The organism is Bacillus sp. JK106 (assembly GCF_053663355.1).
Genome location: NZ_JBSJQC010000006.1, coordinates 1 through 54,974, shown reverse-complemented (window position 1 = coordinate 54,974; position 54,974 = coordinate 1). Strand labels below are relative to the sequence as shown.

The following is a 54,974-nucleotide window of genomic DNA, read 5'->3' as shown; positions in this document are numbered from 1 at the left end:
TTAGTATTGATCGGCGGCGATCCCGGGATCGGAAAATCAACGCTCCTTCTCCAAGTATCCGCACAATTAGCAGATACGGCCGGCAGCGTGCTTTACATTTCAGGGGAGGAATCCGTGAAGCAAACGAAGCTGCGCGCCGACAGACTTGGAATCAACAGCCAAATGTTACATGTTTTATCTGAAACCGATATGGAGTATATTTCGTCTGCTATACAAGAGATGAAACCCGCATTTGTTGTCGTAGACTCCATTCAGACCGTTTACCAAAGTGATATCACCTCAGCTCCCGGCAGTGTATCGCAAGTAAGAGAGTGTACGGCCGAATTGATGAAAATCGCGAAAACAAACGGCATACCTATTTTTATCGTCGGACACGTCACAAAAGAAGGATCGATCGCAGGGCCGAGATTGCTTGAGCACATGGTCGATACCGTTCTATACTTTGAAGGAGAGCGGCACCATACATTCCGTATTTTGCGGGCTGTAAAAAACCGGTTCGGCTCAACAAATGAAATGGGCATCTTTGAAATGCGGGAAGAGGGGCTTACGGAAGTGCTCAACCCTTCTGAAATTTTCTTGGAAGAGCGTTCTGCCGGGGCATCGGGTTCGAGTATCGTTGCATCAATGGAAGGAACGAGACCGATTCTGGTTGAAATCCAGGCGCTCATATCACCGACCAGTTTTGGAAACCCGCGCCGCATGGCTACAGGCATTGACCACAACAGGGTATCGTTAATTATGGCTGTGCTTGAGAAGCGGGTGGGTCTTTTGCTTCAAAATCAAGATGCATATTTAAAAGTCGCCGGCGGGGTCAAACTGGATGAACCGGCGATTGATTTGGCAGTAGCCGTCAGCATTGCCTCAAGCTTCAGAGATACACCGCCGAATCCCGCAGATTGCTTTATCGGTGAAGTGGGACTGACAGGAGAAGTCCGCAGGGTGTCAAGAATCGAACAGCGCGTAAAAGAAGCGGCGAAACTCGGCTTCAAGCGCATGATCATACCTGAGGCGAATGCAGACGGGTGGACAATACCAAAAGGGATTGAGGTTGTCGGAGTAGCAAATGTTGCTGAAGCGCTTCGTACTTCATTAGGAGGATCATAATAGATGGAAAAAGAGAAAAAAGGGGCGAAACAAGAGCTTGACCTGTCTGCAATTCTGCAGTTCGTTGCACCGGGCACCCCGCTCAGAGCCGGGATAGAGAATGTACTTCGGGCAAATACAGGCGGCCTGATTGTTGTCGGATACAATGATAAGGTAAAGCAAGTCGTGGATGGCGGTTTTCATATTAATACATCATTTGCGCCCGCTCACTTATACGAGCTGGCCAAAATGGACGGTGCCATTATTTTAAGTGATTCCGGCCAGAAAATTCTTTATGCGAATACGCAGCTTATGCCGGAGGCGACCATTTCTTCTTCAGAAACGGGAATGAGGCACCGTACGGCGGAACGGGTGGCGAAGCAGACCGGCTGTCTCGTCATCGCCATTTCTGAGCGAAGAAATGTCATTACGTTATATCAGGACAGCATGAAGTACACACTAAAGGACATAGGTTTTATTTTAACAAAGGCAAATCAGGCCATTCAAACGCTCGAGAAGTATAAAACCATTTTAGACAAAACGATTACGGCTTTAAACGCATTAGAGTTTGAGGAGCTTGTGACATTCAGTGACGTGCTGTCTGTCATGCATCGGTATGAAATGGTGCTCCGAATAAAAAATGAAATCAATATGTATATTAAAGAACTCGGAACGGAAGGCCACTTAATCCGTCTGCAGGTGATTGAACTGATTACGGACATGGAAGAAGAGGCGGCACTTTTCATCAAAGACTATGTCAAAGAAAAAATCAAAGATCCGTTCGTGCTGTTAAAAGAGCTTCAGGATATGTCCAGCTATGATCTGCTTGATGATTCCATTCTGTTTAAACTGCTTGGATATCCGGCTTCTACGAATCTTGATGATTATGTGCTCCCGAGAGGCTACAGGCTGCTGAACAAAATTCCGCGTCTGCCGATGCCGATTGTTGAAAATGTGGTTGGGGCGTTCGGGTTTTTGCCAAGCATAACGGAAGCCACTGTAGAAGAGCTTGATGATGTCGAGGGTATCGGCGAAGTGCGCGCCCAAAAAATCAAAAAAGGCTTAAAACGCCTTCAGGAAAAACACTATATAGATAGACAGCTTTAAGTATCGCTTAAACCTGTCGGAATCCGGGTATATTATTGTTAGTTTTTGTTTATTCTGAATTTGTAGGCTCTGACAGTCTGCTGAAAAAATGCTACTTAAAAGGAGGTGGAGGTATGTTAAAACGAATAGTTCAGGCGTTCTTCATTATTGTGGGCGGCGTTGTCGGTATCTTTTTAATACCTGAATTGTTTGTGCTGTCAAATATACAGGACATACCTTTAATAACAAACGCATATACGTCTGCTGCAATTGGTGCTATTATCTTTTTTCTCATCAGTATATGGACGACAGAATATGTGATTAATTGGGTAAAATGGATTGAAGATTCTTTGCTGAGAGCTCCGGTGCCGGATCTGTTATTCGGGAGTCTCGGATTGGTTTTTGGACTTATCATCGCATATCTCATTGTAAACGTGATTCCGCTGGACAATATTCCGTACCGTATATTCAGCACCATCATTCCGGTCTTTCTGGCTTTCTTTCTCGGTTATCTGGGCTTCCAAGTCGGATTTAAGAAAAAGGATGAACTGATCAGTCTTTTCTCCATTTCTGCCAGAATGCAGAAGAAAAAGGGAAGTGCTGATGAGGAGCAGGAAGAACAGGATAAAAGGCTGAAAATCTTGGATACAAGTGTTATTATTGATGGGAGAATTGCGGATATTTGTCAGACGGGCTTTTTAGAAGGCGTCATTGTCATTCCTCAATTTGTGCTGGAGGAATTACAGCATATCGCTGATTCTTCAGATGTTTTAAAACGTAACAGAGGACGCCGCGGACTGGATATCTTGAATCGCATTCAAAAGGAACTGGATATTACGGTTGAAATTTATGAAGGCGACTTCGAAGACATTCAGGAGGTTGACAGCAAGCTTGTCAAACTTGCGAAGCTGACATCCGGTGTCGTTGTGACGAATGATTTTAATTTAAATAAAGTATGCGAGCTTCAAAAGGTTGCGGTACTGAATATTAATGACCTTGCAAACGCGGTGAAGCCGGTTGTGCTTCCGGGCGAAGAGATGAATGTGCAGGTGATTAAGGACGGGAAAGAGCATAATCAAGGTGTGGCTTACTTGGATGACGGCACGATGATTGTTGTGGAAGAAGGCCGCAATTATATAGGGAAACATATTGATGTGCTCGTAACCAGCGTACTGCAGACAGCGGCGGGACGAATGATTTTTGCCAAGCCCAAGCTGCTTGAGAAAGCTCTTTAAGAGGGAGTTCATATGGAGTATGTTGTCGTTATTCCGGCTGCCGGACAAGGAAAAAGGATGAAGGCCGGGAAAAATAAGCTGTTCATCAGCTTAAAAGGTGCGCCTGTTATTATGCACACACTGCGGGTTTTTGAAAGCCACGCACCCTGTCAGAAAATAATCCTGGTGATAAATGAGAGTGAACGGGAAGATTTTCGCCAGCTGCTGGCCCAATTTCCGATTCAGACGGAAATTGAGCTTGTTACCGGAGGTGCGGAGCGTCAGCACAGTGTATACGAAGGACTGAAAGTGATTGATAAGGAATCGGTCGTCCTTGTTCATGACGGAGCGCGCCCGTTTGTCACACATCAGCATATCGATAAGCTCGTTGAAACAGCAGAGAAGGCGGGAGCGGCTGTCCTGGCTGTTCCTGTGAAAGACACGATAAAACGGGCGGAAGGCTCCCGGGTTGCGGAGACCTTTGACCGTTCAAGCTTGTGGGCCGTTCAAACGCCGCAAGCTTTTCGTCTTTCTTTATTGAAGACGGCGCATATGGAAGCGGAAAACAAAGGCTTCTTAGGTACGGATGACGCCAGCCTCGTCGAGCGTCTTGATGGATATCAGGTGAGTATCGTTGAAGGCAGCTATACCAATATTAAGCTGACAACGCCGGATGACCTGATATTTGCGGAAGCAATCATGAAAGCGGAAAGTGGGAATCATAATGTTTAGAATCGGACAAGGATTTGATGTGCATCAATTAACGGAAGGCCGTCCGCTCATCATCGGCGGAATTGAAATTCCTTATGAAAAGGGGCTGCTCGGACATTCAGATGCTGATGTATTGCTGCATACAGTCGCAGACGCGTGTCTCGGAGCGGCAGGTGAAGGAGATATCGGCAAACATTTCCCGGATACTGATCCGGAATTCAAGGATGCGGATTCTTTTAAGCTGCTTCAGCATGTCTGGAACATTGTAAAAGAAAAAGGGTACGTACTCGGAAATATAGACTGCACGATTATTGCGCAAAAGCCGAAAATGGCGCCGCATATTGATGCTATGAGAAAACGGATAGCGGAAGGCCTTGAGGCGGACGTCTCTCAAGTAAACGTAAAAGCGACGACGACTGAAAAGCTCGGGTTTACCGGAAGAGCCGAAGGAATTGCCGCTCAGGCAACCGTTCTGATTCAAAAAGCCTGATCATTGTTTTGATGCCGGGTCTATTTGGTGGTAGAATAGATACATATATTCGGCTAGAGGCTACAGACGAGATGAAAGGAAGTATTTGAACATGGGAAATGAAGTACGCGTTCGTTATGCACCGAGTCCGACCGGACATTTGCATATCGGTAACGCCAGAACGGCGCTTTTTAACTATTTATTTGCCCGCAGCCAAGGCGGAAAGTTTATTATCCGGATTGAGGATACGGACAAAAAGCGAAATATTGAAGGCGGAGAGCAAAGCCAGCTCAACTATTTGAAATGGCTCGGCATGGACTGGGATGAAAGTGTGGATGTCGGCGGAGAATACGGCCCGTACCGCCAGTCTGAGCGTAACGACATTTACAAAGAGTACTATGAAGAGCTTCTTGAAAAAGGGCTAGCTTATAAATGTTTCTGTACGGAAGAAGAACTTGAGAAAGAACGTGAAGAGCAAATCGCCCGCGGGGAAATGCCGCGCTATTCCGGCAAACACAGAAACCTGACTCAGGAAGAGCAGGAGCAGTTTTTAGCCGAAGGCAGACAGCCGAGCATCCGTTTCCGCGTGCCGGAAGGGAAAATCATCGCATTTAACGATATCGTAAAAGGCGAGATTTCTTTTGAATCAGACGGCATCGGCGACTTTGTCATCGTCAAAAAAGACGGAACACCGACGTATAACTTTGCTGTCGCGATTGACGATTACTTAATGAAAATGACGCACGTGCTCCGCGGTGAGGATCACATTTCAAATACACCGAAACAGATCATGATTTTCCAGGCATTCGGCTGGGATATTCCTGTCTTCGGACATATGACGCTTATCGTAAACGAAAGCCGCAAAAAATTAAGTAAACGTGATGAATCAATTATCCAGTTTATTGAGCAGTATGATGAGCTGGGTTACCTGCCTGAAGCGCTGTTTAACTTTATCGGACTTCTCGGCTGGTCTCCCGTCGGTGAAGAAGAGCTTTTCACAAGAGAACAATTCATTGAAATTTTTGATGTAAATCGTTTGTCTAAGTCACCGGCTCTGTTTGATATGCATAAACTGAAATGGGTCAACAACCAATACGTCAAAGCGCTGGATCTTGATCAAGTGGTTGAGCTGACCCTGCCGCACCTGCAAAAAGCAGGAAAAGTCGGCACTGAGCTTTCTGCCGAAGAACAGGAATGGGTTCGTAAATTAATCTCTCTTTACCATGAGCAATTGAGCTACGGCGCTGAAATTGTCGAGCTGACTGATTTGTTCTTTAAAGATGAGATCGAGTATAATCAAGAGGCAAAAGCCGTTCTGGAAGAAGAACAGGTGCCTGAAGTGCTCAGCGTATTTGCTGCGAAGCTTGAAGAGCTTGAAGAATTTACGCCTGAGCTGATCAAAGCCTCAATCAAAGCTGTTCAGAAAGAAACAGGCCATAAAGGCAAAAAGCTGTTCATGCCGATTCGTGTAGCGGTTACCGGTCAGACACACGGTCCGGAGCTTCCGCAGGCCATTGAGCTGATCGGCAGAGAAACAGCCGTCAGACGCCTGAAAAGCATTTAAATATACGATTGTTGACAGGGAAGAGTATAAAACAATGACCATTACAGAAAGAATCTTCATCGGCTGAGAGAGATTCATGCGTCATGTTTTAGAAGTGCGCCCTTAAGACCTTTGAAGAACATTTCTGCGGAAATCAGTATTTAAAGGCGGCCGCCGCCGTTACCGGCTTTTAAGTTGGGAAAACAGTGACTTGTTTTTCAAACAGAGTGGAACCGCGCGGTAAAAGCGTCTCTGTCATGTTTACATGCAGAGGCGCTTTTTTTATAGGCGGAAAAACAGACTGGAGCGGGGAGAGAATGGGGGGAAGCATGTGTTTTTTAAAATGCTAAAAGAAGACATAGATACAGTGTTCGATCAAGATCCGGCAGCAAGAAGCTATTTCGAAGTTGTTTTAACTTATTCTGGTTTACATGCTATATGGGCGCATCGGATTGCACATGCTTTATATAAACGGAGATTTTTCTTCCTGGCGCGCCTGATATCACAGATTGCCCGTTTCTTTACCGGAATTGAAATCCATCCCGGCGCGACCATCGGGAGAAGGTTTTTCATTGATCACGGTATGGGGGTCGTCATAGGGGAAACATGTGAAATCGGCAATAACGTGACGGTATTCCAAGGTGTCACTCTTGGTGGGACGGGAAAAGAAAAGGGAAAGCGGCATCCGACCATAAAAGATGATGCTTTAATTGCAACCGGAGCGAAGGTGCTCGGCTCTATTACGGTCGGGCAGGGTTCTAAAGTAGGGGCCGGCTCCGTTGTGCTTCGTGATGTTCCCGACTTTTCGACCGTTGTCGGCATACCGGGGAAAGTCGTCATTCAGAACGGAAGAAAAATCAAACGCGATCTCAATCACCAAGACTTGCCCGATCCGGTTGCTGACCGGTTTAGAGCATTGGAGCAGCAGATTTTTGAACTGCAGGCTGAACTGGAAGATAAAAAAGAAAGGATCAACCAAAAATGACCATTACACTTTATAATACATTGACACGGAAAAAAGAAACATTCGTTCCTCTTGAGGAAGGCAAAGTAAAAATGTACGTGTGCGGACCGACTGTATACAACTATATTCATATCGGGAACGCCCGTCCGGCGATTGTGTATGATACCGTACGCAACTATTTGGAGTATAAAGGATACGATGTTCAATACGTATCGAATTTCACCGATGTTGACGACAAACTGATTAAGGCGGCCAACGAGCTCGGCGAGGACGTCCCGACCGTTTCTGAACGGTTCATTAAAGCGTATTTTGAAGACGTGGGCGCCCTCGGATGCCGGAAAGCGGATCTTCACCCCCGGGTCATGGAAAACATGGACGCCATTATTGAATTTGTCAGCGAGCTGATTAAAAAAGGCTACGCTTATGAATCAGAAGGCGACGTCTATTTCAAAACAAGGGCCTTCGAAGGCTACGGCAAGCTATCTCAGCAATCCATTGATGAACTCAGATCAGGCGCGCGTATCCGTGTCGGCGAGAAGAAAGAGGATGCGCTGGACTTTGCGCTTTGGAAAGCTGCTAAGGACGGAGAAATTTCATGGGATAGCCCTTGGGGAAAAGGCCGCCCGGGCTGGCATATTGAATGCTCCGCAATGGTGAAAAAGTATTTGGGTGACGAAATCGATATTCACGCCGGCGGTCAGGACCTGACATTCCCGCACCATGAAAACGAAATCGCGCAATCTGAAGCATTAACAGGCAAGACATTCGCAAAATACTGGCTTCACAACGGATATATCAATATCGATAATGAGAAAATGTCAAAATCGCTCGGCAACTTTGTTTTGGTGCACGATATCATTAAGCAATATGACCCGCAGCTTTTGAGATTTTTCATGCTGTCCGTTCATTACCGCCACCCGATCAACTATTCGGAAGAGCTGCTTGAGAAAACAAAAAACGCGTTTAACCGCCTGAAGACGGCATACAGTAATTTAAACCATCGTTTGATTAGCAGCACGAATCTGACTGACAATGATGAGGAATGGCTCGCTAAAATCGAAGAGCACCGCGCTTCGTTTGAAGAAGCAATGGATGATGATTTTAATACGGCGAATGCGATTTCCGTTTGGTTTGATCTGGCGAAGCTCGCCAATTACTACATGCAGGAAGACAATACGGCGGATCACGTCATTAAAGCCTTTATCAGCATGTTTGACAGAATCGGATCTGTTCTCGGACTTACGCTCGGCGAAGAAGAGCTTGTCGACGAAGAGATTGAAGAGTTGATTGAGAAGAGAAATGAAGCCCGCCGCAATCGCGATTTCGCTTTGTCAGACCAGATTCGCGATCAGCTGAAAAGCATGAATATCATTCTTGAAGATACGGCCCAGGGAACTCGCTGGAAGCGGGGAGAATAAGCGGATGCTTCAATTTGAACAAATCAAAGATTCAAAGCAGTTAAACGGTCTTGCGCTCGCTTATATGGGTGATGCCATTTTTGAAATATACGTCCGGCATCACCTGCTTAAGCAGGGCTTTACGAAACCGAATGACCTTCATAAGAAGGCGAGCCGGATTGTATCGGCAAAATCACAGGCAGACATATTGTTCCGCCTTCAGGACGAATCCTTTTTCACGGAGGAAGAGGAAGCCGTGCTGAGAAGAGGCAGAAACGCGAAATCAGGGACGACGCCTAAAAACACAGATGTACAGACGTACCGCCATAGTACAGCTTTTGAGGCTTTACTCGGATACCTTTTTCTTGAGAAAAGAGAAGAAAGACTGAATCAGCTGATTGCTGAGGCTATACAAGTCGGGACGTCAGGGAGGAAAACAAATGAGTCAGCAACATGATTACGTCATAGGAAAAAACGCTGTGATTGAGACGTTAAAGTCAGATCGCAAGCTGTATAAGTTATGGATGGCGGAAAACACAGTAAAAGGACAGGCGCAGCAAGTTATGGAGCTTGCTAAAAAGCGCGGCGTCACCATTCAATTTGTACCGAGGAAAAAACTCGATCAGATGGTGGAGGGGCAGCATCAGGGTGTTGTCGCCCAGGTGGCGGCATATGAATATGCACAATTAGACGAATTATATAAAAGAGCGGAAGAGAGAAACGAACAGCCTTTCTTTCTCATATTGGACGAGCTGGAAGACCCTCATAATCTCGGTTCCATCATGAGAACGGCTGACGCTGTCGGTGCACACGGCATTGTGATTCCGAAACGCAGAGCGGTCGGACTGACGTCGACGGTCGCAAAAGCTTCGACCGGTGCGATTGAACACATTCCCGTCGTGAAGGTGACCAACCTTGCCCGGACACTTGATGAAATGAAGGAGCGGGGGATTTGGGTCGTCGGAACGGATGCATCCGCCCGGGAAGATTACCGCTCTATGGACGGCAAGATGCCTTTGGCGCTCGTTATCGGAAGCGAAGGCAGAGGAATGGGCCGGCTTGTGAAAGAGAAATGTGATTTTCTCATTAAACTTCCGATGGCCGGAAAAGTCACGTCTCTGAATGCGTCGGTAGCGGCCGGCCTTCTCATGTATGAAGTCTACCGGAAGCGCAATCCTTTAGGGGAATGAAGACAGATGGACATCCTGTTAGTAGACGGATACAACATGATTGGAGCTTGGCCGCAGCTAAAGGATTTAAAAGCGAACAGTTTTGAAGAAGCGAGAGATGTACTGATCCAGAAGATGGCGGAATATCAGTCCTACACGGGAATCAGAGTCATTGTGGTGTTTGACGCACATCTGGTAAAAGGCATAGAGAAAAAACAAACGAATCACAGAGTCGAAGTGATTTTTACACGGGAGAATGAGACGGCGGATGAGCGGATCGAGAAACTTGCCCAGGCGCTGAATAATATTGCGACACAGATTCATGTCGCAACCTCCGATTATACGGAGCAGTGGGCGATTTTCGGACAAGGGGCTCTCCGTAAATCCGCCCGGGAGCTTCTGAGGGAAGTGGATACGATAGAACGGCGGATTCAAAGGCGGGTTTCAAAGATCACTTCTGAAAAACCACCGGGTAAAATCGAGCTGTCCGAAGAGGTTTTGAAAACGTTTGAAAAGTGGCGCCGAGGCGGTCTGGATTAGGTTGACGCTTTTTCGCCCATTAATGTATAATATTTCTATCTACGTGCGCCGGGGGGATCGCAGTGAATCTACAGAACAGCAAGGGAAAGTTCAACAAAGTGCAATTTTGCCAGTTGGAGGACGAGCAGGTCATTGAAAAGGTTCATGTTGGGGATAGTGATGCGTTAGATTACTTGATTACGAAGTACCGTAATTTTGTACGGGCGAAAGCAAGGTCTTATTTTTTAATAGGGGCCGACAGAGAAGATATTGTACAGGAAGGGATGATAGGCTTATATAAGTCTATCCGAGACTTTAGAGAGGACAAGCTTACTTCATTTAAAGCTTTTGCAGAATTATGCATTACCCGCCAGATTATTACCGCAATAAAGACAGCTACCCGTCAGAAACACATTCCTTTAAATTCCTATGTTTCTTTAGACAAACCTATTTTTGATGAAGAATCTGACAGAACACTGCTTGATGTCATTTCAGGCGCTAAAACGTTAAATCCTGAAGAGATGATTATTAATCAGGAAGAATTTGATGACATCGAAATGAAAATGGGAGAACTGCTGAGCGATCTGGAGAGAAAGGTGCTTGTTTTGTACTTGGACGGAAGAAGTTACCAGGAAATTTCAGATGACTTAAACCGACACGTAAAATCAATCGATAATGCCCTGCAGCGCGTGAAGCGCAAGCTTGAAAAGTATTTGGAAATAAGAGAAATCAGTCTGTAGCAGGTTTCTGTGTCATATTGACAGAATTTTTCTGACTGTGCTATTTTATTAAGATAAATGATTGTTTAGGAAAAGGTGTAACGACATGAGAAAAAAGATTACGCTGGCATGCAAAACATGCGGAAATCGTAATTATACGACAATGAAAAGCTCTGCATCAGCGGCTGAGCGGTTAGAAGTTAAGAAGTACTGCAGCACTTGCAATTCACATACAGCTCATTTAGAAACAAAATAGTGTTCGCTTTTTAAATTGTGGAGGTCTTTTACATGCGCATGATGAGTTTCTTTAAAGATGTTGGGAAAGAAATGAAAAAGGTTAGCTGGCCTAAAGGCAAAGAGTTAACGCGCTATACGATCACGGTGATTTCAACGGTTATCTTTTTTGTTATCTTTTTTGCCCTCCTTGATACAGGAATTTCTCAATTAATTCGTTTAATAGTTGAATAATGATCAGCAATACGTGCTATAATAGATCATAATATCGTTTGCCAAAACCCGTTCAGCGGGTTTTTTATTGTGTTGAAAAAAGGATTCATAGGCTCTGAGCCTATTTTTTGTTTTACACTTCATTTTTAAATGCGGGGAGGGAAGGACTGCAGAGTCCTGATAGAATGGAAAAGAATTGGTATGTTGTTCATACGTATTCCGGTTATGAAAACAAAGTAAAAGCGAACCTTGAAAAACGTGTGGAATCAATGGGAATGCAGGATAAAATTTTCCGCGTTGTCGTCCCTGAAGAGGAAGAGACTGATATTAAGAACGGCAAGAAAAAAGTAGTCAAAAAGAAAGTGTTCCCGGGTTATGTGCTTGTTGAAATCGTCATGACTGATGATTCCTGGTATGTGGTCCGCAACACGCCGGGCGTTACCGGATTCGTCGGATCAGCCGGTTCAGGCTCAAAGCCGACTCCGCTTCTTCCTGGCGAAGCGGAAACCATCTTAAAACGCATGGGCATGGATGAGCGGAAAACCGACATTGATTTTGAATTGAATGAGACAGTCAAAGTCATAGACGGACCTTTCGCCAACTTTACAGGATCAATTGAAGAGATTGATTATGATAAGAGCAAAGTGAAAGTATTCGTTAACATGTTCGGCCGTGAAACGCCGGTTGAGCTGGAATTTACCCAGATCGACAAATTGTAATGTGAAAAAACTTGAAATTGCTATATATTAATGATAATATAGCAAAGGTACGTCTTGGACTAATCCAAGGCAGCTAGCTTGATATTTCGTCATTCATATAAAGAATGAAACCTTGAGTGGGAGGGTTTACCCTATTACCACATCACGGACTTAAGGAGGTGTGTCTCGTGGCTAAAAAAGTAGTAAAAGTTGTAAAATTGCAAATTCCTGCTGGAAAAGCTAACCCAGCGCCGCCAGTTGGACCTGCACTAGGTCAAGCCGGTGTAAATATCATGGGATTCTGTAAGGAGTTTAACGCTCGTACAGCTGACCAAGCTGGTTTAATCATTCCTGTTGAAATTTCGGTTTACGAAGACCGTTCATTTACATTTATTACAAAAACTCCGCCTGCTGCAGTATTGCTTAAAAAAGCAGCTGGAATTGAGTCTGGTTCTGGTGAACCAAACCGTAATAAAGTGGCAACCGTTAAGCGCGATAAGGTTCGCGAAATCGCTGAAACGAAAATGCCTGACTTAAACGCAGCAGACGTTGAAGCGGCAATGCGCATGGTTGAAGGTACTGCCCGCAGTATGGGTATCGTTATCGAGGATTAATTTGTTTCTTGTCGGGTTGCGAGTTTTCACAAGTTCGCAACCCTTATTCGTGGGAGGTTATTCCGCTATAACCACATAAGGAGGAAATTTTAAAATGGCTAAAAAAGGTAAAAAGTACGTTGAAGCTGCGAAGCTTGTAGACCGTGCGAAAGCTTACGACGTCGCTGAAGCAGTGGCGCTTACTAAAAAAACAAACACAGCTAAATTCGACGCTACAGTTGAAGTTGCTTTTCGTTTAGGGGTTGACCCTCGTAAAAACGATCAGCAAATCCGCGGTGCAGTTGTACTTCCTAACGGAACTGGTAAAACTCAGCGCGTGCTTGTATTCGCTAAAGGCGAAAAAGCAAAAGAAGCTGAAGCTGCCGGTGCAGACTACGTCGGCGATTCTGATTACATCGCGAAAATCCAGCAAGGCTGGTTCGAATTCGATGTAATCGTTGCGACTCCTGACATGATGGGTGAAGTCGGTAAAATCGGCCGTGTGCTTGGACCAAAAGGTCTTATGCCAAACCCTAAAACAGGAACTGTTACATTCGAAGTAGAAAAAGCAATCGGCGAAATCAAAGCTGGTAAAGTAGAATACCGCGTTGACAAAGCTGGTAACATCCATGTTCCGATCGGAAAAGTTTCTTTCGAGGATGAAAAACTTGTTGAGAACTTCACAACAATGTATGATACAATCCTGAAAGCAAAACCGGCTGCGGCTAAAGGTGTTTACGTGAAAAACGTTGCCGTTACTTCTACTATGGGCCCTGGTGTCAAAGTAGACGCTTCTACTTTCAACGTAAAATAATATTTGACTTTAGATCAGCATTCTGATATGATTCAAAATGTTGTAAAATATAATATGTCATTTATACCGTAGACAGCAGGGGCCGTTGAGGCTTAATATCCTGCCGAGGTGTATATATATCACAGCTATTACGTTACGTATGCTTGTATATACAGCCTCCATGTCCACATGGAGGCTTTTTATATGAAATCGTCGTCACAGTCGTGATCACCTAGCGGTATAAGTGTTACACAAAATCTACAGGAGGTGTAACCATGAGCAGCGCAATTGATACAAAAAAAGTTGTTGTTGAAGAGATTGCTTCTAAACTGAAAGAAAGCAAATCAACGATCATCGTTGACTACCGCGGACTTAACGTTTCTGAAGTAACTGAACTCCGTAAACAGCTTCGCGAAGCTAACGTAGAGTTCAAAGTGTACAAAAACACAATGACTCGCCGTGCGGTTGAACAAGCTGAACTTGATGGTTTGAATGATGTCTTAACTGGACCGAATGCGATCGCATTCAGTACTGAAGATGTTGTCGCTCCGGCAAAAGTTCTTAACGAGTTCGCGAAAAATCACGAAGCTCTGGAAATCAAAGCGGGCGTTATCGAAGGAAAAGTATCTTCTGTTGAAGAAGTGAAAGCTCTTGCTGAACTTCCTTCACGCGATGGCTTACTTTCTATGTTGCTTAGCGTACTTCAAGCTCCAGTTCGCAACCTTGCACTTGCGGCTAAAGCAGTTGCAGACCAAAAGGAAGAACAAGGCGCTTAATCTGATTTTACCCTAAAATAAAACAAATGGAGGAATTTCAAATGGCTTTAAATATCGAAGAAATCATTGCTTCCGTTAAAGAAGCAACTGTACTTGAATTGAACGACCTAGTAAAAGCAATCGAAGAAGAATTTGGCGTAACTGCTGCTGCTCCTGTAGCTGTAGCTGGCGGAGCTGCTGCTGGCGGCGCTGCTGAAGAGCAAAGCGAATTCGACCTTATCCTTGCTGGTGCAGGTTCTCAGAAAATCAAAGTTATCAAAGTTGTTCGTGAAATCACTGGTCTTGGCTTGAAAGAAGCTAAAGAACTTGTTGACAACACTCCAAAACCACTTAAAGAAGGTATTGCGAAAGAAGAAGCTGAAGAGCTTAAAGCTAAACTTGAAGAAGTTGGCGCTTCTGTAGAAGTTAAGTAATCTTCACTTGCCTGTAGGGGAAGCTCGCTTTTATGAGGCGGGCTTTTTCTTTGCTTTTCTTTAAGTGCAATTAAAAAAGGAGGTTCTAATAATGAGTGAACACTATTATTCAGAAAAACCTTCAGTTAAAAGCGATAAACAGACATGGTCATTTACACTGCGGAACAGATCTTATACATTCACAAGTGACAGCGGCGTTTTCTCGAAAAAGGAAGTTGATTTCGGTTCGCGTGTCTTAATTGAAGCGTTTGAAGAGCCGGAGATCGATGGTGACTTCCTGGATGCAGGCTGCGGTTACGGCCCGATCGGTCTGTCGCTCGCCGGTGCATTTACAGACCGGACCGTGCACATGATTGACGTGAATGAAAGAGCCGTAGAGCTGTCAAATGAAAATGCAGAAAAAAACGGAATAAAAAACGTTCGGATTTATCAGAGTGATTTATTTTCAAATATTGATTCTGCTCAAACATTTGCTTCTATTATTACAAACCCCCCAATCCGCGCCGGAAAAAAAGTTGTCCATGCCATTTTTGAAAAAAGCGCTGAGCATTTAAGGGCTTCAGGTGAATTGTGGATCGTTATACAGAAAAAACAGGGCGGGCCTTCTGCCATTGAAAAACTGAAGGAGCTTTTTGACGAAGTTTCTGTGGTTCAAAAAAAGAAAGGCTATTATATCATAAAAGCAAAAAAAGTTTGACTTGAATTTTCAGCTATGTTAATATTGTAAAATGCCAATGTATATATTTTGCATGATATGCTCAAATAATCATAGTGCATGTATAAATTATACAAACATGGAAATGCTAATAAAATCGGTATTTGTTTTTGGATGTGGTTTTCTTAATTAGAAACCCTTTTTTCTTTTGTCTTGTAAAAGTATTTCTTTATCGTAAGAGATGCTTATTACACATATAATACGCATGATTTGAGGGGTGAATCAGTTGACAGGTCAACTAGTTCAGTATGGACGACACCGCCAGCGCAGAAGCTATGCTCGCATTAGCGAAGTGTTAGAATTACCAAATCTCATTGAAATTCAAACCTCTTCTTATCAGTGGTTTCTTGATGAGGGTCTTAGAGAGATGTTTCAAGACATATCACCAATTGAGGATTTCACTGGTAACCTCTCTCTAGAGTTCATTGACTACAGTTTAGGAGATCCTAAGTATCCCGTTGAAGAGTCAAAAGAACGTGATGTGACTTACTCAGCTCCGCTAAGAGTGAAGGTTCGTTTAATTAACAAAGAAACTGGAGAGGTAAAAGACCAGGATGTCTTCATGGGTGATTTCCCTATTATGACAGATACCGGTACTTTTATCATCAACGGTGCAGAACGTGTTATCGTATCTCAGCTTGTTCGGTCTCCAAGTGTATATTTCAGTGGTAAAGTAGACAAAAACGGTAAAAAAGGTTTTACCGCGACTGTCATTCCAAACCGTGGCGCATGGTTAGAATACGAAACTGATGCGAAAGATGTTGTGTATGTCCGCATTGATCGCACACGTAAGTTGCCGGTTACGGTTCTTTTGCGTGCTCTCGGCTTCGGTTCCGACCAAGAGATTCTCGATCTCATTGGTGAGAACGAATATCTCCGCAATACACTGGATAAGGACAACACCGAAAACAGTGACAAAGCGCTTCTTGAAATCTATGAGCGCCTTCGTCCCGGAGAGCCGCCTACAGTAGAAAACGCAAAAAGCTTGCTGGATTCCCGTTTCTTCGATCCGAAGCGATACGACCTTGCGAATGTAGGACGCTATAAAATTAATAAAAAGCTTCATATCAAGAACCGCCTGTTTAACCAGCGCCTTGCAGAAACACTGGTTGATCCGGAAACCGGTGAAATTCTCGCTGAAAAAGGGCAGATTCTTGACAGAAGAACACTTGATAAAGTACTGCCATACTTAGAAAATGGAATCGGCTTCAGAAAGCTTTATCCTAACGGCGGCGTTGTCGAGGATGAAGTGATGCTTCAATCCATTAAAATCTATGCTCCTACTGATGCAGAAGGAGAGCAGACGATCAATGTGATCGGCAATGCTTACATCGAAGAGGCGATTAAAAACATTACGCCTGCTGATATTATTTCTTCTATCAGCTACTTCTTCAACCTCCTGCACGGAGTGGGCGACACTGATGATATCGACCATCTCGGAAACCGCCGTCTGCGTTCTGTAGGTGAGCTCCTGCAAAACCAATTCCGTATCGGTTTAAGCCGGATGGAACGTGTCGTACGTGAAAGAATGTCTATTCAAGACACGAATACAATTACGCCGCAGCAGCTGATTAACATCAGACCTGTTATTGCGTCTATTAAAGAGTTCTTCGGAAGCTCACAGCTTTCTCAATTCATGGATCAGACGAACCCGCTTGCTGAATTGACGCACAAACGCCGTCTGTCAGCTCTCGGACCGGGCGGTTTGACACGTGAGCGCGCAGGTATGGAAGTACGTGACGTTCACTACTCTCACTACGGCCGTATGTGTCCGATTGAAACGCCTGAGGGCCCTAACATCGGTTTGATCAACTCATTGTCATCATTTGCGAAAGTAAACCGCTTTGGTTTCATTGAGACGCCATACCGCCGCGTTGATCCTGAAACAGGAAAAGTAACGCCTAGAATCGACTACCTGACTGCTGATGAAGAGGATAACTATGTCGTAGCCCAAGCGAATGCTAAGCTGAGCGATGACGGTTCTTTCTTGGATGACAGCATCGTAGCGCGTTTCAGAGGGGAAAACACCGTTGTAGCCCGCAACCGCGTGGATTACATGGACGTATCTCCTAAACAGGTTGTATCTGCTGCGACAGCATGTATTCCGTTCTTGGAAAACGATGACTCGAACCGCGCCCTCATGGGAGCGAACATGCAGCGTCAGGCTGTGCCTTTGATGCAGCCGGAAGCTCCGATCGTCGGAACGGGTATGGAATACGTATCCGGTAAAGACTCCGGTGCAGCCGTTATTTGTAAACACCCTGGTATCGTAGAACGGGTGGAAGCGAAAAACGTATGGGTGCGCCGCTATGAAGAAATTGACGGCCAAAAAGTAAAAGGCAACCTGGATAAGTACAGCTTGCTGAAATTTGTCCGCTCCAACCAAGGTACGTGCTACAACCAGCGTCCGATCGTCAGTGTCGGCGATGAAGTAGTCAAAGGAGAAATCCTTGCTGACGGACCTTCAATGGAGCTTGGTGAACTTGCTCTCGGCCGCAACGTAATGGTCGGCTTCATGACATGGGACGGTTACAACTATGAGGATGCCATCATCATGAGTGAACGCCTTGTGAAAGATGATGTATACACATCTATTCACATTGAAGAATATGAATCAGAAGCACGTGATACAAAGCTTGGACCGGAAGAGATCACCCGCGATATTCCAAACGTAGGGGAAGACGCGCTTCGCAACCTTGATGACCGCGGAATTATCCGTATCGGTGCGGAAGTCAACGACGGAGACCTTCTCGTAGGTAAAGTAACGCCTAAAGGTGTAACTGAGCTTACGGCTGAAGAACGCCTTCTTCATGCGATCTTTGGAGAAAAAGCGCGTGAGGTCCGTGATACTTCTCTCCGTGTGCCTCACGGCGGCGGCGGAATTATCCACGACGTAAAAGTCTTCAACCGTGAAGACGGCGACGAACTTCCTCCGGGAGTGAACCAGCTTGTACGCGTATATATCGTTCAGAAACGTAAGATTTCTGAAGGTGATAAAATGGCCGGACGTCACGGAAACAAAGGGGTTATCTCGAAGATTCTTCCTGAAGAAGATATGCCTTACCTTCCTGACGGCACGCCGATCGATATCATGCTTAACCCGCTGGGTGTACCATCACGTATGAATATCGGTCAGGTATTAGAACTTCACATGGGTATGGCTGCCCGCTACCTCGGCATTCACATCGCGTCACCTGTATTTGACGGCGCGCGTGAAGAAGATGTGTGGGAAACACTTGAAGAAGCAGGCATGTCAAGAGACGCTAAAACAGTTCTTTATGACGGCCGTACGGGAGAACCGTTCGACAACCGTGTATCAGTCGGAATCATGTACATGATCAAACTGGCGCACATGGTTGATGATAAACTTCATGCCCGTTCTACAGGTCCTTACTCACTTGTTACGCAGCAGCCTCTCGGCGGTAAAGCCCAATTCGGCGGACAGCGTTTCGGTGAGATGGAGGTTTGGGCGCTTGAAGCTTACGGCGCAGCTTACACGCTTCAAGAAATCCTGACTGTGAAGTCCGATGACGTGGTCGGACGTGTGAAAACATATGAAGCCATCGTCAAAGGCGACAATGTTCCAGAGCCTGGTGTTCCGGAATCATTCAAAGTATTGATCAAAGAGCTTCAAAGCTTAGGTATGGACGTAAAAATCCTCTCAGGCGATGAAGAAGAAATAGAAATGAGAGATCTAGAAGACGAGGAAGATGCGAAACAGGCTGACGGCCTTGCATTATCAGGTGATGAAGCGCCGGAAGAAACAGCATCTCCAGACGTTGAACGTGACGCAGTAACGAAAGAATAGTCTCTGATTGATAAAGGCAAGTGACATCGGTTAATCCGAAGATAAAAAGGGAGGTAGGCCCCTTGCTAGATGTGAACAATTTTGAGTATATGAACATCGGTCTTGCTTCACCGGATAAAATCCGTTCATGGTCTTTTGGTGAAGTGAAAAAGCCTGAAACGATAAACTATCGTACGTTGAAACCTGAAAAGGACGGCCTGTTCTGCGAACGCATTTTCGGACCGACTAAGGACTGGGAATGTCATTGCGGCAAGTACAAGCGGGTTCGTTATAAAGGCGTAGTTTGTGACCGTTGCGGAGTTGAAGTAACGCGGGCTAAAGTCCGTCGTGAGAGAATGGGGCATATTGAACTGGCTGCCCCGGTTTCTCACATTTGGTATTTCAAAGGTATTCCGAGCCGTATGGGTCTTGTATTGGATATGTCACCGCGTGCGCTGGAAGAAGTTATTTACTTTGCTTCTTACGTCGTAACTGACCCGGCCAATACACCGCTCGAAAAGAAACAGCTTTTATCTGAAAAGGAATACCGTGCGTATCTGGATAAGTACGGAAACAAATTCCAAGCCTCTATGGGTGCGGAAGCCATTAATAAACTTCTGCAGGACATCGACCTTGTCAAAGAAGTTGATATGTTAAAAGAAGAGCTGAAGACTTCTCAAGGACAGCGCCGTACACGTGCGATCAAACGCCTTGAAGTGCTTGAAGCCTTCCGTAATTCAGGAAACAAGCCGTCTTGGATGATCCTCGACGTGCTTCCGGTTATTCCGCCTGAATTAAGACCGATGGTTCAGCTTGACGGCGGACGTTTCGCAACGTCTGACCTGAACGACCTTTACCGTCGTGTCATCAACCGTAATAACCGTTTAAAACGTCTGTTAGACCTCGGCGCGCCAAGCATCATCGTTCAGAACGAAAAACGTATGCTTCAGGAAGCAGTCGACGCTCTGATTGACAACGGACGCCGCGGCCGTCCGGTTACCGGACCGGGTAACCGTCCGCTTAAATCTCTTTCTCATATGCTGAAAGGGAAACAAGGGCGTTTCCGTCAGAACCTTCTCGGTAAACGTGTAGACTACTCAGGCCGTTCCGTTATCGTCGTAGGTCCGCATCTGAAAATGTATCAGTGCGGTTTGCCGAAGGAAATGGCGCTTGAGCTCTTCAAGCCTTTCGTCATGAAAGAGCTTGTTGAAAAAGGCCTTGCTCACAATATCAAGAGCGCAAAACGCAAAATCGAACGCGTGCAGCCTGAAGTATGGGATGTACTTGAATCTGTCATTAAGGAGCATCCGGTCTTACTGAACCGTGCCCCTACTCTTCACAGATTAGGTATCCAGGCTTTCGAACCGACGCTTGTTGAAGGACGCGCCATCCGTCTTCACCCGTTAGTATGTACAGCTTATAACGCTGACTTTGACGGTGACCAAATGGCGGTTCACGTACCTTTATCAGCTGAGGCTCAAGCTGAGGCGCGCATTCTGATGCTTGCGGCCCAAAACATCTTGAACCCTAAAGATGGTAAACCGGTTGTTACGCCGTCTCAGGATATGGTATTAGGAAACTACTACCTGACGCTTGAGCGCGCCGGAGCAGTCGGCGAGGGTATGGTTTTCAAAAATACGGACGAAGCGCTTCTTGCTTATCAAAACGGTTATGTTCACCTTCATACGAGAGTAGCTGTTGCAGCGAACTCCCTTAAGAATGTGACATTTACTGAAGAACAGCGTTCAAAATTGTTAATTACAACTGTCGGTAAGCTCGTCTTCAATGAAATTCTTCCGGAATCATTCCCTTACATGAATGAACCAACGAAGAGCAACATTGAAGAGAAGACACCTGACCGTTTCTTCTTAGATAAAGGTGCTGACGTAAAAGCTGTGATTGCTGAGCAGCCGATCAACGCACCGTTTAAAAAAGGCATTTTGGGTAAAATCATCGCGGAAATCTTTAAACGATTCCATATCACGGAAACGTCTAAAATGCTTGACCGCATGAAAAACCTCGGTTTCAGATATTCAACGAAAGCCGGCATCACAGTAGGGGTTTCTGATATCGTCGTTCTCGATGATAAACAGGAAATCCTTGAAGAAGCACAAAGCAAAGTGGATAATGTTCTGAAACAGTTCAGACGCGGTTTAATCACCGAAGAAGAACGTTATGAAAGAGTCATTTCAATTTGGAGTTCAGCGAAAGATGTTATCCAAGGCAAACTGATGAAATCATTAGACGAAGTCAACCCGATCTACATGATGAGTGATTCAGGAGCCCGTGGTAACGCATCTAACTTTACACAGCTTGCGGGTATGCGCGGTCTGATGGCCAACCCGGCTGGACGAATCATTGAATTGCCGATTAAATCAAGTTTCCGTGAAGGTCTGACAGTATTGGAGTACTTTATCTCCACTCACGGTGCGCGTAAAGGTCTTGCCGATACCGCCCTGAAAACAGCTGACTCAGGTTACCTTACACGCCGTCTTGTTGATGTTGCGCAGGATGTTATCATTCGTGAAACAGATTGCGGAACAGACCGCGGTATTCTTGCAAAACCGCTCAAAGAAGGCACGGAAATCATCGAGCGTCTGGAAGAGCGTCTGATCGGACGTTTCGCCAGAAAACAGATCAAACATCCTGAAACGGGTGCTGTGCTCATTAACGAAAATGAATTGATCGATGAAGATAAAGCGCTGGAAATCGTTGAAGCCGGAATCGAAGAAGTGTGGATCCGTTCCGCGTTCACATGTAACACTCCTCATGGTGTATGTAAACGATGCTACGGACGTAACCTTGCAACCGGAACTGATGTTGAAGTCGGCGAAGCAGTAGGTATTATCGCCGCTCAATCTATCGGTGAGCCTGGAACACAGTTAACGATGCGTACGTTCCACACAGGCGGGGTTGCCGGAGACGATATTACACAAGGTCTTCCGCGTATCCAAGAGCTTTTCGAAGCGCGTAATCCTAAAGGTCAAGCGACGATTTCTGAGATTGACGGTACAATTGCCGAAATCAATGAAGTCCGCGACAAACAGCAGGAGATTGTTGTTCAGGGCGCTGTTGAGACCCGTTCATACACGGCACCTTACAACTCACGCCTGAAAGTGGCTGAGGGTGATCAGATTACCCGCGGTCAAGTGCTGACAGAAGGTTCAATCGATCCGAAAGAACTTCTTAAAGTCACTGACCTGACAACGGTTCAGGAATATCTTCTGCATGAGGTTCAGAAGGTTTACCGTATGCAGGGGGTTGAAATCGGCGATAAACACGTAGAAGTAATGGTTCGCCAAATGCTTCGCAAAGTCCGTGTAATCGATGCCGGAGATACTGATGTTCTCCCTGGCACATTGCTTGATATTCACCAATTTACAGAAGCGAACAAAAAAGTGCTGCTTGAAGGCAATCGACCTGCTACAGGCCGTCCTGTCCTTCTCGGTATCACGAAAGCTTCACTCGAGACGGATTCATTCTTGTCTGCCGCATCATTCCAGGAAACAACACGCGTTCTTACAGATGCTGCGATTAAAGGCAAGCGCGATGAACTTCTCGGCCTGAAAGAGAATGTTATCATCGGTAAACTGGTTCCGGCCGGTACCGGTATGATGAATTACAGAAAAGTAAAACCTGTTTCAAACGTTCAGCCTTCAGAAGATATGGTTCCGGCTGAATAACAGAAACTGCTGCAGGAAAGGCTGTTTCGACAGCTTTTCCTCAGTATTACAATTATTCTGGCGGGGGACTGCACTAAAAAATGTCATACGTTGTTGACATCCGTCCCGCAGAGTGATAATATAACCAAGGTGCTCGAAATAAAACCTGTTACTTTGGAGGATATGTTTATGTCTTATGATAAAGTATCACAGGCCAAATCAATTATTATTGGTACGAAGCAAACAGTGAAAGCTCTAAAACGAGGTTCAGTGAAGGAAGTCGTCGTGGCAAAAGATGCGGATTCAGTTCTTACGGCTGGCGTTATCCAGCTTGCAAAGAACCAAAATACCGCTGTCTGTATGGTGGATTCCATGAAAAAGCTCGGCAAAGCCTGCGGAATTGAAGTGGGAGCAGCAGCTGTTGCCATTATGTTATAGCGTACTTTTTGTTTTTATATAAGATATCAATCTTGTGTAAAGACATTGTTTTTTGCCTAATGATGAACCACCTGGGTATGTGGGTTATAAAACGTAATGAAGGGAGGAACACAACATGCCTACAATTAATCAGCTAATTCGCAAGGGACGCGTGAGCAAAGTTGAAAACTCTAAGTCACCTGCACTAAACAAAGGATACAACAGCTTTAAAAAAGAGCACACTAACGTATCTTCTCCACAAAAACGCGGGGTATGTACTCGTGTGGGTACAATGACACCGAAAAAACCGAACTCAGCACTTCGTAAATATGCTCGTGTTCGTTTGACTAACGGAATCGAGGTTACTGCCTACATTCCAGGTATCGGTCACAACCTGCAAGAGCACAGCGTTGTACTGATCCGCGGCGGACGTGTAAAAGACTTACCGGGGGTACGCTACCACATCGTTCGTGGCGCGCTTGATACTGCCGGAGTTGAAAACCGTGCGCAAGGCCGTTCTAAATACGGTACGAAACGTCCTAAAGCAAAGTAATCAAATAATAAATCATTAAAACTATGAAGGGAGGATATTCAGATGCCACGTAAAGGTCCTGTAGCAAAAAGAGATGTTTTACCTGATCCGCTTTACAACTCTAAGCTGGTATCCCGCCTGATCAACAAAATGATGATCGACGGTAAAAAAGGTAAATCTCAAACAATCCTATACAAGTCATTCGATATCATTAAAGAACGCACTGGCAATGATGCAATGGAGGTTTTCGAACAAGCATTGAAAAACATCATGCCTGTACTTGAAGTAAAAGCACGCCGTGTAGGTGGAGCTAACTACCAAGTGCCTGTAGAAGTTCGTCCTGAACGCCGTACAACTCTTGGTCTTCGCTGGTTGGTTAACTATGCGCGTCTTCGCGGAGAAAAAACAATGGAAGAGCGCCTGGCTAACGAAATTCTTGATGCAGCTAACAACACTGGTGCTGCCGTTAAGAAACGTGAAGACACTCACAAGATGGCAGAAGCGAACAAAGCATTTGCTCACTACCGCTGGTAGGATTCATATAATCAAAATAATAATTCCCTAATAAGGAAGGAGAAATTACCCAATGGCAAGAGAGTTCTCCTTAGAAAAAACTCGTAATATCGGGATCATGGCTCACATCGATGCCGGTAAAACGACTACTACAGAACGGATCTTGTTCTACACAGGCCGTATCCACAAAATTGGCGAAACTCACGAAGGTGCTTCGCAAATGGACTGGATGGAGCAGGAACAAGAACGCGGTATCACAATCACTTCTGCAGCAACGACTGCACAGTGGAAAGGTTACCGTGTAAACATCATCGATACACCGGGACACGTAGACTTCACAGTTGAAGTTGAACGTTCACTCCGTGTACTTGATGGTGCGGTTGCCGTACTTGATGCTCAATCAGGTGTTGAGCCTCAGACAGAAACAGTATGGCGCCAAGCAACAACTTACGGAGTACCGCGTGTTGTATTTGTCAACAAAATGGACAAAATCGGCGCAGACTTCCTTTACTCTGTAGGCACTTTAAGAGACCGTCTTCAAGCTAACGCTCACGCAATTCAATTGCCGATCGGCGCTGAAGACAACTTCGAAGGTATCATCGACTTAGTAGAAAACGTTGCGTATTTCTACGAAGATGACCTTGGAACTCGTTCAGATGCGAAAGAAATCCCTGAAGAGTACAAAGAGCAAGCTGAAGAGCTTCGCAGCAGCCTGATTGAAGCTGTAGCTGAGCTTGATGAAGAGCTTATGGAAAAGTACCTTGAAGGTGAAGAAATCACTATCCCTGAACTGAAAGCTGCTATCCGTAAAGGTACACTGAATGTTGAATTCTACCCTGTACTTGTTGGTTCTGCTTTCAAAAACAAAGGTGTTCAGCTTGTACTTGATGCTGTTCTTGACTACCTTCCTGCGCCAACTGATGTTGCTGCAATCAAAGGTGTACGTCCTGACACAGATGAAGAGATCGTTCGTCATTCTTCTGATGAAGAGCCGTTCTCTGCACTTGCATTTAAAGTTATGACTGACCCTTATGTCGGTAAGCTGACATTCTTCCGCGTATATTCCGGTACACTTGATTCCGGTTCATATGTAAAGAACTCTACAAAAGGCAAGCGTGAGCGCGTAGGACGTATCCTTCAAATGCACGCTAACAGCCGTGAAGAGATCTCTACTGTTTACGCTGGAGACATCGCAGCTGCTGTAGGTCTAAAAGATACTTCTACTGGAGATACTCTATGTGATGAAAAGGATCTTGTAATCCTTGAATCAATGGAATTCCCAGAGCCTGTTATCGACGTAGCGATTGAGCCTAAATCAAAAGCTGACCAAGATAAAATGGGTATCGCTTTAGCGAAACTTGCTGAAGAAGATCCTACATTCCGTACACAAACAAACCCTGAAACGGGTCAAACAATCATCTCTGGTATGGGTGAGCTTCACCTTGATATCATTGTTGATCGTATGAAGCGTGAGTTCAAAGTTGAAGCTAACGTTGGTGCTCCTCAAGTTGCGTACCGTGAGACATTCCGTACCGGTGCAAAAGTTGAAGGTAAATTCGTACGTCAATCAGGCGGACGCGGTCAGTTCGGTCACGTTTGGATCGAATTTGAACCGAACGAAGAAGGCGCTGGCTTTGAATTCGAAAACGCAATCGTCGGTGGTGTTGTTCCTCGTGAATACATCCCAGCCGTACAAGCAGGTCTTGAAGACTCTCTTGAAAATGGTGTCCTAGCCGGATTCCCGCTAATCGACATCAAGGCGAAACTTTTTGATGGATCTTACCATGATGTTGACTCAAACGAAATGGCGTTTAAAGTCGCTGCTTCTATGGCATTGAAAAATGCAGTCAGCAAATGTAACCCAGTTCTTCTTGAACCAATCATGAAAGTTGAAGTTGTTATTCCTGAAGAATACATGGGAGACATCATGGGTGATGTTACTTCTCGTCGCGGACGCGTAGAAGGTATGGAAGCTCGCGGTAACGCTCAAGTTGTGCGTGCGATGGTACCTCTTGCTGAAATGTTCGGTTACGCTACTGCCCTTCGTTCTAACACGCAAGGACGCGGTACGTTCACAATGTTCATGGATCACTACGAAGAAGTGCCGAAGAGCATCGCTGAAGAAATTATCAAAAAAAATAAAGGCGAATAATTGATTTTGCCACTTAACTCAAGTATAACTACTATTGTAAGATGAGGAAGTGAGAGCTTGCTTTCACTTTCTATCACTCTATACATTACTAATTAAAAGCTCTTAAGGAGGATTTTAGAATGGCTAAAGAAAAATTCGACCGTTCCAAATCACATGCCAATATCGGTACAATTGGACACGTTGACCATGGTAAAACAACATTAACTGCTGCTATCTCAACAGTACTTCATAAGAAATCTGGTAAAGGTACAGCTATGGCGTACGATCAAATTGATGGTGCTCCAGAAGAACGTGAGCGCGGTATCACAATCTCTACTGCACACGTTGAGTACGAAACTGACACTCGTCACTATGCACACGTTGACTGCCCAGGACACGCTGACTATGTTAAAAACATGATCACTGGTGCTGCGCAAATGGACGGAGCTATCCTTGTAGTATCTGCTGCTGATGGCCCAATGCCGCAAACTCGTGAGCACATCCTTCTTTCTAAAAACGTTGGTGTACCATACATCGTAGTATTCCTTAACAAATGCGACATGGTAGACGACGAAGAGCTTCTTGAGCTTGTTGAAATGGAAGTTCGCGACCTTCTTAGCGAATACGACTTCCCTGGTGATGATGTACCAGTTGTTAAAGGTTCTGCTCTTAAAGCTCTTGAAGGCGACGCTGAGTACGAAGAAAAAATTCTTGAACTTATGGCTGCAGTTGATGAGTACATCCCAACTCCAGAACGCGACACTGAAAAACCATTCATGATGCCAGTTGAGGACGTATTCTCAATCACTGGTCGTGGTACAGTTGCTACTGGCCGTGTAGAACGCGGACAAGTTAAAGTCGGTGACGAAGTTGAAATCATCGGTCTTCAAGAAGAAAACAGCAAAACAACTGTTACAGGTGTTGAAATGTTCCGTAAGCTTCTTGACTACGCTGAAGCTGGAGACAACATCGGTGCACTTCTTCGCGGTGTAGCTCGTGAAGACATCCAACGTGGACAAGTACTTGCTAAACCAGGTACAATCACTCCACACAGCAAATTCAAAGCTGAAGTTTACGTTCTTTCTAAAGAAGAGGGTGGACGTCATACTCCATTCTTCTCTAACTACCGTCCTCAGTTCTACTTCCGTACAACTGACGTAACTGGTATCATCAATCTTCCAGAAGGCGTAGAAATGGTTATGCCTGGAGATAACACTGAAATGATCGTTGAACTTATCTCTACAATCGCTATCGAAGAAGGAACTCGTTTCTCTATTCGTGAAGGCGGACGTACAGTTGGTTCAGGCGTTGTTTCTACAATCACTGAGTAATCGACTCGTTCATTAATACGGGGTCCCTTATGGGGCCTCGTTTTTTTGTTTCCCTGCTGATTCCATGTATAATAGAACGTATACAAATTTTAGGAGAAGACCGATGGACGATAACTTCAAGAAAACCAATCGTATTTCAATGCTTCAGCAATTGCTGATTAATGGCAGTGAACAAACCATTATGATTAATGGTGATGACAGGAGTAATCCGCTGCTTTTGTTTTTGCACGGCGGTCCCGGCACGCCTCAAATCGGCTATGCGAGAAAATACCAGAATAAGCTGGAAAAGCATTTCACCGTTGTGAACTGGGATCAGAGAGGGGCGGGTCTCTCTTATTCAAAGGAAATTCCGGGTTCATCTATGACTTTGGATCAGCTGACAGCTGACACCATTCAGCTGACCGAACGCTTATGCAAGCAATTCAGCAGGCAAAAAATATATATCGCCGGCTATTCGTGGGGCTCAGTTCTGGCGCTTCATGTTCTTCAAGAAAAACCTGATTTGTATTATGCGTATATCGGTATCAGTCAGGTGGTTAATATTCAAAAGGAAGAAACGGAAGCCTACCGGCTGATGATGGAATGGAGCAGGCAACACAAACATATCCTGCTGGGCAAGACGCTGAGCTTTATCGGAGCACCTCCATGGGAGAAACAGCTGCAGCGAACGCTGTTTCTGCTTTGTATTGAGATGAGGGGAGGGGGCTTTACCCATCATCCGATCGGCGCTCTTAAAGCAGGGGGGCGAATGCTGTTTGGTGAACCGTACGGTGTGAGGGGGAGCTTCTTAGCCGCGCGGGGACAAATGTTCAGCCTGAAACACCTGTGGGAGGATCTCATTTCCTTTGATGCAGGGGAATCAGTTTCTTCTATTGTAATACCGTGCTGTTTTATGTCAGGGAGATACGATTTGACGGTTCCGGGGACGACGTCTTATGAATATTATCAGAAGGTTGATGCGCCGTATAAAGAATGGCATTGGTTTGAGAACTCAGCCCATTCGCCTCACTTGGAGGAACCGGATCGTTTTGCCGAAGTTGTCAGCCGGTTCGCATCGTTCCATCTCTGAAAGAAAACAGTCATATCCTTGATTAATCATGGTATCACCTGTATAATAATCAAAGTGTGAAAACCACAAGGTTCTTTAAATAAACCTTGCAACATGCGTCTATTTTCTGTATAATAGTGTATGTTGGTCTTTGACTGCGATGAAGTGAGAGGTTGCTGACACACCCGGCCGCTTTGCCATGGCAAGGTGATCAGGTTTTTCTCACGGAGAACTGTCTAACGTGATGTAGGCGAAAAGGAGGGAAAATAATGGCAAAACAAAAAATTCGTATTCGTTTAAAAGCATATGATCATAGAATCCTTGATCAATCTGCAGAGAAGATTGTTGAAACGGCAAAACGTTCTGGTGCCAGCGTATCTGGTCCGATTCCGTTGCCAACTGAAAAATCAGTTTACACAATCCTTCGTGCGGTGCACAAATACAAAGATTCTCGTGAGCAATTTGAAATGCGTACACATAAACGTTTAATCGACATTGTGAACCCAACACCACAAACTGTTGATGCTCTCATGCGATTAGACTTACCATCTGGTGTCGATATCGAAATCAAACTTTAAATTCTAAAATATAGAATGATCTTAATAGGAGGTGTGACGAATGACCAAAGGAATCTTAGGAAGAAAAATTGGTATGACGCAAGTATTCGCAGAGAACGGTGATCTTATCCCGGTAACTGTTATTGAAGCAGCTCCAAACGTTGTTCTTCAAAAGAAAACAGCTGAAAATGATGGCTATGAAGCGATCCAGCTTGGTTTTGACGATAAGCGCGAAAAGCTTTCAAACAAACCGGAAAAAGGACACGTTGCAAAAGCGGAAACTGCTCCTAAGCGCTTCGTTAAAGAATTACGCGGCGTGGATATGGATGCGTATGAAATTGGTCAGGAAGTCAAGGTTGAAATTTTCTCTGCAGGAGAAATCGTAGATGTAACAGGAGTATCTAAAGGTAAAGGTTTCCAAGGTGCAATCAAGCGCCACGGACAATCTCGCGGACCTATGTCTCACGGTTCACGCTACCACCGTCGTCCTGGTTCAATGGGACCTGTAGATCCTAACCGTGTATTCAAAGGTAAACTATTACCTGGACGCATGGGCGGAGATCAAATCACTGTCCAAAACCTTGAAGTCGTAAAAGTAGATGCTGAGCGCAATCTTCTTTTGATTAAAGGTAACGTACCTGGTGCGAGAAAAGCTTTAATCACTGTTAAAAGTGCTGTTAAATCTAAATAAGTCTCTTAGGAAAGGAGGAAATTGATCATGCCAAAAGTAGCATTATACAACCAAAACGGTTCTACTGCTGGTGATATCGAATTAAACGCTTCTGTATTTGGAATTGAGCCAAATGAGAGCGTAGTATTCGACGCTATTCTTATGCAAAGAGCTTCCTTACGTCAAGGATCTCACAAAGTAAAAAATCGTTCTGAAGTACGCGGCGGAGGTCGCAAACCATGGCGTCAAAAAGGTACAGGTCGTGCCCGTCAAGGTTCAATCCGTTCACCGCAATGGCGCGGAGGTGGTGTCGTATTCGGCCCAACACCACGCAGCTATTCTTACAAATTACCTAAAAAAGTTCGCCGCTTGGCAATCAAATCAGTATTGTCTTCTAAAGTGAACGACAACAACATTATTGTTCTTGAAGATCTTACTCTTGATACGGTTAAAACAAAAGAAATGGCAGCTGTCCTTAAAGGATTATCTGTTGAGAAAAAAGCTTTAATCGTAACTGCGGATGCAAACGAAGCAGTATCTCTTTCTGCACGCAACATCCCTGGAGTTACAGTTGTTCAAGCTAACGGAATCAACGTGTTAGACGTTGTCAACCACGAGAAGCTTCTGATTACAAAAGCTGCGGTTGAAAAAGTAGAGGAGGTGCTTGCATAATGAAAGATCCTCGTGATGTTCTTAAGCGCCCCGTCATTACTGAACGTTCTGCTGATTTAATGACTGAAAAAAAATATACTTTTGAAGTTGATGTAAGAGCTAATAAAACAGAAGTGAAAGATGCAGTTGAAAGTATCTTTGGAGTGAAAGTTGACAAAGTCAACATCATGAACTACAAAGGAAAATCAAAACGTGTCGGCCGCTACACTGGTATGACTAGCCGTCGCAGAAAAGCGATCGTAAAACTTACTGCAGACAGCAAAGAAATCGAAATTTTTGAAGCTTAATTATCTGTAAAAAGAAGGAGGGAAATTCAAAATGGCGATTAAAAAGTATAAACCGACCTCTAACGGACGTCGTGGCATGACAACTTCAGATTTTGCTGAAATCACGACTGACCAGCCGGAAAAATCCTTGCTTGCGCCCCTTCACAAAAAAGGCGGACGTAACAACCAAGGTAAATTGACTGTACGTCACCAAGGTGGCGGACACAAACGCCAATACCGTGTTATCGACTTCAAACGCGATAAAGATGGTATACCTGGACGCGTTGCTACAGTTGAGTACGATCCAAACCGTTCAGCTAACATTGCACTAATCAACTATGTAGACGGAGAAAAACGTTACATTCTTGCACCAAAAGGAATTCAAGTAGGTACTGAAATCATGTCCGGCCCTGAAGCTGACATCAAAGTAGGTAACGCACTTCCGCTTATCAACATCCCTGTTGGTACAGTTGTGCATAACATTGAATTAAAACCTGGTAAAGGCGGACAGCTTGTACGTTCAGCTGGTACATCTGCTCAGGTTCTTGGTAAAGAAGGCAAATACGTTCTTGTACGTCTTAACTCTGGTGAAGTTCGCATGATCCTTTCTGCTTGCCGCGCTTCTATCGGTCAAGTAGGTAACGAGCAGCACGAACTTATCAACGTTGGTAAAGCAGGACGCTCTCGCTGGAAAGGCATCCGCCCTACAGTCCGCGGTTCTGTAATGAACCCTAACGATCACCCGCACGGTGGTGGTGAAGGTCGCGCGCCAATCGGACGTAAATCACCAATGTCTCCTTGGGGCAAACCGACTCTTGGATTCAAGACACGTAAGAAAAAGAACAAATCTGATAAATTTATCGTACGTCGTCGTAAAAATAAATAACGGGGTTGTCTACGGTTCATTTCGGACCGTAGTGCAATCACGAAGGGAGGTTCCAAAATGGCTCGCAGCTTGAAAAAAGGACCATTTGTCGATGGACACTTGATGACAAAAATCGAGAAATTAAATGAAACGGACAAGAAACAAGTTGTAAAAACTTGGTCTCGCCGTTCAACTATTTTCCCACAATTTATCGGTCACACTATCGCAGTATATGACGGACGTAAACACGTGCCTGTATTCATTTCTGAAGACATGGTAGGCCACAAGTTGGGCGAATTCGCACCGACTCGTACTTACAAAGGCCACGCCAGTGACGATAAAAAAACAAGACGCTAAGAGAGGAGGCTTTTAAATGCAAGCTAAAGCTGTTGCAAGAACAGTCCGTATTGCTCCTCGTAAAGCACGTCTAGTAATGGACCTGATTCGAGGTAAGCAAGTAGGCGAAGCAGTATCTATCTTGAACCTAACTCCGAGAGCTGCTTCTCCGATCATCGAAAAAGTTTTAAAATCTGCTATCGCAAATGCTGAGCACAACTACGAGATGGACGCTAACAATCTGGTTATTTCTCAGGCATTTGTTGACGAAGGCCCAACGTTAAAAAGATTCCGCCCGCGTGCTATGGGACGTGCGAGCCAAATCAACAAACGTACGAGCCACATTACAATCGTTGTATCAGAAAAGAAGGAGGGATAAGTAGTGGGTCAAAAGGTAAATCCAGTCGGTCTTCGTATCGGAGTCATTCGTGATTGGGAATCTAAGTGGTACGCTGGTAAAGATTACGCTGACTTCCTGCACGAAGATTTAAAAATTCGTGAATTCATTAGCAAACGCCTTTCTGACGCTTCTGTTTCTAAAGTAGAAATCGAGCGTGCAGCAAACCGCGTTAACATTACGATCCACACTGCTAAGCCTGGTATGGTAATCGGTAAAGGCGGATCTGAAGTTGAAGCACTTCGTAAAGCCCTTAACAGCCTTACTGGCAAGCGTGTACACATTAACATTCTTGAAATCAAAAGAGCAGATCTTGATGCTCAGCTTGTAGCTGACAACATCGCTCGTCAACTAGAAAACCGTATTTCTTTCCGCCGTGCGCAGAAACAACAAATCCAACGCACTATGCGTGCTGGAGCACAAGGTGTGAAAACAATGGTTTCCGGCCGTCTTGGCGGAGCTGATATCGCTCGTTCTGAATACTACAGTGAAGGAACTGTTCCATTGCACACTTTACGTGCTGACATCGACTATGCAACATCTGAAGCTGACACAACTTACGGTAAGCTTGGTGTAAAAGTCTGGATCTATCGTGGAGAGGTTCTTCCTACTAAGAAGAAAACTGAGGAAGGAGGAAAATAATATGTTATTACCAAAACGCGTTAAATATCGCAGAGAGCATCGCGGAAAAATGCGCGGTCGCGCTAAAGGCGGTACTGAAGTACATTTTGGTGAGTACGGTATCCAGGCTCTTGAAGCTTCTTGGATCACGAACCGCCAAATCGAAGCTGCACGTATTGCGATGACTCGTTACATGAAACGTGGCGGTAAAGTTTGGATTAAAATTTTCCCTTCAAAACCTTACACTGCTAAACCGCTTGAGGTACGGATGGGTTCCGGTAAAGGGGCTCCTGAAGGCTGGGTAGCTGTTGTAAAACCGGGCAAAGTTTTATTTGAAATTTCTGGTGTGTCTGAAGAGGTAGCTCGTGAAGCTCTTCGTCTTGCATCTCACAAATTGCCAATTAAAACGAAGTTCGTAAAACGTGAAGAAATTGGTGGTGAATCAAATGAAAGCTAATGAAATTCGTGACCTTACCACTGCTGAAATTGAACAAAAAGTAAAGTCTCTTAAAGAAGAACTTTTCAATCTTCGCTTTCAATTAGCGACAGGACAACTTGAAAATACTGCTCGCATTCGTGAAGTGCGCAAAGCTATCGCGCGCATGAAAACTGTGATTCGTGAAAGAGAAATTGCTGCCAACAAATAATCACTGAGGGGAGGTCGTGAGCATGAGCGAACGTAACCAACGCAAAGTTTACCAAGGCCGTGTTGTTTCTGACAAAATGGATAAAACCATCACTGTTGTTGTTGAAACATACAAAAAGGATCCTATTTACGGTAAACGCGTAAAATACTCAAAGAAATTCAAAGCACATGATGAAAATAACCAAGCTAAAATCGGAGACATCGTAAAGATCATGGAAACTCGTCCATTATCTGCAACTAAGCGTTTTCGTCTAGTAGAAGTTGTCGAAGAAGCTGTTATTATCTAATAAAGTTCGGAATTCTTTTTCCGAAGGGAGGTAACAAATAATGATTCAACAAGAGACTCGTTTAAAAGTTGCTGACAACTCCGGTGCGCGTGAGGTACTTACTATTAAAGTTCTTGGCGGTTCTGGACGTAAAACGGCTAACATTGGTGATGTAATTGTTTGCACGGTTAAACAAGCAACACCAGGAGGCGTTGTCAAAAAAGGTGAAGTCGTAAGAGCTGTTATCGTTCGCACAAAAAGCGGTGCACGCAGATCTGACGGATCATACATCAGCTTCGATGAGAATGCATGTGTTATCATCCGTGACGACAAGAGCCCGCGTGGAACTCGTATCTTCGGACCGGTTGCCCGTGAATTACGTGAAAACAACTTCATGAAAATTGTTTCTCTGGCTCCAGAAGTTATCTAATGAAATAAATGCCTTACTCAAGGAGGTGCGATCAGGATGCATGTGAAAAAAGGCGATAAAGTAATGGTTATCTCTGGTAAAGATAAAGGCAAACAAGGTACGATCCTTGCTGCTTTCCCTAAAAAGGACCGCGTTCTAGTTGAGGGCGTAAACATGGTGAAGAAGCACTCTAAACCAACTCAAGCAAACCCTCAAGGCGGTATTTCTAATCAAGAGGCGCCAATTCATGTATCAAACGTTATGCCGCTCGATCCTAAAACAGGTGAAGTGACTCGCGTAGGATACAAAGTGGAAGATGGCAAAAAAGTTCGTGTTGCAAAAAAATCTGGGCAAGTCTTAGATAAATAGTATTTAAAGGAAGGGAGGTCTATCTCATGAACCGCCTTAAAGAAAAGTACAATAAAGAAATTTCACCTGCTTTAATGACGAAGTTCAACTACGACTCTGTTATGCAGGTGCCAAAAATCGAAAAAATCGTAATCAACATGGGTGTCGGTGATGCTGTTCAAAACGCAAAAGCAATCGACAGTGCTGTTGAAGAATTAACGTTTATCGCAGGTCAAAAACCTGTCGTTACTCGTGCGAAGAAATCAATTGCTGGATTCCGTCTTCGTGAGGGAATGCCTATCGGTGCGAAAGTAACTCTTCGCGGAGAGCGCATGTATGATTTCCTTGATAAACTTATTTCTGTATCTTTACCGCGTGTACGTGACTTCCGCGGGATTTCTAAGAAATCTTTCGACGGTCGCGGAAACTACACTCTTGGTATCAAAGAACAGTTAATCTTCCCTGAAATTGACTACGATAAAGTAACAAAGGTTCGCGGAATGGACATCGTTATCGTAACGACTGCTAACTCTGACGAAGAGGCTCGTGAGCTATTAACTCAAGTAGGTATGCCGTTCCAGAAATAATCAATGAAAGGGAGGCGAAATCGTGGCTAAAAAGTCAATGATTGCGAAACAACAACGTACACCAAAGTTTAAAGTGCAAGAGTACACTCGCTGTGAACGCTGCGGACGTCCGCACTCAGTCATTCGTAAATTTAAACTTTGCCGTATTTGTTTCCGTGAGCTTGCATATAAAGGACAAATTCCTGGCGTGAAAAAAGCCAGCTGGTAATCCCCAAGAATGGGAAGGAGGTAATTATATAATGGTTATGACAGATCCAATTGCAGATATGCTGACTCGTATTCGCAATGCAAACATGGTACGTCATGAGAAGCTTGAAATTCCTGCTTCTAAATTGAAAAGAGAAATTGCTGACATTTTAAAGCGTGAAGGTTTCATTCGTGACGTTGAGTTCGTAGAAGACAGCAAACAAGGTATCATCCGCGTTTTCTTGAAATACGGACAAAACAACGAGCGCGTTATCACTGGTCTTAAAAGAATCAGCAAACCAGGTTTGCGTGTATACGCTAAATCAAATGAAGTACCTCGCGTACTTAACGGTCTTGGAATCGCGATTATTTCTACATCACAAGGTGTTTTAACGGACAAAGAAGCCCGTGCAAAACAAGCTGGTGGAGAAGTTCTAGCATACGTTTGGTAAGAAGTTTAACAAGAATGGAGGTGTTTTAGTATGTCTCGTGTAGGTAAAAAACTGCTTGAGATCCCTTCTGGAGTTACAGTAACGCTGAACGAAGGCAACACTGTAGCTGTAAAAGGACCAAAAGGAGAATTAACTCGTACTTTCCATCCTGATATGGAAATCAAAATTGAGGACAACGTGCTTACAGTTACTCGTCCTTCTGATCACAAAGAGCACCGTGCGCTGCATGGTACGACTCGCAGTCTGCTTGGAAACATGGTTGAAGGCGTATCTAAAGGATTTGAAAGAGGTTTGGAATTAGTCGGTGTCGGTTATCGTGCGGCTAAATCCGGAAACAAACTTGTTTTAAACGTTGGATACTCTCACCCTGTTGAGATCGTTCCTGAAGAGGGCATCGAAATCGAAGTTCCTTCTCAAACTAAAGTAGTTGTAAAAGGTACAGACAAAGAGCGTGTAGGAGCTATCGCTGCTAACATCCGCGCTGTACGTTCTCCAGAGCCTTACAAAGGTAAAGGAATCCGCTACGAAGGTGAAGTTGTTCGCCGTAAAGAAGGTAAATCTGCTAAGTAAGACCGCTTAAAGTGAAGAAAGGAGTGACCTAAGGATGATTACGAAAACTAGCAAAAATGCTGCTCGTCAAAAAAGACATGCCCGTGTTCGTGCTAAACTTTCAGGCACAGCTGAAAGACCTCGTCTGAATGTGTTCCGTTCAAACAAACACATTTATGCTCAAATCATCGATGATGTAAATGGCGTTACACTTGCTAGTGCCTCTACTCTCGATAAAGATTTGAACGTGGAAAGCACTGGTGACAGCGCTGCTGCTGCTAAAGTCGGTGAACTCGTTGCGAAACGCGCTTCTGAGAAAGGTGTTTCTGACGTAGTATTTGACCGCGGCGGATACTTATACCATGGACGTGTAAAAGCTCTGGCCGATGCAGCTCGTGAAGCCGGACTGAAATTTTAATAAAAAAAGGAGGGACACATGATTATGCGTCGTATTGACCCAAGCAAATTAGAGTTAGAAGAACGCTTAGTTACGGTTAACCGCGTAGCGAAAGTTGTTAAAGGTGGTCGTCGTTTCCGTTTCGCAGCTCTAGTCGTTGTCGGTGACAAAAACGGTCACGTAGGTTTCGGTACTGGTAAAGCACAAGAAGTACCTGAAGCAATCCGCAAAGCTGTTGAAGATGCGAAAAAGAATTTGATTGAAGTACCAATGGTTGGAACTACGATTCCACACGAAATCATCGGACGTTTCGGTGCAGGCAATATCTTGTTGAAACCTGCTTCTGAAGGTACTGGAGTTATCGCTGGAGGCCCTGTACGTGCGGTACTTGAGCTTGCTGGCGTTGCTGATATCCTTTCTAAGTCTTTAGGTTCTAACACACCGATCAACATGATCCGTGCAACACTTCAAGGTTTAAGTGAGCTTAAACGTGCCGAAGACGTTGCGAAGCTTCGTGGAAAATCTGTAGAAGAACTGTTAGGATAAGGAGGGAACATTAATGGCTAAATTAGAAATTACCCTCAAACGCAGTGTAATCGGTCGCCCGGAAGATCAGCGCGTTACTGTAAGAACACTTGGTTTAAAGAAAACAAACCAAACTGTCGTTCATGAAGATAACGCTGCGATCCGCGGTATGATTAATAAAGTATCTCATCTAGTTTCTGTTAAAGAACAATAAAAATAAATTATAGGCTAAGGAGGTGTCCTAATGAAACTTCATGAATTAAAGCCTTCAGAAGGTTCACGTAAAGTACGCAATCGCGTAGGTCGTGGTATTGGTTCTGGTAACGGTAAAACAGCTGGTAAAGGTCACAAAGGTCAAAACGCTCGTTCTGGCGGCGGTGTACGCCCTGGATTCGAGGGGGGACAAATGCCTTTATTCCAACGTCTTCCTAAGCGCGGTTTTACAAACATCAACCGTAAGGAATACGCTATTGTGAACGTAGACAAATTGAACGGTTTTGCGGAAGGAACGGAAGTCACTCCTGAACTTCTTCTTGAGACTGGTGTTATTAGCAAACTTAATGCAGGAGTAAAGATTCTTGGCAACGGTAAATTAGAGAAAAAATTAACTGTAAAAGCCAATAAATTCTCTGCTTCTGCGAAAGAAGCTGTTGAAGCTGCTGGCGGTACAGCTGAGGTGATCTAACTTGTTTAAGACAATCTCCAACTTTATGCGTGTGAGTGATATTCGGAATAAAATCATTTTTACATTACTCATGCTTATCGTCTTTCGCATAGGTGCGTTTATCCCTGTGCCATATGTAAATGCTCAGGCGTTGCAGACACAAAGTTCGATGGGGGTTTTTGATCTCCTTAACACATTTGGCGGCGGTGCGCTTTATCAGTTCTCCATTTTTGCGATGGGAATTACGCCTTACATCACTGCTTCCATCATCATTCAGCTGCTTCAGATGGATGTTGTGCCGAAGTTTACCGAGTGGTCTAAGCAAGGTGAAGTCGGCCGCCGTAAATTAGCTCAGTTCACGAGATATTTTACGATTGTGCTTGGTTTTATCCAGGCATTAGGTATGTCTTACGGGTTTAACAACCTGGCAAACGGTATGCTGATTGAAAAATCCGGCATATCGACATATCTGATTATTGCTTTAGTACTCACTGGAGGAACTGCTTTTTTAATGTGGCTGGGAGAACAAATTACTTCCAATGGAGTAGGTAACGGAATTTCGATCATCATCTTCGCGGGGATTGTGGCTAGTATTCCGAAAACTGTTGGGCAGATTTATGAGACTCAATTTGTCGGCAGCAGCGATCAGCTGTTTATTCATATTGTAAAAATCGCTTTACTGGTGATTGCGATTTTGGCCGTTATTGTTGGTGTTATTTTCATTCAGCAGGCCGTACGCAAAATCGCGATTCAATATGCAAAAGGGCAAGGTCGTTCACCTGTTGGCGGAGGCCAGTCAACTCACCTTCCGCTTAAAGTGAATCCGGCAGGGGTTATTCCGGTAATCTTTGCGGTTGCGTTCCTTATTACGCCGCGTACTATCGCGTCATTTTTTGGAGAAAACGATGTGACAAAGTGGATTCAAGCCAACTTTGACAATACACATCCGGTGGGCATGACGGTTTATGTCGCATTAATTATCGCCTTTACGTACTTCTATGCTTTTGTGCAGGTAAACCCTGAACAAATGGCTGATAACCTTAAAAAACAGGGTGGCTATATCCCGGGGGTTCGTCCAGGGAAAATGACTCAAGATAGAATTACGAGCATTTTGTATCGACTTACGTTTGTGGGTTCTATATTCTTAGCCGTGATTTCCATTCTTCCTATCTTTTTCATTCAATTCGCTGGATTGCCTCAAAGTGCACAGATTGGCGGAACATCATTGTTAATTGTCGTCGGGGTAGCCTTGGAGACAATGAAGCAGCTGGAGAGCCAGTTAGTGAAACGTAATTACCGAGGATTTATGAAAAATTAGAGGACTGGTTTTAACCATTCCTCTTAATAAGAGAGGACGGGGGAAATCCGAATGAACTTAGTCTTAATGGGACTTCCTGGAGCCGGTAAAGGCACACAGGGAGAACGAATTGTTGAGGATTATGGGATACCTCATATCTCAACGGGAGATATGTTCCGTGCTGCTATGAAAGAAGAAACACCACTCGGACTCGAAGCAAAGTCTTATATTGATAAAGGCGAGCTCGTACCGGACGAAGTCACAATCGGCATTGTCAAAGAAAGACTCGGCAAAGATGATTGTGAAAGAGGTTTTCTTCTGGACGGATTTCCGCGAACAGTCGCTCAGGCTGAAGCTCTTGAAAACATTCTTGAGGAATACGGCAAGCCGATTGATTATGTCATTAACATTAAAGTAGACAAAGACTCTTTAATGGAACGTTTGACTGGACGCAGAATTTGCAGTGTTTGCGGCACAACCTATCATTTGGTTTTCAATCCGCCGAAAACGCCGGGTGTTTGTGATAAAGACGGAGGAGACCTTTATCAACGGGCAGATGATAATGAGGAAACCGTCTCAAAACGGCTTGAGGTCAACATGAAGCAGACTCAGCCTTTACTCGATTTTTATTCTGAGAAAGGGTATCTTGTCAACGTCAATGGCCAGCAGGACATTAACGACGTGTACAAAGATGTGAAAGAGCTTCTTGGAGGATTGAGCAAATGATTATCTGTAAGACCCCTCGTGAGCTTAGCATCATGCGGGAGGCAGGGCGAATCGTGGCTTTGACTCATGAAGAGATGAAAAAGCACATTAAACCAGGAATCTCGACAAAAGAATTGGATCAAATTGCCGAACGTTTTATTGAGAAGCAGGGTGCAATCCCATCTTTTAAGGGGTATAATGGGTTTCGCGGGAGCATCTGTGTATCAGTTAATGAAGAACTCGTTCACGGAATTCCCGGTAAAAGGGTTTTGCGTGACGGTGACATTATCAGCATTGATATCGGTGCTAAATTAAATGGTTATCATGGTGACTCTGCTTGGACATATCCGGTAGGAAACATCAGTGATGATGATAAACGACTGCTGGAAGTGACAGAGGAGTCTTTATATAAAGGCTTGAAGGAAGCAAAACCAGGTGAACGTTTGTCGAATATTTCCCACGCAATACAAACGTATGTCGAAAAGGAGCAGTTTTCAGTTGTTAGGGAGTATGTCGGACATGGTGTTGGTCAAGACTTGCATGAGGATCCGCAAATTCCTCATTACGGTCCGCCAAACAAAGGACCTAGGCTGAAGCCTGGCATGGTTCTCGCTATAGAACCGATGGTTAACGCTGGCAGCCGATATGTGAAAACATTGGCTGATAACTGGACGGTTGTAACGGTAGATGGGAAAAAGTGTGCTCATTTTGAACATACGATTGCGATTACGGAAACGGGTTTTGATATACTGACAAAAGTCTAGATGATGAAATGAATTCCATGACACATGTTTTTCATTCCGCACTTGGGCAGATTGTAGGTTTACAATTGGTCGGAAGAAAAACCGGCTAGCTGCTGTCATCGGAATGAAGACTCATCATCGTGTACTAAAGCAGACGGAGAAAAGCGTACATTTCATTCTCCTTAGAAAAAGAATATCAATCATTCACCCTTTATGATTGCGTATCTCCGGAAGTTCAGAACAGTATAAACGAAACAGGGCGTGTGACAAACGGATAACTGAGATTTTCTCTTTTGAAATTTGTCAGAGAGCAAGTTACTGATTTGAAGAAGGGAGAACACTTGAATGGCGAAAGACGATGTAATTGAAGTGGAAGGTACGATTGTCGAAACACTGCCAAACGCGATGTTCAAAGTTGAACTCGAAAATGGCCATACGGTTTTGGCTCACGTATCTGGTAAAATCCGCATGCACTTCATTCGCATTTTACCTGGAGACAAAGTTACGGTAGAATTATCTCCATATGACTTAACTCGTGGCAGGATTACGTACCGTTACAAATAAAGCACTCCGGAAACTGAAGGAGGTTGGAAACACATGAAAGTGAGACCATCAGTTAAACCAATCTGCGAGAAATGTAAAGTTATTCGCAGAAAAGGAAAAGTAATGGTGATCTGTGAAAATCCAAAGCATAAACAAAAACAAGGATAATTAATAAGGAGGTGCCCAGAGAATGGCTCGTATTGCTGGTGTAGATATCCCACGTGACAAACGTGTTGTTATTTCTTTAACATATGTCTTCGGAATTGGCCGCACAACGGCTCAGCAAGTCTTGAAAGAGGCTGGTGTTTCTGAAGATACTCGTGTGCGTGATCTTACTGAAGAAGAACTTGGTAAAATCCGTGATGTTATTGACAAACTGAAAGTAGAAGGTGACCTTCGCCGTGAAGTTTCTCTTAACATCAAGCGTCTGATCGAAATCGGAAGCTACCGCGGAATCCGCCATCGCAGAGGTTTGCCTGTTCGCGGACAAAACTCTAAAAACAATGCGCGTACTCGTAAAGGTCCGCGTCGTACTGTAGCTAACAAGAAAAAATAAGTAAGGGAGGTACCTAAACAATGGCTGCTGCTCGTAAACAAAACACGCGTAAACGTCGCGTGAAAAAGAATATTGAGTCAGGAATCGCTCATATTCGTTCAACTTTCAACAACACGATCGTTACGATCACTGATACTCATGGTAATGCTCTTTCTTGGTCAAGTGCCGGAGCTCTAGGATTCAGAGGTTCTCGTAAATCGACTCCTTTTGCTGCGCAAATGGCTGCTGAAACAGCTGCTAAAGGTTCAATCGAACACGGACTTAAAACTCTTGAAGTAACTGTTAAAGGACCAGGTTCTGGCCGTGAAGCTGCAATCCGTGCTTTACAAGCTGCCGGACTTGAAGTTACAGCTATCAGAGACGTAACTCCTGTTCCTCATAATGGATGCCGTCCACCAAAACGTCGCCGCGTGTAATTTGTTTGTATAGATTTTGTGTCCCTGTCAATAATGGGTTATGATACAGTTATTTATGAAACGAATGCACCGACTCGTTGCCTGAGCACATACGGGACTAAACAATGGGGAATTTCGGATGGAATCTCATATGATTCTATTCGAGGTTTCGACGTTTTGAAGGAGGGTTTTAAGTAATGATCGAGATTGAAAAACCAAAAATCGAAACGGTTGAAATCAGCGACGATGCCAAATTTGGTAAGTTTGTCGTAGAGCCGCTTGAGCGTGGATATGGTACAACTCTGGGTAACTCCTTACGTCGTATCCTCTTATCCTCACTCCCTGGTGCCGCTGTAACATCGATCCAGATAGATGGTGTACTGCACGAATTCTCGACAATCGAAGGCGTTGTGGAAGATGTTACAACGATAATCTTGCACATTAAAAAGCTTGCATTGAAAATCTACTCTGATGAAGAGAAGACGCTTGAAATTGATGTACAGGGCGAAGGAACTGTCACAGCAGCTGATATTACACACGACAGCGATGTTGAAATCCTTAATCCGGATCTTCATATCGCGACTCTTGGTGAGAATGCGAGTTTCCGAGTTCGCCTTACTGCACAAAGAGGACGTGGGTATACACCTGCTGATTCGAACAAAAGAGACGATCAGCCAATCGGCGTGATTCCGATCGATTCAATCTTTACGCCAGTTTCTCGTTTATCTTATCAGGTAGAAAACACTCGTGTAGGCCAGGTTGCAAACTATGACAAACTTACACTTGATGTTTGGACTGACGGAAGCACTGGACCGAAGGAAGCAATTGCTCTCGGTTCAAAGATTTTAACTGAACACCTTAATATATTCGTCGGTTTAACTGACGAAGCTCAGCATGCTGAAATCATGGTTGAAAAAGAAGAGGACCAAAAAGAAAAAGTTCTTGAAATGACGATTGAGGAACTTGATCTTTCTGTCCGTTCTTACAACTGCTTGAAGCGTGCGGGCATTAACACGGTTCAAGAACTTGCGAACAAGACGGAAGAAGATATGATGAAAGTTCGCAACCTGGGACGCAAATCACTTGAAGAAGTGAAAGCGAAACTTGAAGAACTTGGACTCGGCCTTCGCAAAGACGATTGATCTAGTTTCCATGTGAACTAGGATTTTCGTGTGTTTTTTAATTAGAAACAGCATTCCATTAAAGGAGGGGACATCACATGTCATACAGAAAACTAGGACGTACGAGTTCACAGCGTAAAGCTATGCTTCGTGATCTTACAACAGATTTGATCATCAACGAAAGAATTGAAACAACTGAAACACGTGCGAAAGAACTTCGCTCTGTTGTTGAAAAGATGATCACTCTTGGTAAGCGCGGTGACTTGCATGCTCGTCGTCAAGCTGCTGCATACATTCGCAACGAGGTTGCTAATGAAGAAAATAACCAAGATGCACTTCAAAAATTATTCTCTGACATTGCAACTCGTTACGAGGAGCGCCAAGGCGGATACACACGTATTATGAAGCTTGGTCCTCGCCGTGGTGACGGTGCACCAATGGCAATCATCGAATTGGTTTAATCACATATTTTTGTGTATCTAAAGAAGGGCGGGACAGTTTCTAACTGGATCTATGCCCTTTTTTTAGATATCAGAACTTTTTATCATGAGACAGAAAAGCAGAGCTATAGCTGAGAGGAGGTCAGGCGCCCGTGGATCAAAAACAGCTTATATCCGTAAAAGACATTCTATTCCGCTACCGCAAAGATGCAGAAAGACCGGCGCTGGACGGTGTGAGTCTGGAGGTATATGAAGGAGAATGGCTTGCTATCGTAGGTCACAACGGTTCAGGGAAGTCGACTTTGGCCAGAGCGCTGAACGGGCTGATTTTGCCTGAGGCCGGAGAAATTGAAGTCGGCGGCATCAAGCTGACTGAGGATACCGTGTGGGATGTGCGAAAAAAAATAGGGATGGTCTTTCAGAATCCCGATAACCAATTTGTCGGAACGACTGTTCGCGATGATGTGGCTTTTGGTTTAGAAAACAATGGTGTTCCGCGCGAAGAAATGATTGAGAGAGTAGATTGGGCTGTCACACAAGTCAATATGCAGGATTTTCTTGATCAAGAGCCGCACCATCTCTCCGGAGGTCAAAAACAAAGAGTGGCGATCGCGGGAATTATTGCCGCGCGTCCTGATATTATGATTTTGGATGAAGCGACATCCATGCTTGACCCGATTGGGAGAGAAGAAGTCCTTGATACTGTCAGACGCTTAAAAGATCAGGGCATGGCCACCGTCATTTCGATAACACATGACCTGGAAGAAGCCGCAAGGGCGGACAGGATCATTGTGATGAACGGCGGCAGGAAATATGCAGAGGGCACGCCTGAAGAGATTTTTAAATTAAATGAAGACTTGGTTCGCATCGGTCTTGATTTGCCTTTCTCATTCCAGCTCAGCCTGCTTTTGAAAGAAAGCGGACTGGCGTTAACGAAAAACCATCTGACTCAGGAAGGGCTGGTGAATGAGCTGTGGACATTAAAATCAAAGATGTAGAACACCGCTATCAAATGAAGACACCGTTTGAACGGCTTGCTCTGTATGATATCAATGCCGTGATAAAAGAGGGTAGCTACGTTGCCGTCATCGGGCATACAGGGTCGGGCAAATCGACGCTCCTGCAGCATTTAAACGGTTTGCTGAAACCGACTAAAGGACAGCTTGAGCTCGGGAGCACGATTCTGGCAGCCGGTAAAAAAAATAAAGACCTTAAGACTTTGCGAAAAAAAGTCGGAATCGTTTTCCAATTTCCCGAACATCAGCTGTTTGAAGAGACTGTGCTGAAGGACATCGCATTCGGACCGATGAATTTCGGTGTAAAAAAAGAAGACGCTGAACGGAAAGCAAAAGAAATGCTGGGGCTTGTGGGCCTTCCGGAAGACATTTTGGATCGTTCACCGTTTGAGCTCAGCGGCGGCCAGATGCGGAGAGTGGCGATTGCCGGCGTTCTCGCGATGGAGCCGGAAGTGCTGGTTTTGGATGAACCGACGGCCGGTCTTGATCCGAGAGGGCGCCAGGACATTATGGACATGTTCTATGCGCTTCATCAGCGGGGAAACCTGACTACCGTTCTCGTCACCCACAGCATGGAGGACGCCGCCCGCTATGCTGACGAAATGATCGTCATGCACAAAGGAACCATTAAAGCGACGGGGAGTCCGCGTGACTTGTTTGTAAAAGGTGAAGAGATGGCCGAAATGGGACTGGATCTTCCTGAGTCGGTGAAGTTTCAGAGACGGCTTGAGAAGGCTCTCGGAGTCAAGTATGAGAAACCCATGCTGACCCTGCAGGATGCCGCGAGCGAAATTAAGGCTTTCTTTCAGGAGGAAAAGGACCAATGATGGACAGCATGATTATCGGAAAGTATGTTCCCGGATCATCGCTTATTCACCGATTGGACCCGCGAACAAAACTTGTCAGCATCTTTCTTTTTGTATGTATCGTTTTTTTGGCAAACAACGTACAGACGTACGCTTTGCTCGGTTTGTTTACATTCGGGGTGATCGCCTTAACACGAGTGCCGTTCAGCTTTTTGCTGAAGGGGCTTAAGCCGATTATCTGGATTGTGGCGTTTACCTTTTTATTACACATTTTCATGACGCATGAAGGATCTGTCATTTTTCAGCTTGGCTGGTTTAAAGTGTATGAGGGCGGACTTATACAGGGGATTTTTATCTCCCTCCGTTTCGTTTACCTTATCTTTATGACGACGCTGCTGACGCTGACAACAACGCCGATTGAAATAACGGATGGAATGGAGCAGCTCCTGAATCCTTTTAAAAAGGTGAAGTTGCCTGTACACGAACTCGCATTGATGATGTCGATATCATTGCGATTTATCCCGACATTGATGGAAGAGACAGATAAAATCATGAAGGCGCAAATGGCGAGGGGTGCGGACTTTACAAGCGGCCCGGTGAAAGACAGAATCAAAGCGGTTGTTCCGCTGCTTGTCCCGCTGTTTGTCAGCGCCTTTAAACGCGCGGAAGAGCTTGCGGTCGCCATGGAGGCGAGAGGCTACCAGGGCGGTGAGGGGAGAACGAAATACAGAAAGCTCGTCTGGACCGGAAAGGATACCGGAGCCATTCTGCTCATCATCGTATTAGCCGTGTTATTGTTTTTCTTAAGAAGTTAGAGGTGCTGCTGAATGAGAGTGAAATGTACCATTGCTTATGACGGGCATTTATTTAACGGATATCAGGTTCAGCCTGGAAAGCGGACCGTTCAAAGTGAATTGGAAAAAGCGCTGGCCGTCATCCACAAAACGGATGGCAGGGTGCCTGTCATCTCATCGGGCCGCACGGACAGCGATGTTCATGCTGCCGGGCAGGTCATTCATTTTGATACGCCGCTGTCCATCCCGGCTGAGAAATGGCCGTTTGCGCTCAATGCCCTGCTGCCTGATGATATTGCCGTCAAAACAGCAGAGATTGCGGATGATGGGTTCCATGCACGATTTAGCGCGGTCCAAAAGGAATATCGCTACTTTGTATATACGGAGAAACACCCGGACGTATTTAAACGACATTACGCTTACCATTTTGCATATCAGCTTAATGTGCAGAAAATGAGGGAAGCTTCAAGGCACCTCATCGGGACACATGATTTCACAAGCTTTTGCGCGGCTGATACCGCGGTTCAGGATAAGGTCAGAACGATTTACGAGCTGGATTGGACTGAGACCGGAGACGGCCTGCAGATGCGGATCACCGGAAACGGTTTTCTCTATAATATGGTCAGAATCATTGCCGGAACGTTATTGGATACAGGAGCTGGAAAATTTTCTCCCGATGATGTAAAAGCAATGCTCAAAGCGAAGGATCGCGAAGCCGCGGGGCGCACCGCACCGGGGCACGGGCTGTATTTATGGAGCGTTTGCTATGACAACTAAACCAGGTGTAACATTTTCTTGACAGAGTCTGCATAAAGTTATAAGATATCATATGGTATGTATTTCAACCCCACGATAAGCCCCGGAACTTATTGTGTTGTGAAATAGAACGTAACAGAAGTTTATGAAAAAATGACAGATCATTTAGGAGGGAATTAAATGCGTACAACACCTATGGCTAACGCAAGTACTATTGAACGCAAGTGGTTAGTTGTTGATGCAGCAGGCAAGACTTTAGGACGTCTTTCTACAGAAGTTGCATCTATCCTTCGCGGGAAACACAAACCGACTTACACACCGCACGTTGATACTGGAGATCATGTGATCATCATCAACGCTGAAAAAATCGAGTTAACTGGTAAAAAGTTAACTGATAAAATCTACTACCGTCACACAATGCACCCAGGCGGTCTGAAATCAAGAACAGCTCTTGAAATGCGTACAAACTACCCTGAGAAAATGCTTGAGCTTGCTATCAAAGGCATGCTTCCAAAAGGTTCTCTAGGTCGTCAAATGTTCAAGAAATTGAACGTATACCGTGGTTCTGAGCATCCACATGAAGCACAAAAACCTGAAGTTTACGAACTTCGCGGTTAATTAAAAAGGAGGTTACCAATTTGGCACAGGTTCAATATTACGGTACTGGCCGTCGTAAAAGTTCTGTAGCGCGTGTGCGCTTAGTTCCAGGAGAAGGTCGTATCGTCGTTAATAATCGTGAAATCAGCGAGCACATTCCATCTCCGGCTCTAATCGAAGATATCAAACAACCATTAACTTTAACTGAAACAGCTGGTACTTATGATGTTTTAGTAAACGTACATGGAGGCGGCTTATCTGGTCAAGCTGGAGCAATCCGTCACGGTATCGCTCGTGCTTTGCTTGAAGCAGATCCAGAATACCGTGCAACACTTAAACGTGCTGGTCTTCTGACTCGTGACGCTCGTATGAAAGAACGTAAAAAATACGGTCTTAAAGGCGCTCGTCGTGCACCTCAGTTCTCAAAACGTTAATCGTTTTGGATGGCAAAAACCACAACTTCTTGGTTGTGGTTTTTTTGTATTTTTTTCTCATATCGAAGAGGTTATCCGATGTTTTTCTAGAATTGTTTGTTATACTCTATTCATTACCAATAAGGAGCGCAGTTATAATGAATAAGTTAGTCATACATAACAGCAAGGCATGGGATAAAAAAGTCGAAACAGGCAATGAATGGACGGTTGCGGTTGATTCTCATACGATTGGTGAAGCGAAAAAAGGCAATTGGAGCATCAGAATGACCCCCGGAAAAGATGTGCCGGCGGATTGGTTTCCGCCCATAGACGGTCTGAAGGTTCTTTGTCTTGCTTCAGGAGGAGGACAGCAAGGGCCGGTCCTTGCTGCTGCAGGAGCGGACGTCACCATCTTTGACAATTCGGAAAAACAGCTTGCGCAAGACAGAATGGTTGCCGAGCGGGACGATCTTACGCTTCGGACTGTCAAAGGCAGCATGAATGATCTGAGCTGTTTTGATGATGAGACATTTGATTTTATCGTGCACCCGGTATCGAATTGCTTTGTTGATACGGTTCTTCCGGTATGGAAAGAAGCTCATCGCGTATTGAAAAAAGGCGGGTCTTTAGTCTCCGGTTTTGTAAATCCCGTCGTGTTCTTATTTGATATGGATTTAGAGCAGGAAGGCGTACTAAAAGTAAAGTATTCCATTCCGTTTTCGGATGAAAAAGATCTGAGTAAGAAAAAGGTAAAGGAACTTATTGATAATCATGAAGCGCTTGAATTCGGCCATACGCTGGAGGATCAAATTAAAGGTCAGATTGACGCAGGCTTTATGGTTGCCGGTTTTTACGAGGACAAAGGCGGCCTCGTGCTGGATGAATACATTAATACATACTCCGTAACAAGAAGCATTAAAATATAAAAACGGCATCCCGTCAGAGGTGCTGTTTTTTTGCGGCTTTTTCCTGCGGACGGCTGATCACATTAGCCGAAACCGGTTCTATTCCAATTTCTCTGGCCCAAACTGACAGTTGTCCCATATGGTGAATCTCATGCGCAAGGATGTGGCGGAGAATATCTTCTTTAGGAAAGGTTTGGTCCATCCAGTCCGGCTTAACAAGATCCGGCCCTTTGCGGGAGACCGCATGAATGACATCCTCCCGATACTGTTCAGACAGCTTTCTGAGATCCTGAATGCTCGTATAGTCAGACTCAGCGGGTAAAACATCATCTTTACCTAAAATGGCACGAGCCCAGCTGATCTCGACATCAATGATATGAAATAAAGTCCGCAAGATGCTCTCCATTCCGCCTGTCCGGGTTTTCGTCATTTCCTCCCGGCTCAGCTTTTCACATATCATAAACCACTCGTCACGCACCGTCCAATTGTATTGAAACAGCTTTTTCATCACGTCACCTCAGCTCTTTATTCTTCCAGTTAACATGAAACTCCTTCATTTGGGAGGATTTCCACTATCAACAAAGCATGCTTTCTCCCTTTTCCTTTCAAAATAACAGTAAAAAGGAGCGTGGCTGGCAATGGCAGAAGTATTATCTTTTTCAGACGTGAAACGGCAGAAGGATTATGAGCTTGAGAAGAGTTTACTAAAGGAGCTGTCACTGACGCAGATCATTCAGTCCGTAAAAGCATGTCTTACCCCTTTGTTTCCCTTTCTTCAAGACGAAAACGGCATTCTGAGTGAAGGATGCATAGATTTTGCAATTGAAGCGTATTTATTAGGCGGCCGGTTCGGCGTCTTTGGCTATTATGGTGAGTCTTTGCAGAGGGCAAACGCCCGTTCGGCTGAAGAAGAGGAAGAACTGACGGCCGATTTTTTTGAATATCTTTGCAATTGGACGCATGAGCAATATTCTTCCGTTGAACAAAAAGAAATCTATGAAGCGTCCTGCCGGTTTATCAACAGCTGGTGGACGGAAGGATTTCTGCAAAGGGAAAAACAATGTAAGCTCCGCATGAGGTAATCATAATTTCTTCCCTTGTCCCATACTTATTAATAACGGGGACAAGCGGGAGGGGAAGATATGACAAAAAAGCTGAAATGGCTCGGTTTTTTACTTGGCTTTATCATATTATTGTGTTTATTCCGGTTTCAATTCCATAATGATGATTCCTGGCGGCCGTGGAGCCTGCCGCTGAGCGGGAAAATCATCTATCTCGATCCGGGACACGGCGGGCCGGACGGAGGCGCCACGGGAGGCAGTCACCTTGAAAAGGACATTACTCTCGAAGTGGCCTCCAGGGTCAGAGACTATTTGCAGGAGCAGGGAGCTTTGGTCATTATGACGCGGGAGACGGATACTGATTTAGCTCCTGAAGGGACGAGAGGCTACAGCCGACGCAAAGCGGAAGATCTGAGAAAGCGCGTGGAGATCATCAACCGTTCAGAGGCGGAGCTTTATATCAGCATTCATCTGAACGCCATACCGTCACCGAGATGGAGCGGCGCCCAAAGCTTCTACTATGGAAAATACGAAGAGAATGAAAAAGTGGCAAAATATATACAGGACGAATTGAGAATCAATTTGGAGAATACAACGAGAAAGGCAAAACGGATACACGGCATTTACTTAATGCAGAATGTAACCAAACCGGGCGCGCTGGTGGAAATCGGATTTCTGTCCAATCCCGCGGAAGCGAAAAGGCTCGGCCAGCCTAAATATCAGGACAAAATCGCTTCTTCCGTGTATAAGGGCGTATTGAGATATTTCACAGAGAAAGGAGACCCTCCCGAGTAAGGAGGGTTTTTCGCCGATTCTGCGTTTAATATATGGTATAATACCATTTGTAAACGAATACACAAAGGGTGAGGGTTCGATGATAAGAGAAGATGAAGTAAGAAATATAGTCGGAAACATGCGCGAACCTTTTCTTCATAGACCGCTGGGAGAATTGGATGCCATTAAAGAAGTAAAGGTCAAGCCGGAAAAACGGCATGTCAGTGTAAAAATTGCATTGGCAAAAACGGGGACGGCTGAACAGATGGGCATTCAGCAGGAAATCGTATCCGTTTTGAAAGAAGCGGGTGCGGAAACTGTCGGACTGCGGTTTGAAGAGCTGCCGGAAGAAACATTGGCGAAATTCAGCCGGCCTGCTGCTGAAAGCGAAACTCTGCTGAATAGGAAACATCCGCCGGTCTTTCTTGCGGTGGCAAGCGGAAAAGGCGGTGTCGGCAAATCAACGGTTTCCGTCAACCTGGCCATTTCTCTTGCGCGGCTCGGCAAAAAAGTCGGCTTGATCGACGCGGATATATACGGATTCAGCGTGCCGGACATGATGGGTATTACCGTTCGCCCGACAGTTGAAGGAGAAAAACTGCTTCCTGTCGAAAGATTTGGAGTAAAGGTTATGTCGATGGGCTTTTTCGTCGAAGAAAACGCTCCGGTTGTGTGGAGAGGGCCGATGCTGGGCAAGATGCTGAATAACTTCTTCCATGAGGTTGACTGGGGAGAGGTTGACTATATCGTTCTCGACCTGCCGCCCGGCACGGGTGATGTGGCGCTCGATGTACACACGATGCTTCCGAGCTGCAAAGAGATTATCGTATCAACGCCGCACCCTACAGCCGCATTTGTAGCGGCGAGAGCGGGTTCTATGGCGATTAAGACCGATCATGAAGTTGTAGGGGTCATTGAAAATATGGCTTATTATGAAAGTGCAAAAACCGGCGAGAGAGAATATGTGTTCGGTCAAGGCGGGGGAGATAAGCTTGCAGAGGAATTGCAGGTGCCGCTGCTTGGCAGAATTCCTTTAAAACAGCCTGATTGGGACAAGGACCAGTTTGCGCCTTCTGTCTATGACAGAAGTCATCCGATCGGGGAAATTTATATGGGAATCGCCCAGAAAGTCATTGAAAAAACAGCTGAATAAAAAAGGGGCCGGGATCAACACGGCCCGGCCTTTTATTGGCTTTCTTTTTCAGAGCTTGAAGCCGCTTTTTTCAATTCATCCTCGAATTGCTTTTTGAAAAGCGGGCTGGAAAGTGTCTCTGTAATTACATCTTCTAAGTAACTGCGGAACTTTTGGCTTTTCACCAGCTCATAGTATTTTTTATCCATGCCGGGGTCCTGCATGATCTGCATAAAACTTTTCTGATAATCAGGGTCTTTCATCAGTTTTTTTATGATTTTTTCGTGCTCGGGCTGAAGCGTTTTTGCAAAGCTCTCGGCGAACTTTGAGTCTTCAAAGATGGTTTTCCAGAACTCCGCCCCTTTTTTAGAGGTGAGGGTTTTCTCTATTGTGCCTTTAATGGCATTTTGATCAATCACCAATGCCTCATTCATCGCATCATCATTTAATATTTCCTTAATTGCTTTTTTTCCATCATCTGTCTTTAATATATCAACAACCATTTTTTTAGTCTGGTCATAATCCATATCCGCTGCTTGGTCTTTTGGAGCACAAGCTGTTACAGATAATACAACAAAACAGCTTATCAATAGCGTTTTGGCTTTTGACATGCATAAGCTCCTTCCTTACTTGTACTTATTTTTAATATGATTCATCGGAATGGATTTATACATAACAAAATATCGCTGAACGCGATTGTCAGGGGGATGAATAAGAGATGAAAAGCCGCGGGCTTGTTCGATTTTTCTTTTCGATTTTAGCTGTGGGCGCTCTTATTACAAGCGTCGTGGGATTTGCACTGAAGTGGGGGGAGTACAAGGAGTTCTTTCTGAATTTTGAGGCCGGTCAGATTTTCTCCGTTCTGATCTGGTTTATCGGGGTAGGCATGATTTTCAGTGTGATCAGCCAGATGGGATTCTTCGTTTTTCTGACAGTGCACCGGTTTGCCCTTGAAATTCTCAGATCAAACTCGCTTTGGAATCTGCTTCAGCTGTTTATCATTCTGTTTGTCGCTTTTGATTTAATGTACGTCAGATTTTTGTTTTTTGGTGAGCGGGATGACTCGATTGCGGGGTTTGTCTGGCTGCCGCTGGCTCTGCTTGCCGTCGGCCTGTTGACGGCGTATATAAAACAAAAGCAGTCCTCAAAAAATACGTTCGTTTCATCATTATTTTTAATGGTCGTAATTACAGCGCTTGAATGGGTTCCTGCGCTAAGAGTGAATAATGAGGACTGGCTTTATTTGATGCTGATTCCGCTGATGGGCTGCAATGCGTTTCAGCTGTTAATGCTGCCGAAGTTTGCCCAGAGGTAGTTATTTCACTTCTGATGACTTGACGTCAGTATTTGCGATCAGGTCGCCGACTGTCACGTTTTTCAGTCCTTTTTGCTTTAAATTGTGAATGATGGCGGGGAGCGCTTCTTCGGTCTGTGTTGCTGAATCAGAGGCGTGCAGCAGGACAATGTCGCCTCCTTTTATATGACTGTTTACATTTTCAATGATTTTATCAGGACCGGGATTTGTCCAATCCTGCGAGTTAACGCTGTAATGAACCACTGAATAGCGGTACTGCTGTGCAATGGTAAGAACCTTTTTATTAAATTGTCCGGTCGGCGGGCGGAGTAAATGAACATTCTTCACACCCAGCTTTTTAAATGCGGTCTGGGCCCGGAGGATATCTTTTTTTATTTCATTGTCCTCTAGGTTGGTATAATTCTTATACGCATATCCCATGCTGCCGATTTGATGTCCGTCTTTTACCATACGTTCAACTGTGTCCGGGTGCCGTTCCGCCCAAGAAGCTGACAGAAAAAAAGTGGCGTTTTTAATACCGTTTGCTTTTAGCGCGTTCAGAATCGGAACCGCTTTTTCGTCGCCCCAGCTGATATCGAATGTTAATGCGACTTCGCCCGCTTTCGTTTCCCCTTTTGAAATAGCCTTCGGGCCGCTATCAGTTAAAAATACAGGAAGGGGGACGGCTCTCTGTATATAAAAAAAGCTGGCTGCTGCAAATGCGGCAATGATAATAATAAGCAGCTGTTTTATCCTTCTGATGTGCCACACGTAGAAGTGGTTCACTGATGACGCCTCCTTATCTTGTCCATGCTTGATTACATCGTATGCCGCGGCGGAGATGAATATAACGAAATACGTTTCAAAAAAAACGAAAAAAATACTTGCTAAATTCAGCGGATGCATGGTATATTATTAAACGTCGCTGATGGACAGCAGACAACAACAAAAAGCTTCGGAAACAACTTAAAAAAGTTGTTGACATAAAAGAAGCTGGGTGGTAAGATAATAAAGCTGCTTCAACAAGCGGCAATGATCTTTGAAAACTAAACAAGACAAAACGTACCTGTTAATTCAAAGTTTTAAATAAATCGCACAGCGATGTGCGTAGTCAGTCAAACTACTTTATCGGAGAGTTTGATCCTGGCTCAGGACGAACGCTGGCGGCGTGCCTAATACATGCAAGTCGAGCGGACAGATGGGAGCTTGCTCCCTGATGTTAGCGGCGGACGGGTGAGTAACACGTGGGTAACCTGCCTGTAAGACTGGGATAACTCCGGGAAACCGGGGCTAATACCGGATGGTTGTTTGAACCGCATGGTTCAGACATAAAAGGTGGCTTTGGCTACCACTTACAGATGGACCCGCGGCGCATTAGCTAGTTGGTGAGGTAACGGCTCACCAAGGCGACGATGCGTAGCCGACCTGAGAGGGTGATCGGCCACACTGGGACTGAGACACGGCCCAGACTCCTACGGGAGGC

The 54,974-nt window shown here is 44.8% G+C and carries 72 protein-coding genes, 1 rRNA gene, 1 pseudogene and 2 other annotated features (1 of these 76 running past the window's edge); of the genes and pseudogenes, 71 read left to right on the top strand and 3 right to left on the bottom strand.

Features of this window, described 5'->3' with window-relative positions; genetic code table 11:
- The 66 genes and pseudogenes from radA to ACWJJS_RS19015 form a co-directional block, all read left to right on the top strand.
- Positions 1–1,104 carry the 3' portion of a DNA repair protein RadA gene (gene radA, locus ACWJJS_RS19340; RefSeq protein ID WP_014304212.1) on the top strand. It extends 276 nt beyond the left edge of the window, so the window shows 1,104 of its 1,380 coding nt (coding positions 277–1,380); its start codon lies beyond the left edge, outside the window; it ends in the stop codon at positions 1,102–1,104.
- 3 nt (positions 1,105–1,107) lie between these two features.
- A complete protein-coding gene (disA, locus tag ACWJJS_RS19335; protein WP_454023826.1) occupies positions 1,108–2,190 on the top strand; it encodes a DNA integrity scanning diadenylate cyclase DisA in 1,083 nt (360 codons plus the stop codon).
- Between the two features lie 113 nt (positions 2,191–2,303).
- Complete coding sequence (locus ACWJJS_RS19330) at positions 2,304–3,404, top strand: PIN/TRAM domain-containing protein (protein WP_003156403.1); 1,101 nt, start codon at positions 2,304–2,306, stop codon at positions 3,402–3,404.
- Positions 3,405–3,416: 12 nt separating this feature from the next.
- Entirely contained in the window at positions 3,417–4,115 is a 699-nt protein-coding gene (ispD, locus tag ACWJJS_RS19325; protein WP_454023825.1) for a 2-C-methyl-D-erythritol 4-phosphate cytidylyltransferase, read from the top strand.
- Entirely contained in the window at positions 4,108–4,584 is a 477-nt protein-coding gene (ispF, locus tag ACWJJS_RS19320) for a 2-C-methyl-D-erythritol 2,4-cyclodiphosphate synthase (protein ID WP_003156407.1), read from the top strand. Before ispD ends, ispF begins: the two co-directional genes overlap by 8 nt.
- 91 nt (positions 4,585–4,675) lie before the next feature.
- Positions 4,676–6,127 carry a glutamate--tRNA ligase gene (gene gltX, locus ACWJJS_RS19315; protein WP_015388783.1) on the top strand — a complete coding sequence of 484 codons (1,452 nt, stop codon included), beginning with the start codon at positions 4,676–4,678 and terminating at the stop codon, positions 6,125–6,127.
- Between the two features lie 2 nt (positions 6,128–6,129).
- Positions 6,130–6,363: a binding site (T-box leader), on the top strand.
- 74 nt (positions 6,364–6,437) lie between these two features.
- Positions 6,438–7,091 carry a serine O-acetyltransferase gene (cysE, locus tag ACWJJS_RS19310; protein ID WP_003156410.1) on the top strand — a complete coding sequence of 218 codons (654 nt, stop codon included), beginning with the start codon at positions 6,438–6,440 and terminating at the stop codon, positions 7,089–7,091.
- Positions 7,088–8,488, top strand: a complete 1,401-nt coding sequence (cysS, locus tag ACWJJS_RS19305; protein ID WP_032858170.1) for a cysteine--tRNA ligase — start codon at positions 7,088–7,090, stop codon at positions 8,486–8,488. Before cysE ends, cysS begins: the two co-directional genes overlap by 4 nt.
- 4 nt (positions 8,489–8,492) lie before the next feature.
- On the top strand, positions 8,493–8,924 hold the full coding sequence (locus ACWJJS_RS19300; RefSeq protein ID WP_003156412.1) for a Mini-ribonuclease 3: 432 nt from the start codon (positions 8,493–8,495) through the stop codon (positions 8,922–8,924).
- Positions 8,908–9,657, top strand: a complete 750-nt coding sequence (gene rlmB, locus ACWJJS_RS19295) for a 23S rRNA (guanosine(2251)-2'-O)-methyltransferase RlmB (protein WP_003156413.1) — start codon at positions 8,908–8,910, stop codon at positions 9,655–9,657. The genes ACWJJS_RS19300 and rlmB overlap by 17 nt, the downstream gene beginning before the upstream one ends.
- A 6-nt stretch (positions 9,658–9,663) precedes the next feature.
- Positions 9,664–10,176: a ribosome-dependent mRNA decay endonuclease Rae1/YacP gene (rae1, locus tag ACWJJS_RS19290; protein ID WP_003156414.1), complete on the top strand. Its 513-nt coding sequence runs from the start codon at positions 9,664–9,666 to the stop codon at positions 10,174–10,176.
- A 62-nt stretch (positions 10,177–10,238) separates the two neighbouring features.
- Positions 10,239–10,895, top strand: coding sequence for an RNA polymerase sporulation sigma factor SigH (gene sigH / locus ACWJJS_RS19285; protein ID WP_003156415.1), 657 nt, complete (start codon positions 10,239–10,241; stop codon positions 10,893–10,895).
- An 85-nt stretch (positions 10,896–10,980) separates the two neighbouring features.
- A complete protein-coding gene (rpmG, locus tag ACWJJS_RS19280; RefSeq protein ID WP_003156421.1) occupies positions 10,981–11,130 on the top strand; it encodes a 50S ribosomal protein L33 in 150 nt (49 codons plus the stop codon).
- A gap of 32 nt (positions 11,131–11,162) precedes the next feature.
- A complete protein-coding gene (gene secE / locus ACWJJS_RS19275) occupies positions 11,163–11,342 on the top strand; it encodes a preprotein translocase subunit SecE (RefSeq protein ID WP_003156422.1) in 180 nt (59 codons plus the stop codon).
- A 164-nt stretch (positions 11,343–11,506) separates the two neighbouring features.
- A complete protein-coding gene (nusG, locus tag ACWJJS_RS19270) occupies positions 11,507–12,040 on the top strand; it encodes a transcription termination/antitermination protein NusG (protein WP_003156423.1) in 534 nt (177 codons plus the stop codon).
- 167 nt (positions 12,041–12,207) lie between these two features.
- Positions 12,208–12,633 carry a 50S ribosomal protein L11 gene (rplK, locus tag ACWJJS_RS19265; RefSeq protein WP_003156430.1) on the top strand — a complete coding sequence of 142 codons (426 nt, stop codon included), beginning with the start codon at positions 12,208–12,210 and terminating at the stop codon, positions 12,631–12,633.
- A 94-nt stretch (positions 12,634–12,727) separates the two neighbouring features.
- Entirely contained in the window at positions 12,728–13,426 is a 699-nt protein-coding gene (gene rplA / locus ACWJJS_RS19260) for a 50S ribosomal protein L1 (protein WP_003156431.1), read from the top strand.
- 48 nt (positions 13,427–13,474) lie between these two features.
- Positions 13,475–13,617: a sequence feature (ribosomal protein L10 leader region), on the top strand.
- Positions 13,618–13,680: 63 nt separating this feature from the next.
- Positions 13,681–14,181 (top strand): 50S ribosomal protein L10, encoded by a 501-nt coding sequence (gene rplJ / locus ACWJJS_RS19255; protein ID WP_003156433.1) that lies wholly within the window; start codon positions 13,681–13,683, stop codon positions 14,179–14,181.
- 41 nt (positions 14,182–14,222) lie between these two features.
- Complete coding sequence (gene rplL, locus ACWJJS_RS19250) at positions 14,223–14,594, top strand: 50S ribosomal protein L7/L12 (protein WP_003156436.1); 372 nt, start codon at positions 14,223–14,225, stop codon at positions 14,592–14,594.
- 91 nt (positions 14,595–14,685) lie between these two features.
- Entirely contained in the window at positions 14,686–15,291 is a 606-nt protein-coding gene (locus tag ACWJJS_RS19245) for a class I SAM-dependent methyltransferase (RefSeq protein WP_015388780.1), read from the top strand.
- Between the two features lie 244 nt (positions 15,292–15,535).
- The gene (rpoB, locus tag ACWJJS_RS19240; protein WP_003156440.1) at positions 15,536–19,117 is read left to right on the top strand and encodes a DNA-directed RNA polymerase subunit beta; all 3,582 of its coding nucleotides are present in this window, start codon (positions 15,536–15,538) and stop codon (positions 19,115–19,117) included.
- Between the two features lie 62 nt (positions 19,118–19,179).
- Positions 19,180–22,779: a DNA-directed RNA polymerase subunit beta' gene (gene rpoC, locus ACWJJS_RS19235; RefSeq protein ID WP_007410398.1), complete on the top strand. Its 3,600-nt coding sequence runs from the start codon at positions 19,180–19,182 to the stop codon at positions 22,777–22,779.
- Positions 22,780–22,947: 168 nt separating this feature from the next.
- The gene (locus ACWJJS_RS19230) at positions 22,948–23,196 is read left to right on the top strand and encodes a 50S ribosomal protein L7ae-like protein (protein ID WP_003156443.1); all 249 of its coding nucleotides are present in this window, start codon (positions 22,948–22,950) and stop codon (positions 23,194–23,196) included.
- A gap of 115 nt (positions 23,197–23,311) precedes the next feature.
- Positions 23,312–23,728 carry a 30S ribosomal protein S12 gene (gene rpsL, locus ACWJJS_RS19225; protein WP_003156445.1) on the top strand — a complete coding sequence of 139 codons (417 nt, stop codon included), beginning with the start codon at positions 23,312–23,314 and terminating at the stop codon, positions 23,726–23,728.
- A gap of 42 nt (positions 23,729–23,770) precedes the next feature.
- On the top strand, positions 23,771–24,241 hold the full coding sequence (gene rpsG, locus ACWJJS_RS19220; RefSeq protein WP_003156447.1) for a 30S ribosomal protein S7: 471 nt from the start codon (positions 23,771–23,773) through the stop codon (positions 24,239–24,241).
- 52 nt (positions 24,242–24,293) lie between these two features.
- Positions 24,294–26,372, top strand: coding sequence for an elongation factor G (fusA, locus tag ACWJJS_RS19215; protein ID WP_007410399.1), 2,079 nt, complete (start codon positions 24,294–24,296; stop codon positions 26,370–26,372).
- A 119-nt stretch (positions 26,373–26,491) separates the two neighbouring features.
- The gene (gene tuf / locus ACWJJS_RS19210) at positions 26,492–27,682 is read left to right on the top strand and encodes an elongation factor Tu (RefSeq protein ID WP_003156451.1); all 1,191 of its coding nucleotides are present in this window, start codon (positions 26,492–26,494) and stop codon (positions 27,680–27,682) included.
- Between the two features lie 103 nt (positions 27,683–27,785).
- The gene (locus tag ACWJJS_RS19205; RefSeq protein WP_454023824.1) at positions 27,786–28,751 is read left to right on the top strand and encodes an alpha/beta fold hydrolase; all 966 of its coding nucleotides are present in this window, start codon (positions 27,786–27,788) and stop codon (positions 28,749–28,751) included.
- Positions 28,752–28,999: 248 nt separating this feature from the next.
- Complete coding sequence (gene rpsJ, locus ACWJJS_RS19200) at positions 29,000–29,308, top strand: 30S ribosomal protein S10 (RefSeq protein WP_003156464.1); 309 nt, start codon at positions 29,000–29,002, stop codon at positions 29,306–29,308.
- Between the two features lie 40 nt (positions 29,309–29,348).
- A complete protein-coding gene (gene rplC / locus ACWJJS_RS19195; protein WP_003156465.1) occupies positions 29,349–29,978 on the top strand; it encodes a 50S ribosomal protein L3 in 630 nt (209 codons plus the stop codon).
- A gap of 27 nt (positions 29,979–30,005) precedes the next feature.
- Positions 30,006–30,629: a 50S ribosomal protein L4 gene (rplD, locus tag ACWJJS_RS19190; RefSeq protein ID WP_003156466.1), complete on the top strand. Its 624-nt coding sequence runs from the start codon at positions 30,006–30,008 to the stop codon at positions 30,627–30,629.
- Positions 30,629–30,916, top strand: a complete 288-nt coding sequence (rplW, locus tag ACWJJS_RS19185; RefSeq protein WP_003156467.1) for a 50S ribosomal protein L23 — start codon at positions 30,629–30,631, stop codon at positions 30,914–30,916. The genes rplD and rplW overlap by 1 nt, the downstream gene beginning before the upstream one ends.
- A 31-nt stretch (positions 30,917–30,947) precedes the next feature.
- Positions 30,948–31,781 carry a 50S ribosomal protein L2 gene (gene rplB / locus ACWJJS_RS19180; protein WP_003156470.1) on the top strand — a complete coding sequence of 278 codons (834 nt, stop codon included), beginning with the start codon at positions 30,948–30,950 and terminating at the stop codon, positions 31,779–31,781.
- Between the two features lie 57 nt (positions 31,782–31,838).
- Positions 31,839–32,117 (top strand): 30S ribosomal protein S19, encoded by a 279-nt coding sequence (gene rpsS, locus ACWJJS_RS19175; RefSeq protein WP_003156472.1) that lies wholly within the window; start codon positions 31,839–31,841, stop codon positions 32,115–32,117.
- A 16-nt stretch (positions 32,118–32,133) separates the two neighbouring features.
- A complete protein-coding gene (rplV, locus tag ACWJJS_RS19170; RefSeq protein ID WP_003156475.1) occupies positions 32,134–32,475 on the top strand; it encodes a 50S ribosomal protein L22 in 342 nt (113 codons plus the stop codon).
- 3 nt (positions 32,476–32,478) lie between these two features.
- Complete coding sequence (rpsC, locus tag ACWJJS_RS19165) at positions 32,479–33,135, top strand: 30S ribosomal protein S3 (protein ID WP_003156476.1); 657 nt, start codon at positions 32,479–32,481, stop codon at positions 33,133–33,135.
- Position 33,136: 1 nt separating this feature from the next.
- Positions 33,137–33,571, top strand: coding sequence for a 50S ribosomal protein L16 (rplP, locus tag ACWJJS_RS19160; protein ID WP_003156478.1), 435 nt, complete (start codon positions 33,137–33,139; stop codon positions 33,569–33,571).
- Positions 33,561–33,761, top strand: coding sequence for a 50S ribosomal protein L29 (gene rpmC, locus ACWJJS_RS19155; RefSeq protein ID WP_003156482.1), 201 nt, complete (start codon positions 33,561–33,563; stop codon positions 33,759–33,761). Before rplP ends, rpmC begins: the two co-directional genes overlap by 11 nt.
- 22 nt (positions 33,762–33,783) lie before the next feature.
- Positions 33,784–34,047: a 30S ribosomal protein S17 gene (rpsQ, locus tag ACWJJS_RS19150; protein WP_003156484.1), complete on the top strand. Its 264-nt coding sequence runs from the start codon at positions 33,784–33,786 to the stop codon at positions 34,045–34,047.
- 40 nt (positions 34,048–34,087) lie between these two features.
- Positions 34,088–34,456 (top strand): 50S ribosomal protein L14, encoded by a 369-nt coding sequence (gene rplN / locus ACWJJS_RS19145; RefSeq protein ID WP_003156485.1) that lies wholly within the window; start codon positions 34,088–34,090, stop codon positions 34,454–34,456.
- Positions 34,457–34,492: 36 nt separating this feature from the next.
- Positions 34,493–34,804, top strand: coding sequence for a 50S ribosomal protein L24 (gene rplX, locus ACWJJS_RS19140; protein ID WP_003156486.1), 312 nt, complete (start codon positions 34,493–34,495; stop codon positions 34,802–34,804).
- A gap of 26 nt (positions 34,805–34,830) precedes the next feature.
- Positions 34,831–35,370 (top strand): 50S ribosomal protein L5, encoded by a 540-nt coding sequence (rplE, locus tag ACWJJS_RS19135; protein WP_003156487.1) that lies wholly within the window; start codon positions 34,831–34,833, stop codon positions 35,368–35,370.
- A 22-nt stretch (positions 35,371–35,392) separates the two neighbouring features.
- The gene (gene rpsN / locus ACWJJS_RS19130) at positions 35,393–35,578 is read left to right on the top strand and encodes a 30S ribosomal protein S14 (RefSeq protein WP_003156488.1); all 186 of its coding nucleotides are present in this window, start codon (positions 35,393–35,395) and stop codon (positions 35,576–35,578) included.
- Positions 35,579–35,609: 31 nt separating this feature from the next.
- A complete protein-coding gene (rpsH, locus tag ACWJJS_RS19125; RefSeq protein ID WP_003156489.1) occupies positions 35,610–36,008 on the top strand; it encodes a 30S ribosomal protein S8 in 399 nt (132 codons plus the stop codon).
- A gap of 30 nt (positions 36,009–36,038) precedes the next feature.
- Positions 36,039–36,578, top strand: a complete 540-nt coding sequence (gene rplF / locus ACWJJS_RS19120) for a 50S ribosomal protein L6 (protein WP_003156490.1) — start codon at positions 36,039–36,041, stop codon at positions 36,576–36,578.
- Positions 36,579–36,612: 34 nt separating this feature from the next.
- Positions 36,613–36,975, top strand: coding sequence for a 50S ribosomal protein L18 (rplR, locus tag ACWJJS_RS19115; protein WP_003156492.1), 363 nt, complete (start codon positions 36,613–36,615; stop codon positions 36,973–36,975).
- A 24-nt stretch (positions 36,976–36,999) separates the two neighbouring features.
- Positions 37,000–37,500 carry a 30S ribosomal protein S5 gene (gene rpsE / locus ACWJJS_RS19110; protein ID WP_003328273.1) on the top strand — a complete coding sequence of 167 codons (501 nt, stop codon included), beginning with the start codon at positions 37,000–37,002 and terminating at the stop codon, positions 37,498–37,500.
- Between the two features lie 13 nt (positions 37,501–37,513).
- On the top strand, positions 37,514–37,693 hold the full coding sequence (rpmD, locus tag ACWJJS_RS19105) for a 50S ribosomal protein L30 (protein WP_003156497.1): 180 nt from the start codon (positions 37,514–37,516) through the stop codon (positions 37,691–37,693).
- Positions 37,694–37,723: 30 nt separating this feature from the next.
- Positions 37,724–38,164 carry a 50S ribosomal protein L15 gene (rplO, locus tag ACWJJS_RS19100; protein ID WP_003156499.1) on the top strand — a complete coding sequence of 147 codons (441 nt, stop codon included), beginning with the start codon at positions 37,724–37,726 and terminating at the stop codon, positions 38,162–38,164.
- Position 38,165: 1 nt separating this feature from the next.
- Positions 38,166–39,461 (top strand): preprotein translocase subunit SecY, encoded by a 1,296-nt coding sequence (gene secY / locus ACWJJS_RS19095; protein WP_003156501.1) that lies wholly within the window; start codon positions 38,166–38,168, stop codon positions 39,459–39,461.
- Positions 39,462–39,512: 51 nt separating this feature from the next.
- Positions 39,513–40,166, top strand: coding sequence for an adenylate kinase (locus ACWJJS_RS19090; protein ID WP_007410407.1), 654 nt, complete (start codon positions 39,513–39,515; stop codon positions 40,164–40,166).
- Complete coding sequence (gene map / locus ACWJJS_RS19085) at positions 40,163–40,909, top strand: type I methionyl aminopeptidase (RefSeq protein WP_094247298.1); 747 nt, start codon at positions 40,163–40,165, stop codon at positions 40,907–40,909. Before ACWJJS_RS19090 ends, map begins: the two co-directional genes overlap by 4 nt.
- A gap of 64 nt (positions 40,910–40,973) precedes the next feature.
- A pseudogene (locus ACWJJS_RS19080) lies at positions 40,974–41,256 on the top strand (KOW domain-containing RNA-binding protein).
- On the top strand, positions 41,234–41,452 hold the full coding sequence (infA, locus tag ACWJJS_RS19075; protein ID WP_003156508.1) for a translation initiation factor IF-1: 219 nt from the start codon (positions 41,234–41,236) through the stop codon (positions 41,450–41,452). The pseudogene ACWJJS_RS19080 and the gene infA overlap by 23 nt, the downstream one beginning before the upstream one ends.
- Before the next feature lie 33 nt (positions 41,453–41,485).
- Positions 41,486–41,599 (top strand): 50S ribosomal protein L36, encoded by a 114-nt coding sequence (gene rpmJ / locus ACWJJS_RS19070; RefSeq protein WP_003156543.1) that lies wholly within the window; start codon positions 41,486–41,488, stop codon positions 41,597–41,599.
- A 22-nt stretch (positions 41,600–41,621) separates the two neighbouring features.
- Positions 41,622–41,987 carry a 30S ribosomal protein S13 gene (gene rpsM, locus ACWJJS_RS19065; protein ID WP_003156545.1) on the top strand — a complete coding sequence of 122 codons (366 nt, stop codon included), beginning with the start codon at positions 41,622–41,624 and terminating at the stop codon, positions 41,985–41,987.
- A gap of 20 nt (positions 41,988–42,007) precedes the next feature.
- Positions 42,008–42,403, top strand: coding sequence for a 30S ribosomal protein S11 (rpsK, locus tag ACWJJS_RS19060; RefSeq protein WP_007410409.1), 396 nt, complete (start codon positions 42,008–42,010; stop codon positions 42,401–42,403).
- A 176-nt stretch (positions 42,404–42,579) separates the two neighbouring features.
- Positions 42,580–43,524 carry a DNA-directed RNA polymerase subunit alpha gene (locus ACWJJS_RS19055; protein WP_003156549.1) on the top strand — a complete coding sequence of 315 codons (945 nt, stop codon included), beginning with the start codon at positions 42,580–42,582 and terminating at the stop codon, positions 43,522–43,524.
- Between the two features lie 77 nt (positions 43,525–43,601).
- Positions 43,602–43,964, top strand: a complete 363-nt coding sequence (gene rplQ / locus ACWJJS_RS19050; RefSeq protein WP_003156550.1) for a 50S ribosomal protein L17 — start codon at positions 43,602–43,604, stop codon at positions 43,962–43,964.
- Positions 43,965–44,095: 131 nt separating this feature from the next.
- Positions 44,096–44,941 carry an energy-coupling factor ABC transporter ATP-binding protein gene (locus tag ACWJJS_RS19045; RefSeq protein ID WP_007615256.1) on the top strand — a complete coding sequence of 282 codons (846 nt, stop codon included), beginning with the start codon at positions 44,096–44,098 and terminating at the stop codon, positions 44,939–44,941.
- Positions 44,917–45,786 (top strand): energy-coupling factor ABC transporter ATP-binding protein, encoded by an 870-nt coding sequence (locus ACWJJS_RS19040; RefSeq protein ID WP_014416754.1) that lies wholly within the window; start codon positions 44,917–44,919, stop codon positions 45,784–45,786. Before ACWJJS_RS19045 ends, ACWJJS_RS19040 begins: the two co-directional genes overlap by 25 nt.
- A complete protein-coding gene (locus tag ACWJJS_RS19035) occupies positions 45,783–46,580 on the top strand; it encodes an energy-coupling factor transporter transmembrane component T family protein (protein WP_014304219.1) in 798 nt (265 codons plus the stop codon). The genes ACWJJS_RS19040 and ACWJJS_RS19035 overlap by 4 nt, the downstream gene beginning before the upstream one ends.
- 12 nt (positions 46,581–46,592) lie before the next feature.
- Positions 46,593–47,336, top strand: a complete 744-nt coding sequence (gene truA, locus ACWJJS_RS19030) for a tRNA pseudouridine(38-40) synthase TruA (RefSeq protein WP_070081274.1) — start codon at positions 46,593–46,595, stop codon at positions 47,334–47,336.
- 159 nt (positions 47,337–47,495) lie between these two features.
- The gene (gene rplM / locus ACWJJS_RS19025; RefSeq protein WP_003156556.1) at positions 47,496–47,933 is read left to right on the top strand and encodes a 50S ribosomal protein L13; all 438 of its coding nucleotides are present in this window, start codon (positions 47,496–47,498) and stop codon (positions 47,931–47,933) included.
- 20 nt (positions 47,934–47,953) lie between these two features.
- Positions 47,954–48,346 (top strand): 30S ribosomal protein S9, encoded by a 393-nt coding sequence (gene rpsI, locus ACWJJS_RS19020; protein WP_003225846.1) that lies wholly within the window; start codon positions 47,954–47,956, stop codon positions 48,344–48,346.
- Between the two features lie 137 nt (positions 48,347–48,483).
- Positions 48,484–49,251 (top strand): class I SAM-dependent methyltransferase, encoded by a 768-nt coding sequence (locus ACWJJS_RS19015; RefSeq protein WP_070081275.1) that lies wholly within the window; start codon positions 48,484–48,486, stop codon positions 49,249–49,251.
- 13 nt (positions 49,252–49,264) lie between these two features.
- Here the strand turns inward: ACWJJS_RS19015 and ACWJJS_RS19010 are convergent, their stop codons facing one another.
- Complete coding sequence (locus ACWJJS_RS19010; protein WP_151140332.1) at positions 49,265–49,738, bottom strand: DinB family protein; 474 nt, start codon at positions 49,736–49,738, stop codon at positions 49,265–49,267.
- A gap of 130 nt (positions 49,739–49,868) precedes the next feature.
- On the opposite strand from ACWJJS_RS19010, the gene ACWJJS_RS19005 reads away from it, so the two are divergent.
- From ACWJJS_RS19005 to ACWJJS_RS18995, 3 genes are all read left to right on the top strand, one after another.
- Positions 49,869–50,312, top strand: coding sequence for a DUF2521 family protein (locus ACWJJS_RS19005; RefSeq protein ID WP_003156564.1), 444 nt, complete (start codon positions 49,869–49,871; stop codon positions 50,310–50,312).
- 60 nt (positions 50,313–50,372) lie between these two features.
- Positions 50,373–51,086 (top strand): N-acetylmuramoyl-L-alanine amidase CwlD, encoded by a 714-nt coding sequence (cwlD, locus tag ACWJJS_RS19000; protein WP_070081277.1) that lies wholly within the window; start codon positions 50,373–50,375, stop codon positions 51,084–51,086.
- 79 nt (positions 51,087–51,165) lie between these two features.
- Positions 51,166–52,218, top strand: a complete 1,053-nt coding sequence (locus tag ACWJJS_RS18995) for an Mrp/NBP35 family ATP-binding protein (RefSeq protein ID WP_003156567.1) — start codon at positions 51,166–51,168, stop codon at positions 52,216–52,218.
- A gap of 32 nt (positions 52,219–52,250) precedes the next feature.
- Here the strand turns inward: ACWJJS_RS18995 and gerD are convergent, their stop codons facing one another.
- Positions 52,251–52,808: a spore germination lipoprotein GerD gene (gene gerD / locus ACWJJS_RS18990; protein WP_007615280.1), complete on the bottom strand. Its 558-nt coding sequence runs from the start codon at positions 52,806–52,808 to the stop codon at positions 52,251–52,253.
- Between the two features lie 107 nt (positions 52,809–52,915).
- On the opposite strand from gerD, the gene kbaA reads away from it, so the two are divergent.
- On the top strand, positions 52,916–53,512 hold the full coding sequence (gene kbaA, locus ACWJJS_RS18985; RefSeq protein ID WP_198863450.1) for a KinB-signaling pathway activation protein: 597 nt from the start codon (positions 52,916–52,918) through the stop codon (positions 53,510–53,512).
- On the opposite strand, the gene pdaB is transcribed toward kbaA, so the two are convergent.
- A complete protein-coding gene (gene pdaB, locus ACWJJS_RS18980; RefSeq protein WP_065180728.1) occupies positions 53,513–54,277 on the bottom strand; it encodes a polysaccharide deacetylase family sporulation protein PdaB in 765 nt (254 codons plus the stop codon).
- 339 nt (positions 54,278–54,616) lie between these two features.
- On the opposite strand from pdaB, the gene ACWJJS_RS18975 reads away from it, so the two are divergent.
- Positions 54,617–54,974: ribosomal RNA gene (locus ACWJJS_RS18975) — 16S ribosomal RNA — on the top strand; the annotation flags it as partial.

Bases quoted from the DNA above. Each gene is read 5' to 3' on its own strand.
- disA (WP_454023826.1), top strand. From the start codon at position 1,108: ATGGAAAAAGAGAAAAAAGGGGCGAAACAAGAGCTTGACCTGTCTGCA.
- ACWJJS_RS19330 (WP_003156403.1), top strand. From the start codon at position 2,304: ATGTTAAAACGAATAGTTCAGGCGTTCTTCATTATTGTGGGCGGCGTT.
- ispD (WP_454023825.1), top strand. From the start codon at position 3,417: ATGGAGTATGTTGTCGTTATTCCGGCTGCCGGACAAGGAAAAAGGATG.
- ispF (WP_003156407.1), top strand. From the start codon at position 4,108: ATGTTTAGAATCGGACAAGGATTTGATGTGCATCAATTAACGGAAGGC.
- gltX (WP_015388783.1), top strand. From the start codon at position 4,676: ATGGGAAATGAAGTACGCGTTCGTTATGCACCGAGTCCGACCGGACAT.
- cysS (WP_032858170.1), top strand. From the start codon at position 7,088: ATGACCATTACACTTTATAATACATTGACACGGAAAAAAGAAACATTC.
- ACWJJS_RS19300 (WP_003156412.1), top strand. From the start codon at position 8,493: ATGCTTCAATTTGAACAAATCAAAGATTCAAAGCAGTTAAACGGTCTT.
- rlmB (WP_003156413.1), top strand. From the start codon at position 8,908: ATGAGTCAGCAACATGATTACGTCATAGGAAAAAACGCTGTGATTGAG.
- rae1 (WP_003156414.1), top strand. From the start codon at position 9,664: ATGGACATCCTGTTAGTAGACGGATACAACATGATTGGAGCTTGGCCG.
- rpmG (WP_003156421.1), top strand. From the start codon at position 10,981: ATGAGAAAAAAGATTACGCTGGCATGCAAAACATGCGGAAATCGTAAT.
- secE (WP_003156422.1), top strand. From the start codon at position 11,163: ATGCGCATGATGAGTTTCTTTAAAGATGTTGGGAAAGAAATGAAAAAG.
- nusG (WP_003156423.1), top strand. From the start codon at position 11,507: ATGGAAAAGAATTGGTATGTTGTTCATACGTATTCCGGTTATGAAAAC.
- rplA (WP_003156431.1), top strand. From the start codon at position 12,728: ATGGCTAAAAAAGGTAAAAAGTACGTTGAAGCTGCGAAGCTTGTAGAC.
- rplJ (WP_003156433.1), top strand. From the start codon at position 13,681: ATGAGCAGCGCAATTGATACAAAAAAAGTTGTTGTTGAAGAGATTGCT.
- rplL (WP_003156436.1), top strand. From the start codon at position 14,223: ATGGCTTTAAATATCGAAGAAATCATTGCTTCCGTTAAAGAAGCAACT.
- ACWJJS_RS19245 (WP_015388780.1), top strand. From the start codon at position 14,686: ATGAGTGAACACTATTATTCAGAAAAACCTTCAGTTAAAAGCGATAAA.
- ACWJJS_RS19230 (WP_003156443.1), top strand. From the start codon at position 22,948: ATGTCTTATGATAAAGTATCACAGGCCAAATCAATTATTATTGGTACG.
- rpsL (WP_003156445.1), top strand. From the start codon at position 23,312: ATGCCTACAATTAATCAGCTAATTCGCAAGGGACGCGTGAGCAAAGTT.
- rpsG (WP_003156447.1), top strand. From the start codon at position 23,771: ATGCCACGTAAAGGTCCTGTAGCAAAAAGAGATGTTTTACCTGATCCG.
- fusA (WP_007410399.1), top strand. From the start codon at position 24,294: ATGGCAAGAGAGTTCTCCTTAGAAAAAACTCGTAATATCGGGATCATG.
- tuf (WP_003156451.1), top strand. From the start codon at position 26,492: ATGGCTAAAGAAAAATTCGACCGTTCCAAATCACATGCCAATATCGGT.
- ACWJJS_RS19205 (WP_454023824.1), top strand. From the start codon at position 27,786: ATGGACGATAACTTCAAGAAAACCAATCGTATTTCAATGCTTCAGCAA.
- rpsJ (WP_003156464.1), top strand. From the start codon at position 29,000: ATGGCAAAACAAAAAATTCGTATTCGTTTAAAAGCATATGATCATAGA.
- rplC (WP_003156465.1), top strand. From the start codon at position 29,349: ATGACCAAAGGAATCTTAGGAAGAAAAATTGGTATGACGCAAGTATTC.
- rplD (WP_003156466.1), top strand. From the start codon at position 30,006: ATGCCAAAAGTAGCATTATACAACCAAAACGGTTCTACTGCTGGTGAT.
- rplW (WP_003156467.1), top strand. From the start codon at position 30,629: ATGAAAGATCCTCGTGATGTTCTTAAGCGCCCCGTCATTACTGAACGT.
- rplB (WP_003156470.1), top strand. From the start codon at position 30,948: ATGGCGATTAAAAAGTATAAACCGACCTCTAACGGACGTCGTGGCATG.
- rpsS (WP_003156472.1), top strand. From the start codon at position 31,839: ATGGCTCGCAGCTTGAAAAAAGGACCATTTGTCGATGGACACTTGATG.
- rplV (WP_003156475.1), top strand. From the start codon at position 32,134: ATGCAAGCTAAAGCTGTTGCAAGAACAGTCCGTATTGCTCCTCGTAAA.
- rplP (WP_003156478.1), top strand. From the start codon at position 33,137: ATGTTATTACCAAAACGCGTTAAATATCGCAGAGAGCATCGCGGAAAA.
- rpmC (WP_003156482.1), top strand. From the start codon at position 33,561: ATGAAAGCTAATGAAATTCGTGACCTTACCACTGCTGAAATTGAACAA.
- rpsQ (WP_003156484.1), top strand. From the start codon at position 33,784: ATGAGCGAACGTAACCAACGCAAAGTTTACCAAGGCCGTGTTGTTTCT.
- rplN (WP_003156485.1), top strand. From the start codon at position 34,088: ATGATTCAACAAGAGACTCGTTTAAAAGTTGCTGACAACTCCGGTGCG.
- rplX (WP_003156486.1), top strand. From the start codon at position 34,493: ATGCATGTGAAAAAAGGCGATAAAGTAATGGTTATCTCTGGTAAAGAT.
- rplE (WP_003156487.1), top strand. From the start codon at position 34,831: ATGAACCGCCTTAAAGAAAAGTACAATAAAGAAATTTCACCTGCTTTA.
- rpsH (WP_003156489.1), top strand. From the start codon at position 35,610: ATGGTTATGACAGATCCAATTGCAGATATGCTGACTCGTATTCGCAAT.
- rplF (WP_003156490.1), top strand. From the start codon at position 36,039: ATGTCTCGTGTAGGTAAAAAACTGCTTGAGATCCCTTCTGGAGTTACA.
- rplR (WP_003156492.1), top strand. From the start codon at position 36,613: ATGATTACGAAAACTAGCAAAAATGCTGCTCGTCAAAAAAGACATGCC.
- rpsE (WP_003328273.1), top strand. From the start codon at position 37,000: ATGCGTCGTATTGACCCAAGCAAATTAGAGTTAGAAGAACGCTTAGTT.
- rpmD (WP_003156497.1), top strand. From the start codon at position 37,514: ATGGCTAAATTAGAAATTACCCTCAAACGCAGTGTAATCGGTCGCCCG.
- rplO (WP_003156499.1), top strand. From the start codon at position 37,724: ATGAAACTTCATGAATTAAAGCCTTCAGAAGGTTCACGTAAAGTACGC.
- ACWJJS_RS19090 (WP_007410407.1), top strand. From the start codon at position 39,513: ATGAACTTAGTCTTAATGGGACTTCCTGGAGCCGGTAAAGGCACACAG.
- map (WP_094247298.1), top strand. From the start codon at position 40,163: ATGATTATCTGTAAGACCCCTCGTGAGCTTAGCATCATGCGGGAGGCA.
- infA (WP_003156508.1), top strand. From the start codon at position 41,234: ATGGCGAAAGACGATGTAATTGAAGTGGAAGGTACGATTGTCGAAACA.
- rpmJ (WP_003156543.1), top strand. From the start codon at position 41,486: ATGAAAGTGAGACCATCAGTTAAACCAATCTGCGAGAAATGTAAAGTT.
- rpsM (WP_003156545.1), top strand. From the start codon at position 41,622: ATGGCTCGTATTGCTGGTGTAGATATCCCACGTGACAAACGTGTTGTT.
- rpsK (WP_007410409.1), top strand. From the start codon at position 42,008: ATGGCTGCTGCTCGTAAACAAAACACGCGTAAACGTCGCGTGAAAAAG.
- ACWJJS_RS19055 (WP_003156549.1), top strand. From the start codon at position 42,580: ATGATCGAGATTGAAAAACCAAAAATCGAAACGGTTGAAATCAGCGAC.
- rplQ (WP_003156550.1), top strand. From the start codon at position 43,602: ATGTCATACAGAAAACTAGGACGTACGAGTTCACAGCGTAAAGCTATG.
- ACWJJS_RS19035 (WP_014304219.1), top strand. From the start codon at position 45,783: ATGATGGACAGCATGATTATCGGAAAGTATGTTCCCGGATCATCGCTT.
- truA (WP_070081274.1), top strand. From the start codon at position 46,593: ATGAGAGTGAAATGTACCATTGCTTATGACGGGCATTTATTTAACGGA.
- rplM (WP_003156556.1), top strand. From the start codon at position 47,496: ATGCGTACAACACCTATGGCTAACGCAAGTACTATTGAACGCAAGTGG.
- ACWJJS_RS19015 (WP_070081275.1), top strand. From the start codon at position 48,484: ATGAATAAGTTAGTCATACATAACAGCAAGGCATGGGATAAAAAAGTC.
- ACWJJS_RS19010 (WP_151140332.1), bottom strand. From the start codon at position 49,738: ATGAAAAAGCTGTTTCAATACAATTGGACGGTGCGTGACGAGTGGTTT.
- ACWJJS_RS19005 (WP_003156564.1), top strand. From the start codon at position 49,869: ATGGCAGAAGTATTATCTTTTTCAGACGTGAAACGGCAGAAGGATTAT.
- cwlD (WP_070081277.1), top strand. From the start codon at position 50,373: ATGACAAAAAAGCTGAAATGGCTCGGTTTTTTACTTGGCTTTATCATA.
- ACWJJS_RS18995 (WP_003156567.1), top strand. From the start codon at position 51,166: ATGATAAGAGAAGATGAAGTAAGAAATATAGTCGGAAACATGCGCGAA.
- gerD (WP_007615280.1), bottom strand. From the start codon at position 52,808: ATGTCAAAAGCCAAAACGCTATTGATAAGCTGTTTTGTTGTATTATCT.
- kbaA (WP_198863450.1), top strand. From the start codon at position 52,916: ATGAAAAGCCGCGGGCTTGTTCGATTTTTCTTTTCGATTTTAGCTGTG.